Origin of the sequence: Enterococcus sp. DIV0970a (assembly GCF_051711265.1) — a bacterium.
Classification (GTDB): Bacteria; Bacillota; Bacilli; order Lactobacillales; family Enterococcaceae; genus Enterococcus_D; species Enterococcus_D casseliflavus.
The window spans coordinates 173,015-230,685 of record NZ_JBIOMF010000001.1 but is presented as its reverse complement, the minus strand read 5'-3'; the positions used below and the strand labels follow the sequence as shown (position 1 = coordinate 230,685).

The following is a 57,671-nucleotide window of genomic DNA, read 5'->3' as shown; positions in this document are numbered from 1 at the left end:
GTCATACAGTTTTTGAATCCCCATTCGGGCAGCTAATTCTGGCACTGCTTCTTGGACACCAAAGACTTCTCTAGCAAACCGCGCAAATTTCGGCGCCGTTTCTTCATTCAATACATGAAGCATCCAGCGTGGGGTCAGGATCGCTAAGCCGATGCCATGGGTAATGTCATAAAACGCACTCAACTCATGCTCCATCGCATGACAAGACCAAGCACCACCCTTGCCGCTTCCAGTCAAACCATTTAAGGCTAAGGTGCTCGCCCACATCAAATTCGCCCGTGCATCATAGTCTGTGGGGTCATTTAATGCGATGGGCAGATTTTTAATGACTGCTTTTAGCAATCCTTCTGCTACACCGTCTTGGACATCTGTTCCTTCTGTTTTACTGAAATAATTTTCAATCAGATGGCTCATGATATCCGCTGAACCGGCAGCCGTTTGATAGCGACTGACACTAAAGGTCGTTGTTGGATCTAAAAAAGATACTTTCGGTAAAAATTCGGGTCCGTGAACACCAAGTTTTTGTTTCGTTTCTAGATTAGAGATCACCGCGCCGCGATTCATTTCACTGCCAGTAGCCGCAAGGGTCAAGATCGTTACTAATGGAATCGCTGGTCCTTGATAGCTTCTGGAAAGAACTAAGTCCCAAGGCTCTTGCTCACTGCAAGCCGCCCCAGCGATCACTTTGCTGCAATCAATTACAGAACCGCCGCCAACAGCTAAAATGACGTCGATCTTTTCTGAACGACAAAGAGCGGCTCCTTGACGAACGGTTTCGATTCGTGGATTTGGATCGACACCAGTCAATTCAGTGACTTGATTGCCGTTGGCAGTCAATTGCGCCATGACTGCATCGTACAAGCCGTTTTTCTTGATACTGCCGCCACCATAGACTAGCAAGACGTTTTTTCCAAATGTATTCAGTACTTCTGGCAGCTCGTTCAGACGGTCTTTCCCAAAACGAATGTCCGTCGTTACATGAAACGTAAAATTATTCATTGTCTCGTCTCCTTTTTACACCTTTTCTTTTCATTAAACCATTTTCTGGCAAAAGTGCAACGCTTCTTCGTGGCTTTTTGCCAACAAAAAAAGATAACACATTCTCGGTTGCATGCAAACCAATACGATTTGGCTGCTTGCTCTATCAAAAGCAAGCAGCCTTCGCATCGTTCATGCACCGATCCTGCGGTATCTTTTTTACGCGATCGCTGTTTCTAAGCCAACTTTGATCATGTCGTTAAATGTCGTTTGTCTTTCTTCTGGCGTTGTTTCTTCTCCAGTGATGATGTGGTCGCTGACAGTACAGATCGCTAAAGTTTGAACGTGGAATTTCGCCCCTAAATAGTATAAGGCTGCGGCTTCCATCTCAACACCCATCACCCCAAGGTCTGCCAACTGTAACGTTTCCGTCATGTCATCTTTGTAGAAGGTATCTTCAGATAAGATGTTGCCGACGTGAGTCGTAAATCCTGATTCAATCGCTGTATCATAGGCTTTACGCAACAGTGCAAAGTCAGCGATTGGTGGGAAATGGAAACTTTGGAAGTTTTTTGCTACCATCGATGAACTTGTTGCTGCCGCTTGGGCAATCACAAGATCACGCACGTGGACATCTTTTGAGATGGCACCACACGTACCGACCCGAATCAATTTCTTTACGCCGTAAGAGTTGATCAATTCATGGGCATAGATGCTCGCTGAAGGCATGCCCATGCCAGTTCCTTGGACAGAGACCCGCTCGCCCTTATAAACGCCTGTATAGCCCAACATCCCCCGAACGTTGTTGTAACAGATCGGGTCTTCTAAAAATGTTTCAGCAATATATTTTGCCCGCAGTGGATCACCTGGTAACAAGATTTTGTCTGCGATCTCGCCTGCTTTTGCTTCGATATGAACGCTCATTCGTTTTTCTCCTTTGATCTGCTTTTTATAGGACTGCTAACGTTTCTTTGATCAACGCTTTAAATTCTGCCTTGACCCGTTCCGTCGTTTCCACGACTTCTTCATGATTCAAGCTCGCTTGCATACCAGCAGCCAAGTTTGTGATACAAGAAACACCTAAGACTTTCAAGCCACTGTGAACAGCAACGATCACTTCTGGGACAGTCGACATACCGACAGCATCGGCACCGATCGTCCGAGCAAAGCGGATCTCTGCTGGCGTTTCATACGTAGGACCTGAGAAGCCCATATAAACGCCTTCTTTTAAGTGCAATCCTTTTGATGCACCAACTTTTTGTGCCGCTTCCCGATAAGGCAAATGGTAGGCTTGGCTCATATCTGGGAAACGTGGCCCCATTTCTTCTTCGTTTTCACCAATCAGTGGGTTGTCCCCCATAAAGTTGATTTGATCGGTGATCAACATCAAGTCTCCCGGCTGGAAGCTTTCGTTTACGCCGCCACAGGCATTGGTCACGACTAAAGAGTGAGCTTTCAATGCCGCCATCACACGGACGGGGTAAGTGACCGTCTGCATCGAATGGCCTTCATAATAATGGAATCGTCCTTGCATCGCTAAGACTTTTTTCCCAGCTAATGTTCCATAGACCAATTGTCCTGCATGACCGACCACTGTCGAAACAGGAAAATGCGGGATATCGTTGTAAGGCAACACGATTGGGTTTTCGATCTCATCGGCTAATTCACCTAAGCCAGATCCTAAGATCAACCCAAATTCCACTTCACCGACGCCGCTTTCTTGGATAAATGCCGTTGTTTCTTGTAATTTCTCATGTAACGTTGTCATCTCATCACCTCTAGTTTAAATGTTGTAAAAAGCTTGTTCCGTTTTCTGTAGCTGAAACACCAAAGTTTTCAGCGATCGTTGCGGAAATATCCGCATAGTAGCCTTGTGGCAATTTGCCTTGGCCTTGGAATTTCTTGCTGTACGCTAATAATGGCACATATTCTCTCGTGTGATCCGTTCCCCTAAAGGTTGGGTCATTGCCGTGGTCAGCTGTGATCAACAACAGATCCTCGTCTCCCATTGCTTCTAAAAGTTCTGGAATACGCAAATCAAAATCTTCAATGGCATGGGCATACCCTACGACATCGCGACGGTGACCATAAAGCGCATCGAAGTCGACCAAGTTCGTAAAGCTTAGACCCGTAAAGTCTTGTTTCATCACCTTCAGTAACTGATCCACACCGTCCATATTGCTCTTCGTCCGTACAGAATCGGTGATTCCTTGTCCGTTGAAGATATCATTGATCTTCCCAACGGCGATCACGTCTTTTCCAGCTTCTTTCAAGGAATCTAATACTGTATGGCCAAATGGATCGAGTGCGTAGTCATGACGATTGCTCGTACGAGTAAAGTTTCCAGGCTCACCGACATACGGACGCGCGATGATGCGGCCGATCATATATGGCTCATCTTTCGTGATGTCCCGAACGTACTGACAAATACGATACAATTCTTCTAATGGAATGATTTCCTCATGCGCGGCGATCTGCAACACTGGGTCAGCCGAGGTGTAAACGATCAGATCGCCTGTCTTCATTTGATGTTCGCCAAAGTCATCAATGACTGCTGTCCCAGAATACGGTGCATTGCAGACGATTTTGCGTCCAGAGAACGCTTCGATCTGTTGCAATAATTCATCGGGAAACCCATCGGGAAATACGCGGAAAGGCTTTTGGATATTCAAGCCCATGATCTCCCAGTGCCCCGTCATCGTATCTTTCCCAACGGAAACTTCTTCCAATTTGGTTGCATACCCATCATGGTCAGCTACCGCCTTCACGCCTTCTAAAGGACGGATCGTCCCTAGGCCTAATTGTTCCAAGTGAGGGATCGTCAAGCCTGCTTCTTTTGCAATATGGCCTAACGTATCTGAACCGACATCACCAAAAGCTGCCGCATCAGGTGCTTCACCAATTCCGACTGAATCCATCACGATCAAGTGTACACGTTTAAACATTCTATTCCCTACTTTCTTTATTTTATGCTTTTACAAGCGGATCTACTACCTCTATCATACTAAACTTAAGCAAAAATTGCGCTGGGTTGCTTTGGAAATTTCCTGATGCGTTCCTTTCACCCAGAGGATAGAAAAAGGGCAGGACACAGCAACACATTCATGTCCCATAGCCCCACCCTTTCATACTGAAAAAATTATTTAGATTTAATGTAGTTCTTCCCGTTAGCTTTCGGACCAGCGGCTTTTCCAAGGAAAAGAACGAGCACGATGATCGTCAAGGCATAAGGCGCAGCTTGTAAGTAAACCGCTGGAATGGAAGAGATGATTGGCAGTTGGCCACCTACGATACTGATGTTTTGCGCAAAACCGAAGAAAATCGCAGCTCCCATTGCACCAAGTGGATTCCATTTACCAAAGATCATCGCAGCCATCGAGATAAATCCTTGACCGGCGATCGTTGTCACGGCAAAGCGACCCGCGATCGATTGAGCAAACAAGGCACCGCCCATCCCGCCAAGGAAACCAGAGATCAAGACACCTGAGTAGCGCATCACGTAAACATTGATCCCTAAGGTATCCGCTGCTTGTGGATGCTCACCGACAGAACGAAGACGCAACCCAAAGCGTGTTTTGAAAATCACGAACCACGCGATCACTGAGATCAAAATAGCGAAGTACGCCGGTAAGAATGTTTGATTAAAGAAAATCGGGCCAATGATAGGAATATCTTTAAGAATCGGGAAATTGAAATACCCCAATGTCCGTTGGATGTTATCCGTTTGCCCTTTGTTGTAGATCGCTTTGACTAAGAACACAGCCAAAGCTGGTGCCATCAAGTTCATCACCGTACCACTGATGATGTGGTCGGCACGGAAGTTGATGGTTGCCACCGCATGCAGCAAGGAGAAAACCACACCGACAAGTCCGCCGACGAGCATCCCTAACCATGGTGTCCACGCACCAAATTGTGACGCAAATTCAATATTGAAAACAATCGAGCTAAAAGCACCCATAACCATGATTCCTTCAAGACCCACGTTAACGATCCCGCTGCGCTCTGAGAACACGCCACCTAGCGCCGTCAAAATCAGAGGAGACGCATAAATCAATGTTTGAGTGACGATCGAAGAAATTAAACTAATATCCATTAGATGGTTCCTCCTTCCTGATCTTGATCGTTTGGTTGGGCTTCAATCTCCTGTACGACCAGCGCTTCTTTTTTGCCGTCAAAGATTTTTGCCAACAAGAAACGAATCACAAAGCTGATCGCTACGAAGAAAATAATAATTGCGATATTGACATCGACTAATTCAGATGGAATACCTGCAAACTGCATGCCTTGTCCACCTAATTTCAAAATACTGAACAAGAGGGCTGAAAGCAAGATTCCGATCGATGAGCCGCTTCCTAACAAGGATACAGCCATACCGTCAAACCCGATGCTCAATGATGACCCTTGAACGAAGAAGTTTTCAAACGTTCCTAGTCCTTGAACGACTCCACCTAATCCAGCAAGCGTTCCAGAGATGATCATGGAGATAATGATCGTCCGTTTGCTGCTCATCCCCGCATATTCAGAAGCGCTTGGGTTCAAGCCCACCGCGCGGATTTCATAACCAAGAGTGGTTTTTTTCATCAAGAACCAAACCAAAACTAAGAAGATCAAGGCTAAGAAGATCCCTAAGTTCAAGCGAGAGTTGCTCGTGATGCTTGCTAGAAACGGCGTCTGCATGGAGGCATTTTCCCCCACCATTTTTGTGACCCCTTTTGTCGTGATCATGGATTCGCTCATCACATTATTGACTAAATGGTTCCCCGTATAAAGCAAGATATAGTTCATCATGATCGTCACGATGACTTCACTTGTTCCAAAGAATGCCCGTAGGAAACCAGGAATCGCAGCTGCGATCGCCCCGCATAAAGCCCCTACGATCACGGCTAATGGCAAGACCACCAACCGAGGCGCATCTGGCATCGCTAGTGCGACCCAGATACTAGCAACCCAACCTGCTAGCGCTTGACCAGAAAGACCGATATTGAAGAATCCGGCTGAATTTGCAACGGCAAACCCCAGAGCGGTAAAGATCAATGGTCCTGCTGTAACAAAAATCTCACCAATGTTGCGGGCATTTAACCCACCTGTTTGTCCGTTGATAAAAACGGTCCGAAACATTTGTGTATACCCTGTGATCGGGCTGTAGCCGAAGGCCGCCATGATGATCCCGCCAAGGACGAATCCTAACAAGACAGCGATGATCGGCACTAATATATTGCGGATCTTTTCTTTGCGGTTATTCAACCGAACCACCTACTTCCTCCATTTGCAGCTCTCGTCTTGCTTCCTCCAAGGAGTACCCTGCCATCAACAAGCCAAGCTCTTTCTCTGATGTTTCTTTCGGATCAACGACCCCAACGATCTCACCAGCATGAATAACAGCAATGCGGTCTGATACATTCAAAATTTCATCTAATTCAAAGCTGACTAACAACACCGCTTTGAACTTATCCCGCTGTTCAATCAAGCGTTTGTGGATAAATTCGATCGCTCCAACATCCAACCCACGGGTCGGATTGGCAACGATCAATAGATCAGGATCGCGGCTGATTTCTCGTGCGATGATCGCTTTTTGTTGATTCCCGCCGGACAATGCCCGTGCTGGTACGATCTCGTTGACTGTTCGTACGTCAAATTCTTGAATCAAATCACGAGCAAACTCGTTGATCTCTCCGTAATCCAAGACACCTGCATTACTCAAAGGTTTTTTGTAGTAGGTTTGCAAGGCGATGTTTTCTGATAACATCATATCCAAGACAAGTCCGTATTTGTGGCGGTCTTCTGGCACATGACCAACGCCGGCTTCGGTGACTTTCCGAGGCTTGAAGTTGGTGATGTCATCACCATTCAGCAAGACCTTGCCGCTTTCGACTTTCCGTAAACCAGTGATGGCTTGTAACAGCTCTGATTGCCCATTGCCATCGATCCCAGCAATCCCCAATACTTCACCTGCACGTACTTCTAAGCTTAAGTTTTTGACTGCTTCTAAGCCACGGTTTTCTTTTACAACTAAGTTTTCAACAGAAAGCACGACTTCTTTTGGTGACGCTTCTTTCTTCGGTGTCTTGAAGGACACAGAACGACCAACCATCATATCGGCCAACTGTTGTGAGCTGACGTCTTTGACATTGACAGTGCCGATCCCTTGTCCTCGACGGATAACTGTACAACGGTCTGCCACCGCTTTGATCTCATCCAGTTTGTGGGTGATCAAGATGATCGATTTGCCTTCACGCACCAATCCGCGCATGATCTCGATCAGCTCTTCGATTTCTTGCGGTGTCAAAACTGCCGTTGGTTCATCAAAAATCAGTACATCTGCGCCGCGGTAAAGAGTCTTCAAGATCTCTACCCGTTGCTCCATCCCAACAGAGATGTCACGCACATAAGCATCTGGATCAACCGATAAACCATATTGTTCAGAAACTTTTTTGATTTCTTTGCGGGCTTTCTTGCGATCTAACACACCGAGATGATGGGGTTCGCTCCCCAAAATGATATTTTCTGTTACAGTAAAGGCGTCTACCAGCATGAAATGCTGATGCACCATCCCGATCCCCAATTTGTTTGCTGCGGTCGGACTCGTGATATTCACTTTTTCACCATTCATCCAGATTTCACCAGATGTTGGTTCCAATAATCCTGACAGCATATTCATCAAGGTCGACTTGCCCGCTCCATTTTCACCAAGCAATGCGTGGATTTCTCCTGGCCTTACTTGCAAGTTGACATCGTCATTGGCTTTGAACGTTCCAAACTCTTTGGTGATATGACGCATTTCTACAACATATTTTTCCTCAGCCAAATTACTCACATCCTTACTTTCTAATTCGCTTATACAAACCATTCGTCATGTCAAAAAAATAATTGCTATTGCTTAGGATGATTACTATCCTCATGAAAACCCGTAGCTTTCATCAACATAGTAATCCAATGACGATCATCTTGCCCTAAACTAGGGCAAGATAACCGAAAAGAACAACTTTATTTTTCAGGTGTTTCTGGTACTTCTACTTTGCCGTCGATCACGTCTTGTTTCGCAGTTTCGATCGCTGCTTTGGCATCATCTGAAAGGAACCCTTCAGTAATGTCTACACCGCCATCTTTCAAGCCGTAAACAATGTGTTCGCCGCCAGGGAAGTTGTCTTCTAACGCACGAGTTGAGATATCTTGAACCGCTGCGCCAACACCTTTCAATGTTGAAGCCAATGTGAAGTTATCTTCTTTGCCATCAGCAGTTGTGTATTTTCCTTCGTCTTGTTGATCGCTATCTACACCGATGACCCAAACTTTTTTGTCTTCTAGGTCTGCTTCGTTCAATTGTTCATTGATTGCTTTTGCTTCTTGGAAGACACCTGCACCAGTACCACCAGATGCGTGGAAGATTACGTCAGCGCCGCCTTGATACATTGAAGCTGCCAATGCTTTCCCTTTGGCAGGATCTCCAAATGATGCTGCATATTGAGAATCAATTGTAATTTCTTTGCCTAATTTTTCAGCTGCGTCTTGAACACCCTTCGTGAAACCAGCTTCGAAACGGTCGATAACGACGCCTTCTTCACCACCGATGAAGCCGACTTTGTTTGTTTTGGTTGTATACGCTGCAGCATAACCAGCTAAGTAAGCTGCTTCGTTATCTTTAAATGTTGCTGAAACAACGTTGTCTTTGCCTTCGATCACATCATCAATGATCCCGAATTGTGTATCAGGGTTTTGGTCAGCTGCTGCTGCGATTGAATCTTTCAATAAGTAACCCACACCGAAAATCGTTTTGAAACCATTTTGAACGGCACCATTTACGTTGGTTGTGTATTCTGAAGCTTCATTTGATTGCACGTAGTCATAACCACCAGCACCGCGAGCGATCCCGTGTTCCTCACCCCATGCTTCTAAGCCTTCCCACGCTGATTGGTTGAATGAACGGTCATCCACCCCACCGATATCGGTAACGATTGCGACACTATGCGCTGCATCAGTCGTACCGTCTGCAGAACCGCCGCCAGTTGAATCAGTTGAACCTGAATTTCCTCCGCCACAAGCACCAAGTAAAGTCAACCCAGCTACTGCAACAATACCTAAACTAAATAATTTTGCTTTTTTCATTGCTGTAAAGCCCCCTAAAAATATAGTTTTTTTCAACAGCCGCATCGACTGAATGAACATGGTTTATAAATCTTTGTTCGTGAAGTAATAAGGCAATAGGCCTTCTACCGTGGTTTCTTTGATGACACCATCATCGCCGACTAAGGTCACCGGCATATCTGGCGCACAAAATTCCACCATGACCTGGCGGCAAGCACCGCAAGGAGAGATCGGTTCTGGCGTATGACCCGCCACAACCAAATGTTGAAACTCTTTTTCGCCTTCAGAAACGGCTTTGAAAAAAGCGGTTCGTTCTGCGCAATTTGTTAAGCCATATGAGGCATTTTCAATGTTGATCCCTTGATATATCGTACCATTTTTGGCAACGAGACAAGCACCGACCGGAAACTTAGAGTACGGCACATACGCTTTATCTAAGGCGGAAACGGCGGTGTCGATCCACTCTTTTTTCGCTATTGTCATTGTCTTCCCCGCTCTTATTTTTATTTTTTGCTACTTTACTTAATAATGCTAAGCTTAGTAGCCAGCACCTGTTGAGCCAGTCACGATAGCAACACTTGCGCTTGTTCCTAAGCGGTTTGCGCCCGCTTCGACCATAGCTGCAGCTTCTGCTTCATTGTGGATACCACCAGAAGCTTTGACACCCATTTCTGGTCCTACTGTTTCACGCATCAAGCGAACATCTTCAACGACTGCCCCACCAGTTGAAAAGCCAGTTGAGGTTTTCACGAAATCTGCACCAGCTGCTTTGGCTAATTCACAGGCTTTGACGATTTCTTCGTTGTCTAATAACGCTGTTTCAATGATTACTTTGACAAGCGCTTTGTCTTTGGCTGCTTCAACGACTGCTTCGATGTCTGCTTGAACTTTTTTGTATTGTTTTGATTTCAAGGCACCTACGTTGATCACCATATCGACTTCATCTGCGCCGTTTTTGATCGCATCTGTTGTTTCATAAGCTTTGACCTCAGATGTGTTTGCCCCTAAAGGAAAACCGATCACGGTACAAACAGCCGTTGGTTCGCCTTGTAATTTTTCTGCTGCTAATGAAACCCACGTTGGATTGATGCAGACAGAATAGAAGTGATAGGTTTTTGCCTCTTCGATGATTCGTAAAACATCTTCCTCCGTTGCGTCTGCTTTCAAAATCGTGTGGTCGATCATGCGATTCAATTCCATTTTTATTCGCTCCTTATTCTGTAATAATGTCATGGATCAATGGCGGTTCTGCGCCATCTTCCCCAATTTCAATATTTTGGTCGATCAATGCTTTGACATCCTCGATTGCTTCGGTATTGCTATAGATCGTCAATAGCGATTCCCCTTTGCTTACGGATTCGCCCACTTTCTTATGCAATTTGATGCCCACGGCATGGTCGATGTCTTCGTCTTTGGTCTTACGACCTGCCCCTAACATCATCGCCGCGATCCCTAGCTCATTGGCAACTAATTTCGTCACCACGCCGCTCGTTTTCGCTGGGACTTCCACTTCATATTTCGCTGTCAAAATCTTGCTCGGGTCATCGATCACTGTAGCGTCTCCGCCTTGGTCTGTAATCATCTGTCTGAATTTTTCTAACGCTTTGCCTGAATGCAGGGCTTCTTCCAACAGTTGGCGTGCTTCTTCCAATGAATCAGCTTTTTTCGCTAAAACGACCATTTGGCTGCCCAGTGCATAGCACATTTCTTCCAAGTCTTTCGGTCCTTTTCCTTGCAGTGTCTCAATGGCTTCCACCACTTCCAAACTGTTGCCGATCGCTTCCCCTAAAGGCTGTGACATATCAGAAATGACTGCCATCGTTTGGCGATTTGCCAATTTTCCGATGCGGACCATCGTTTGGGCTAAGCGTTTAGCATCCTCCAAGTTTTTCATAAAGGCGCCATCGCCTGTGGTTACATCTAACACGATCGCATCGGCACCTGCCGCGATTTTTTTACTCATGATCGAGCTGGCGATCAATGGGATCGAACTAACCGTTGCCGTCACATCTCGTAAGGCATACAGTTTTTTGTCTGCAGGAGCTAAATCTCCTGATTGACCGATCACGGCCACTTTGCTTTCGTTGACTAATCGGATAAAGTCGGCTTCAGAAAGCTCGATTTTAAATCCAGGGATCGCTTCAAGCTTGTCTAAGGTCCCACCAGTATAGCCTAAGCCGCGGCCAGACATTTTCGCAACCGGTACGCCAACACTAGCCACTAATGGCGCTAAGATCAATGTGGTCGTATCACCAACACCGCCAGTCGAATGCTTATCGACTTTGATTCCTTCAATTGAGGATAGGTCGATCACTTCACCAGAATTTGCCATTGCTAGCGTTAAGTTCGTGATCTCTTCATCTGTCATATCTACATAAAAAATAGCCATCAACAAGGCACTCATTTGATAATCTGGAATACTTCCTTCAGTATACGCAGTTACAATGTAGTCAATTTCTTCCTTCGTCAATGACTTGCCGTCACGTTTCTTTTCAATTAAATCCACCATTCGCATCGAAATGACCCTCGCTTCCTTTAACATTATACAATAATTTTTCGTAGGGTAAACCACTTTAGTAAAACAGTTTACTAAATATCGCAAAACTATGAAAACACTTACAAGAAGAAATATACCGCATTATTTCTCGCTTGTCAATGTCTTCACGCTCTCACGAATAATTAATTTTGTATCAAAAATCTTATTTGGAATTCGCCGTGTCGGAAACTCAATGGCGTCCACTAAAAACTTCGCTGCGGTAAACCCGATCTCAAAAGTCGGCTGCATGACCGTGGTAAGCGGTGGTGTGATGTATTCCGATAATTTCAAGGCATCAAAGCCGATCACCGAGTAGTCTTCTGGTACTTTTTTGCCCGCCTCATAAATCGCTTGATAACAGCCGATCGCCATGGCATCGTTGCCACAGAAGAACGCTGTGATCTCTTTATACTTCAATAATTCCTTCGTTGCTTCGTACCCGCCGGTAACCGTTAATTCAGCATTTTCTACATATCGGCCTTTAAAAGGGATCTGATGATCCTTTAAGGCATGGCGATAGCCATTGAACCGTTCCTCTAATTGATAGTAGCCGGTGATTTCTTTGAGCATCGCAATGTTGCGGTGACCATTTTTGATCAAATAGCTAACAGCTTGGTAGGCGCCTTCGTATTCTTTCACGATCAAACGACCATTGTCCCGCTGATTGATCCCACGATCAACTAAAATAATTGGTCGGTCATCAAAGAACCCGCTCTTCAAGGAATAATCCTCTGGCAGCAAATGCGGCGTCGCTAATAAGATGCCATCTACCGAACGATGAGACAGTTCATTCAAATATTGAACCTCTTTTTCTTGGCTGTGGCGCGAATTGCATAACACTAGCATGTAACCTAGTGGATTGAAATAACTTTCCGCCCCTTCAATGACTTTAGAGAAAAAGAAATCCGTCACATCAGGCACGATCATTCCGATCGTTTTTGAATGGCGGTTGATAAGATTCGAAGCAAAAAAATCCGGCTTATAGTGATATTTATTTACGATATCTAAGACCCGCTTTCGGGTTTCTTCACTAAAACGGCTGCCTTTATTGTTTAGGATCTGCGACACGGTCGTGACAGAGACGCCAGCCATTTCAGCAATCTGTTTAATCGTCAATTTCATCTGCTTCTCTCCTCTCTTGCCTAAAGTGTAGCAAATTTTTCTCAAAAAAAATAGCACACTTTCAACAAGTGTGCGACTTTCTTTTTCGTTGATCAAAAATGGCCCGATGATACAGACAGCTCTTTTAGCGGAGCTGCGATTGCTCCAAAGACTGATGACAACAGGCTTTTTGAGAAACCAACTGGTCCAGTTGCCGCTAACCAGCGCTTGTCTTGGCGATGCCTTTGATCTGTTGAGAATCAAAGAGCAGCTACGCTTCTTTTACGCTTTGAATGATGTAATAGCCTTTGTCTTTTTTGATGATTTCGGCATTGCCAAAGGTCTCTTGCATTTTCTTTTGAGCACTCGGCGCCCCTTGTTTCTTTTGGATCACGATCGTTAAAGTCCCGCCTACTTTAAGCAAAGGAAACGCCCCCGTCAAAATCTCATGAACGACTTCTTTTCCTGCCCGAATCGGCGGATTGCTGAGGATCGCCGCATAAGCAGGTTGATTTAATTGGGCATAGATATTGGATTGATGGATATCTACCTGTTCAATGCCGTTACGCTGGGCATTGCCTTTTGCCAAATCCACTGCCCGCTGATTGATATCGATCATCTCGACAGGTCGTTGACTCGCATAAGCCAACGCTAAGCCAACAGGTCCATAGCCGCACCCAACGTCCAGCAGACTTCCTTCTGGCAGCTCCCCCCACTCAAACGCATCGATCAGCACCCGCGAGCCATAGTCCACCGTGTCACGGGAAAACACCCCGCTATCTGTCACAAAATGAAAGTTCTTTCCTCTTAATTCAAACGACCACTGCTCAAAATCATGGGCCGTATCAGGATTTTCTGTATAGTAATGATTACTCATGGTTATGCTCCTTTCTTCTATTTCCTCTTCGCTTGTTTTTTCTACTGGTTTCTACTAGTTTTTCCTTGTTTCTTCTATTCGAACAAGTGAACATAGTGAAATCACCAGTAAAAAAGCCCTGCAAGATTTGTCTGCTGCTTCTTTCTAATCATACCGAAAAACAGCCAGAAGTAAACGCCCAGCAAAAAAAACAACGAAAAAACAGTTTTTTGTTGTTTCTGCAAAGGAAATCATGTCTTTTTTCCAAGTTCCGCAAGTTTCTATGGTAAAATACTTTCGAACAGTGGCCTATCGCTTCTAATAGAAACCGATGATGCCGCAAAAAAGGAGCCTACTATGCAAGAAACCATGAATTTTTATCAAATTCCTCGTGAGCAATGGCAAGGGTTTTATACGAACGGCATGATGCCTTTCACTCAAGAAGAATTGGATAATATCAAAAGTTTGAACGACCGGATCTCGGTTCAAGATGTGGAAGATGTTTACGTGCCTTTGTGCCATCTGATCCATCTTTATATGAAAGAATTTGAATCATTGACCCTCAGCAAGGGACTCTTTTTACACCGCTACGTCAAAATGCCGCCTTTTATCATCGGCATCGCTGGAAGTGTCGCCGTCGGCAAAAGCACCACCGCACGGCTCGTCCAAAATTTGTTGGCCCGTTTGTTTCCCCGTAGAACCGTCCAACTGATCACCACTGACGGCTTTTTGTACCCGAACGAAGTCTTGGAAGAACGCGGCAGCTTGAATCGCAAAGGATTTCCAGAAAGTTATGACATGGAAGCCTTGATCAACTTTTTGAATGCGGTCAAATCAGGAGAACCAGACATTCAGATCCCCGTCTACTCCCATGAAGTCTACAATATTATTCCTGATACGTATGAAACGATCAGTCAACCAGATATCTTGATCGTGGAAGGCATCAATACCCTACAACTGCCTGCCAACCAACAAATCTATATCAGCGACTTTTTTGATTTTTCAATTTTCGTGGATGCCCAACCAGCACTGATCGAAAAATGGTATTTGGAACGATTTGAATCATTACTAGACACTGCCTTTCAAGATCCCAGCAATTATTATTACCAATATGCGATCGGGGATCGCAAGGAAGCGATTAAAATGGCAAAAGAAGTATGGAAAAATGTGAATTTAAAGAATTTACACGAGTATATCTTGCCTACACGCAGCAGAGCCGATATAATTCTTCATAAAACAAAGCACCATTTGATCGATGAAGTGTTCTTGCGCAAGTATTGACCGCTTCATTTTTATGATTATGCTGTTGAAAAGGCCCAGCCTTTTTTCAATAAAAACTAAAAGAATTGAGGTAATTTATTGTGACAAACGTTGACACTTTGCCAAACGTCGAAAAAATTATCGTACTTGATTACGGTAGTCAGTACAACCAGCTGATTACACGCCGTATTCGTGAGTTCGGTGTTTTCTCAGAATTATTGAGCCACCGCATTACCGCTGAAGAAGTAAAAGCGATGAACCCAAAAGGGATCATCTTATCTGGCGGACCAAACAGCGTCTACGACGAGAACTCTTTCGGCATCGACGAGAAAATTTTTGAGTTAGGCATCCCAGTTTTAGGGATCTGTTACGGCATGCAGTTGATTACTTATAAATTAGGCGGAAAAGTTGAACCTGCCAAAAACCGTGAATACGGCAAAGCAGAATTGGAAGTCACTTCTGATGCAGCGGCCCTTTTCCAAAACACGCCCGCAACCCAAACCGTGTGGATGAGCCACGGAGACTTGGTCACTCAAGCACCTGCAGGATTTGATGTCGTGGCAACGAGCAAAGATTGCCCGATCGCTTCTATCCAAGATGCCGAGCGCAAAATGTACGGTATCCAATTCCACGCAGAAGTTCGCCATTCAGAATACGGCAACGACTTATTGCGTCACTTTGCCATTGACGTTTGTCAATGTACGGGTGATTGGACAATGGACAACTTCATCGATATGGAAATCGCAAAAATCCGCGAACAAGTGGGCGACAAAAAAGTCTTGCTTGGTCTTTCAGGCGGGGTCGATTCTTCTGTCGTTGGTGTTCTTTTACAAAAAGCGATCGGCGATCAACTGACTTGTATTTTTGTTGACCACGGCCTCTTGCGTAAAGGCGAAGCCGAGCAAGTAATGGAAAGCTTAGGCGGCAAATTCGGCTTGAACATCATCAAAGTTAATGCCAAAGAACGTTTCCTATCAAAACTTGCTGGGGTTTCTGATCCTGAAGAAAAACGCAAGATCATCGGAAATGAATTCGTGTACGTCTTCGATGATGAAGCAACCAAACTAGCTGGCGAAGAAGGCGTTTCTTTCCTTGCCCAAGGAACCCTTTATACCGACGTCATCGAATCAGGAACCGAAACTGCGCAAACCATCAAATCTCACCACAATGTGGGTGGTTTACCTGAAGACATGCAATTCAAATTGATCGAACCATTGAACACCTTGTTCAAAGACGAAGTCCGTGAATTAGGGACTCAACTTGGCATGCCAGACAGCATCGTATGGCGCCAACCATTCCCTGGACCAGGTCTAGGCATTCGTGTCCTTGGCGAATTGACAGAAGAAAAACTAACGATCGTCCGCGACTCGGACGCAATCTTGCGGGAAGAAATCGCAAATGCCGGCTTAGACCGCGACATTTGGCAGTACTTCACCGTCTTACCAGGCATCCGCTCCGTCGGTGTCATGGGTGATGGCCGGACCTACGATTATACCGTCGGCATCCGTGCAGTCACTTCAATCGATGGCATGACCGCTGACTTTGCCCGCATCCCATGGGAAGTCCTACAAAAAATCAGCGTCCGCATCGTCAACGAAGTCGCACACGTCAATCGGATCGTGTACGATATTACGAGCAAACCACCTGCTACTGTGGAGTGGGAATAATCTTCAAAAAGACAGAAACCCTCTGTATCAAGGGTTTCTGTCTTTTTTTATTTTGATTCTTTCCAACAGATATTCAATACACATCAAAATATTAGTAGACGAGCAAAAAGGGAATGACCAATTTTATTTTTTTCTATGTTTCCAATTGAACTAAATTCTTTACGAGTAAAAACGGGCAAATTATTTTATAAAAAAGAGTGCGGAAAAATATTCCACACTCTTTTTCTATTTACATATTCTTATCTATCAGTTGTTACTGATAATCTTAACCCAAAATACCAAACGCACTCAAAACGATCGACAAGATCAAGATGATCCAAATTACTCGAGTGGAATTTAGTTTCTTTTGGCCTAGCATCCAGTAGGTCAGCAAGACGAGCAAGATAGGTACAAGGGATGGCAAGATGGCATCCAACGTGTCTTGGATCACTAATTCGACGCCGTCTTTTTTATAGACAAAAGGAACAGTTGCTTTGACCACAGAGGGAATCAAGGCACCAATCACTGTGACCCCTAAAACGGTTGCGGCATTGGTGAAGGCAGATAATTTGTCTTTCAAGGTCGTCACTAATTTGACCCCTTGTTTGTAACCTAGAGGTAGCAACGCTGCCCGACCGAAAAGTAACGCGATGTTGGCGATGATCCAGATGACACAGCCAACGACGGAACCATTTTGCGCCAATGTGCCAGCAACAGAGCCAAAGATCGTTCCCCAAATCACGTGGAACAAGGAGTCACCGACACCGGCCAAGGAACCCATCAAGGCCGTTTTCAAGGCGATGATCGTTTCTTTGGCTTTGTGTCCATCTTGTTCTTCAATCGCGACATCAATCCCCATGATCAAGTTCCCAAAGATCGCATTGGTATTGAAAAATTGATTGTGGGTCCGCAGCATATCTTGCAGCTGAGCTTCATCGTGGCCATAGAATTTTTTCAAGACGGGCAGGATGCCGTAAAGGTAGCCTGAACTCATCATTCGCTCATAGTTCCAGTTTAATTGGCTTGCCAAAATATAGCGCCAGCTAATGGTATTCAACTCTTTTTTTGTCAGTTTTTGATCACTCATCGCCATCATATCCTCCTTCAAAATCTCCAGCAGCTGCCGTTGCAACGGTGCCTTTTTCGCTATCTCGTTTAAAGACTAACATTGCTGCTACGAGCCCAATGATGGAAACGCCGAGCATTGGGACTTGCAGATACGCAGCTAAAAAGAAGCCTAATAACAAATAAGGAATATAGTGCTTTGTTGGCAAGTAGCGCAATAAGATCGCTACCCCGACGACTGGCAAGACGCCACCAGCGGTTTTTAGTCCAGTCATCAGCCATTCTGGCGTGTTATCGGTAATCGTCGTAACGACTGCATCTCCAGCTAAAAGCATCAATAAAATCGGAATCGCCCGTGACAATCCCCATAAGAAAGAACCCGATAAAACTAACCGTGGGATTCGTTTGACTTGCATGTTGTCGATGGCTCTATCGATTCGGTGTAGTAGAAATACGTTACAAAAACGAGCCACGACGTCCAGTTGCAGCATCAGTAAGGACACTGGAACTGCTAAGCCGATGCCGTATTCCGCGCCGTTTCCTGAGATCACGGCAAACGCCGTTCCCAGTACTGCGCCGGTAAAATAATCTGGGACGGATGCACCACCAAATGCGGCGATCCCTAAACGCATCAACTGCAAGGTACCGCCGACCATCAAACCGGTCTTCAAGTCCCCCATGATCATTCCAGAAATCATTCCGGCGATCGCTGGTTGGGTCAACGTATTGGAAATAAGTGAATCATTAATAGCAATAAAAGCATAAACAGTAATAAGAATGATTTGATACGCTGCTAAATGCATGAATTTTCCTCCTAATTGTATGAACGAGTCTTAACTGACTGGTTATCGATCGTTGTGTCGCCTCAGATAAATCGTGAAAAACACTCGTTTTTTGACAAATCTTCCGCTACATATTCTCCTCGATCGAAGCGCTGCCTGATTTATCCTCGTAATTTCTTCATAAAGTCGATCGATGGTTCATTGGGTACAAGCTGTGCCGTGACGGTGATTCCTTTTGCGGCGATCGCTTCAAAGATCGGCTCTTCTTCTGGCAGCACTTGAATGCTTTTGGTCACTTCCCGTGCGCCTTCTTTGTAGCTCATGTTGCCGACGTTGATCGCTTTGATCGGTCCATCTGCTTCAATATAACGCAAAACATCTTGGGGATTTTTGAAAAGTAAAAACAACCGTTGCTTGCCGTAACGACCAGCGCGAATATTCTTGGCTGCAGTTGCCACTGGAAGGACGGAAAGTCGCATCGAAGTTGGCGCTGCCATTCGTAAAGAAGATTTTTGTAATGGGTCTGCGGCGGCTTCATCATTGGCCACGATGATCCGTTGCGTGTTTAAACTGGTGGACCAGATACCGGCGACTTGTCCGTGGATCAAGCGCTCATCGATCCGACTATTGACGATATTTTCTTGCCCAGCATACGCACTGTAATCCCCTAATTCCTCTTGCTTTTCTTCTAAAATTTCTTGTTCTGCCTGGTTCATCCCTGCTTTGACATCAACGATGTTTTCTTTGGCTAAGCAAAGCAGCTCGTTGATCGTCGCTCGTTGATTGACGACTGCCTCGATCACTACGGACAATGTCATTCCAGCGAAAATCGCCACTTCGTCATCCTCTAAATAATTCTTGACTGCAACGTTGCACGGGGTCCCTCCTAATAGATCCGCAATAATCAATGTTGAACCGTTAAGGGCTTTCATTTTCTCGTTCAATTCTTTTTCAAACTGCAGATTGTCACTATCTGGTCGTAATGAAACGGTGTGAACGTTTGCTTGCTGGCCTACGATCATCTCCAGACTGCTTTTGACCCCTTCTGCCATGCCTCCATGACTGATCAATACAATGTTTTCCACTAATTTCCCTCCTACTCCGTAGGTCGCCCTACTTAACATGTTATGTTCCTTGTAAGCATACTATACCACATGGCAAGCCATCCGTAAACCTAATATCTTAACATATTGAATTTTATTTTTTAGGCCTGTACAGACTGGAAAACAACATATTTTCTACAATAATTAAGTGGCAGGAAAGGATTTAACATGTTATGCTTGATGTATTCATATGGAATGGAGGGAAACCACTGTGTTGCCAAAGTATGAGCAGATCAAGCAAGATCTTTTACAAGAAATCAAAGACCATAAATTCATTCCCGGCGATAAGTTTTATTCAGAGGCGGATATCAAGCGAAGGTATTCTGTTAGTTCGATCACGGCAGTCAAAGCATTGAATGAATTGACGAGTGCTGGCTATCTGTATCGCATCCAAGGCAAAGGGACCTTTGTTTCAAAAGCAAAAGTATCTCAAAGTGTGAAGTTTTCCGACATCGAGCTGCATTCACTGGACCAAGAAAAGGTCAAGGTCCTTGCGGTGGAAGAAGGAAATGACCCCGAGATTTTGAAAGAATTAGGGTTGGCTGCCAGTGCTTCCTACTACCGAATCAAACGAGTCCGCTATTTTGGCGATGTTCCTTTCTTGGTTCACATCACTCATCTGCCGAAGAAACTGATGAAAGAACCGATCGCCAAAAACCTCAACCGGTATGCCAGTGTTTATGAGCGGGTCCGGAAAGACTTTGCGATCGACCTTTTCTCATTGGCTTCTGTTGAAACCAATGAAATCGTCTTTCCTGATGATGCTGAATTGTTGAACTTATTGCAACTGAGCTTCCGAGAGCCTGCGGTTAAACAAGTCAAGCACTCCTATTTAGCAGATGGAAGTGTCGCTGAATACATCGTCAGCTACAAGCATTGGAAATATTTCAAAACAAAAATAGAAGTAGAGCCCGCGTAAATTTGGGTCTCTACTTCTATTTTTTTATTCCACGACAGGTTGATCACAGAAAACGAGTTCCTTGATCTCCACGCCATCGGTTTCAAATACCACGACTTCGTTGCTGCCTTTTTTCAAAAATTCTTTCGGACAGTATAAGGAATGCACGGGGCCACGTTGCCAATAGCGACCAAGATTGATGCCGTTGACGATAACGACGCCTTTGCCATACCCACGGCAATCGATGAACGTATCTCCTACCTCTATCAGCGTGAAGGTCGTTTGATAAAAGGAGGGGTGTGTCGGATTTTTTCCTGCTTGATAATCGATGGCTTGTAGCTGCTCTGCGGAAAGCGTCAATGGGTAATGACGATAGCCTTGGTGGAAATGAATATCTTGCATGATGCCCCCACGGATGCCTTTGGCTTGCGTAGGCCCATTCAATTTAAACCCGTAATTCACGCGCCCTAAGTTTTCCACTAAGACATCTAGCTCAATGGTTTCTTTATCTGGTGCCCCTTGGATCAACAGCTCCTCGCCTAGCGTCTCTTGGTATTGGATCGCCTGTAATTGGCCGTCGGTAAAAATATGCAACCGATCGCTAGCTTCTACCACTTTTAGTTTGTTTTCTCGATGATAGTTTTTTAACTGAACCGAATAGAGCAAATAGCCGTAGCCTGTGCTGGCAGCTTCCATTGTTAGTGGATACATGTTTTCTTGCGGTGCCATCAGCTGATCTTTGATGGCCAGTAACGAGACACTGTTTTCGATGGGAAAGGTTCCTAATGCCGCTAATTGCTTGGTCCGTGGTTTGGCTTGCCACACTTCGGGACAGGCTTCTTTTATGGCTTTTTGTACCTGATAGTATTTGTCGGTAGGTTCTCCTGCTTCTGTCAGTAAAGCATCGTAATCATAGCTGGACACTTGTGGTAGATCCAGCGCCCCCCGAGCGGAACAGCCATTGGAAAAGCCAAAGTTCGTGCCTCCATGGAACATGTAAAGATTCAAGGAACCGACTGCTAACATCTCTTTGACTTCATTGGCTAAGTCTTGACCGTCTCGCTTGATGATCGGCTCGCCCCAGCGGTTGAACCAGCCATCCCAATATTCCATGCACATGATGGGCCAATTTTTGCCATGTTTTGCCATAAACTCTTTCATCACAGCCGCATTTTCTTTGGAACGACTGCCGAAATTGCCTGTGACAAAGACGTCGTCTTCAATCAATGTCCCAGCGTCCAAGACTTCTTCCCATGCCCCATCTGAAGTAAACAAGGGTACATCGATGCCGCATTCTTCCATCAACTCCTTGGTCTGACGCAAATACGCTTTTTCCATTCCATAAGAGCCGTACTCATTTTCCACCTGCATCATGATCACTGGTCCCCCATGGGTGATCTGCAACGGCACAAGCTTTGGCAGCAAGACCTGGAAATAGTTACGTACCTTTGCCATGAAGCGTGGGTCGGTTGAGCGCAACCGCATCGGTTCGTTTAACAGCCAAGCTGGCAGCCCGCCAAATTCCCATTCAGCACAAATGTAGACGGAAGGCCGCAAAATGACCATCAAGCCTAGCGCTTGGGCTTGCTTTACAAAAGCACAGATGTCTTTCATTCCTTCAAAGTCGTAGACTCCTTCACGAGGTTCGTGGAGATTCCAAGGAATGTAGGTCTCAACTGTGTTGGCTCCCAGTGCTTTTAGATTGTAGAGGCTATCTGTCCATTGCGCCGGTGTCATGCGGAAATAATGGATCGCTCCGCTGATCAATTTGATTGGTTTTCCATCTAACAAAAAATCTTCTTTTATCTCAAACGTTCGCATGTCGTCTTCCCCTTTACCAGTATCTTCGCCAATTAGGCAATGCCAATCGGATCAATGCTTCTAAATAGAAATAATCACCCCAAAGATTGGGTTCATCGATGCCTTTGCCTTCCGCATGAGCATACACACCATGCAGCAATAAGCCCTCATTTTCTGGCACTTGGCTCGCTGCATACTGCTCGCCTAATTGGTAAAGCATCCCTTTAGCGATTTTTTGGGCATCAGGATATGCCTCCATTTTCTCTGCTTCCAACAAGCCACAAGCCGCGATCGCTAAAGCTGAGCTGTCTTTTTCAGCAGGATGTTGGTCGTTAAAATCAAAGTCCCAATACGGCACGAGATCTGCGGGGAAATGAGCCAAAAACACCTCCACGATCTGCGGATAATTTTCTGGAAAAGGCTGGCTATGCAAGTAGCTTTCATTCAAAGGAAGCCCTAAAATCGCCCAGCTTTGCCCTCGTGCCCAAATCGATTGGTCGCTGTTTCCTTGATGCGTCGCACCGTGACTTGGCTGCCCCGTTTCAGGATCGAAATAATACGTATGAAAGGTGGTGGCGTCATTTTTGATGACAGTCTTTCGCACTGTCTGATAATGCTTACTCGCGGCCTCTGCGTAACGAGTCTCTCCCGATAATTGGGTTGCTGCAAATAAAAGCGGCAAGTTCAGTAGCGAATCAATAATCAAGCGGTATTCTTGTGGGTCGCCATAAGTGCCCCAAGCTTGAATAAATTCCCCCTTTTCTTGAAAACGTGCCAACAAAACATCTGCTGCTTGAATGACTTCTTGCTTGCAGTGTTCATCGCCAGTGATCTTGTAGCCCGCACCGGCAGATAAGCTATATAAAAATCCAATATCATGATGATCTAATACAAAATGGTCGTCTAAGCGCGTTTGAAAACTGTCGATATTCTCCATTGCTCGAGTCAAAAAGTTCTTCTCTTTGGTCCACTCATAGGCGAGCCACAACATCCCCGTCCAAAAGCCATTGGTCCAATCATCGTTGCCTTTCAGCCGATATTTGCCATTGGTGGCACAGGCTGAAGGAAACTGTGTGCCAAAGCGCTGACTATTTTTTTCGATCTGTTGGATGCACGCGGTGATTTTATCCGCTAACCACACATCGGTCACTTTTTCTCCTAACAGGATCAAGCGTTGTTTGTTCTCTTGCAGACGCATGTTTACCCTCCTCTTAACTTGTTAACATATTAACTGAAATCATTATAACGTAAACGAACAAAAAAAGCGACCTTCCTTCATTGATTCCTAAAAAAAGAGCATGACAACTGCCCACAAATGCAGACCTGTCATGCTCTTGTCCTCTTTTTTTTAACAGTTCCAACCAAATACTTCGATTTGTGTAAGAGCTGGAAATGGGGAATCATCCTCTGCTTTTTGCAGCTCTTTATAGGTTAGCTTAGTCGTTTCTTTTTTCGGAAAACGAACTTCTTGAAATGACGCCGTATTTGTAGTTTCCACTACCAGCTCTTCTCCATCAGCAAAGACCAAGGTCCCTTTGGTCCAATAGCTATCATGAGGATAATCTGCCCGTAATAGGAAGCGAACCCGATCGATCAAGACAGGACGACCAAAATCAATGGTCAATGCAGCATCGGCTTGCTGATTGATGCCCCAAGAAGCAAACGGATACGAACCGTGGGATCGGTTGCCATATTTTCCATCGATCGCATTCTTGGCAAAAAAGACGGAATCATCTCGCGTCTCCACATTCGCTGAAGCATGAGGATACGCCCCTGTCGCTGACTTTTGATCATGGGCATTGAAAGATAAATTTTGATAATTCGTGATCTCAAACGCCTGGGCTTTGCGCACCATCAGGTGATGGCGCTGCGAGGCAAAGGCCGTTTCCACCGAGGACTTTCGATGAGATTCCGTCCAAGGGATCTGATATTCCCAAGTGGATTGGGAAAGATAGATCAGTGATGGTGCTAAGGTTTCATCAAGCTGAAGGACATAATACGGATTTTCCCCCGTCACCTCAACGACGATCTTATCCCCTTCCTCATAGGGATAGTTTTTAATGGCTAATACGGCCAAATCATCACCAGAAACTTGAAACGGCGCGGGTTCTTTTTCATGGTCGATGCGACCGACGATCACCTGATCCTGCTTATTTTTTATTGCTAGCGTAATCATTTGGATCGCTCCTTTCTTTTTCTACGATACCACCGACTAAACAAATCAAACGGTGCTTCCCTGGTGGAATATGTTGTGCTAAGTATGGAAAACTAGTTCTTGGAAAAAAGACGGAGGTATTGGCTTCTGGCTGAACAATACTGGCTTGTTGATAGCCTTCGATGTTGATGATTTGAGAACAAAAGCCTCCTTCACTGACTCGACTCCAGGTCGGTCCTATTTGGGCCTGAGGCAACCGTCCAGTCAGCGGTACACTAAACCCGCCCTCACGAAGGTCCAACGAAATCGTCGTCGTCAACTCGTGCACGCGCACATGCCACTGACCAAATGGATAAATCTCAGTTTCAATCACTACCTCCTCAAAGAGCGCCCATTGGTAAAAGACGCCTTTTTCCGTCACTCGATAATCCCTGACTGCGCCCTTCGTGCGAAAATAGCTGCCATCTCGAGCAATAGCTAATGTGCTATCGAAGGCGCCTTCGGCATACGTGACGCCGGCTTTCGGCACACTGAAACCAAGTTTGCTCGAATAGACAAATTTGCTGTATTTTGCTTGAGCATGGGCTTGCTGTTCAAGCATCAAGCCTGCAGGATACCCCAACAGATGATGGCTTTTTTCATTGTGCACCAGCAACATATTGCCTTTTTCAATCCGTTTTTGCGGCTCTCTTTTGATTGGCTCAGGTTCAGCCCGCCAAAAAGGATGCGTTTCTGCGACCGCTAAAAGCAAAAAGGTCTTCAGCCCCCAATAAGGCGAGCCTGGTGCATTATACCCTTCTGCCATCACATGATTTTCATAGTGGTACCCGATGGACAAGCGACCATCGAAAGTGAAAATCTCCTGTGCCATCCAATTGCGCAAGTGCTTCGCTAGTAGTCCTCGCACCTGTCCCCATGGGATCGCTTCGACATCTGCAAAAACCAGTGCCGAGAAAAACGCCCCTTGTGCAAACCGATAAGTCAAGCTGCGGCCATAGGGCAAGGCTTCGCCGTCTTCATCAAAATAATAGACGAAGTCTTGCGCAAATAGCGTGGCTCGCTCTTTAAAACGCTGCGCCCATTCTGGATCTTCGTCTTGCATAAATGTAGCGTAAATCAAGCCGTAATAATGAAACGCAAAAGGAATGTAGTAATCTCGCTGCGTCGTTTTCCCGTCTACGTACCAACCATCGCCAACGTACATGGAATCGATCAATGCCAACTCTTGGGACAATTCTTCTTTTGCCAACGGTTCCCCACAGTGAAACAAGGCAACGCGTATCAACACTTTGAAGAATGTCCAGTTGTTCTTAGGAATCTTGCACTCAAGTGCTTGGGAAAGCCAAGCCACTAGCTTTCGCTGGTTCTTCTGCGGCAACGCTGTCCAAAAAGCGTCCTTTTGCAACAATAGGGTCAATGACAATGCGGCTGTTTCCACGATGTATTGATCATAATCCGTGATCCTTCCCCAGTAAAATGCGTGTTCAGGATCTGTCCCCGCTATCACTTTTTCCACATAAGCTGCTCGTAACGGATCATCTGGGCAACCCCCCCAATAAGGCGCCAGCCCCCACAAAGGACGCACAAGCGCTTCCATCTCAGCCCGTGTTCGGTCATACACGGCCCCACTGCTACCTAGATTCAATCCTGAATAGTCATCTGCCAAGATCGCTGCTTGCAAAGGAGCGATCATGTCTTCCAATGCCCGCTGATAATCCAGACGCGTCAAAAACGGATTCTCTTTGATTGCCATTTGCTTCATACGCCATCTCCTTCTGTCAATTTACAGAACAGAATAGCAAGCCACGGCTTTTTTATCAAGCGATCTTCTACTGGCAATACTGCTGAAAAATGAGAAAAGATTTCGAGGGATTTTTGACTTAACCTGTTAACAAATCTTTTAGGATTGATTTTCTTCCCTTCTTTTTCTTTTAACTAGCAAAGTTAACTTAGTCTATATGAAAAAATTATGATAAATCATCCATAGTGCTCTGACTTTTTTTCATAATTTTTTGCTAACCCTTTTTTGTCTAGATGAGGGCAGCGTCCGTTATACTATCAACCTTTTTTCACTAGAAAAAGACACCCTAAAGCCTTAAGTCAGAAGCCTACCACTTCTTCTCAAAAGCCCTTAAGATGTCTGATTACTGGCCATTTCTCTTGTCAAACAGCGAAAAAACTATTCTTCGACCGTGACTTTGTCCCACCAAGAAGTGGCGGTCTTTTGGATCACTTCATTCAAGTCTTCGATGTGCTGTTTTCCAGTACTTGCTAGCCATTCTTTGGCTGCTTCTGTTCCTTGTTTTACAAAGGGTTCAACACCATCTTTCCACGTTGCCCGGCCGCACAAGACGCCATTGAAGGTGGAGCCAGCTTCTTTGGCAAAAACCCTCTGGATCAGTTGCCGTATATCTAGTCAACGAACCTTCCACTAGCATCAGTAGATTGCTGCCGCCGATGACCTCGACTTGCGGGTCCTCATTGGCAGCGGTCATCGCAACATTAAAAGGGGTTCCGCCCACAAGGTCTGCACAAATCACGACCCCATCACAGGTTTCCTTTAATTGATCGATAGCTCCTTGCAACTCTTTTTCAAAGCCAACTAACGGATTTTCCTCTAAAAACGGCACTGCTAGAAACTGTTCTTGCGGCCCTGCAATCATCGCAAGCGCATTTTCCATCCCTTGCGCAAATCCTCCATGACCTGTTAAAACCAAACCAAGCATCTTATGTCCTCCCTTTACTCTCAACTGGTAGTAACCACATATCCAATATAAACGCTTTCATTTTGTCTGTCAACAAAATTTTTGTTTTTATATAAAAATGTCTTTGTTATCTTTAAATACGCAAAATGGCGCCAAAACACTGATTATCAAACAAAAAACTAACTGAAAAAAGTATTGAAATCCATCAACAGAATGTTCATAACGTTATTTTAAACAAATAAACAAATTCGTTTTCGATTTCTGGTATCTAAAGAACCACAAGTCACTCACCATTCATCGATACAACAATCAACGTTGTTAAATAAAGGAACTATCAGAAAATTTTCTGTCTTAATAAAAAAACCAGTTAGGTATAATCCCTAACTGGTTTTGATCATCGCCAAACTCATTTTCCATTATGCGTTTTATTAAATTTTATTGCCATTTTTTTTAAGAATAATTCATGTTATTAACTTAAACAGGTTAGAGATAACATGCTGCCTTATAATCCTGAAACTTTAAGAATATAAAAACCACCCATACTAACAGATCTCATGTAAAGCGTATCTTGGTGGAGCCGATTTACTCTAGATACACTGTTTTCACGTGAAACAAAAAAACCTAACCAACCAGCAGGATCGCTGTTTGATTAGGAAAGAGGCACTGCTTTATTGTTCGGTCAACCACGTGCGCGAGTGTTCGACTTCTTCATACGTTAACTGATGACTTGGGGTCCAAACGGTTGAAAGGGCTGCGCCCCGGGAGGTGAAGATCTCTTGGACGTAAGCACTGTCAGCTAGGGAAACGATCGGGTCGTTTCTGCCAAAACTCAGAAACACATGAGTGTCAGGCAAGGAATTCGTTGGTAAATTCTCGACTGGATACATGGCGTGGTAGAGGATCGCTTTTTTGAAGTGGTCACTATCATTTAGTAATAAGCGAATGGCAATGTTGGCGCCATTGGAATAACCCACCAGTACCACTTGGGCTAATGAAAAGTTGTATTCTTTGGCGGCTTGCCGAATGAAATCGGCTAATTCGTCGCCGCGAAGTGCTAAGTCGGTTTCATCATACACCCCTTCAGCTAGACGTTTGAAGTAACGAGGCATGCCGTTTTCTAAAACGTTCCCGCGAATACCTAATAGTGATGCTTGGGGATCAAGGGCTTTGCCTACTTCCAGCAACGACTGTTCGTCGCCACCGGTGCCGTGGAGCAGCACCAAAACTGGTGCGTCAGCTGCTCCTTGTTGATAGATTGCTTTCATCGAAGTTCCTCCTTTAACTTGGTCGTTTGATATCGAAAATCTCCCCAATCGTTGCGTAAGAATTTCCCGCTAGCCGGCTGACTGCTTGTAAGGCACGGGGATCGATCTTGCCATCTTGATAGACATCCTCTGCAATCTGGTAGCCGACGACTTCCAACAATAAGAGATCGGCAGTGGTCTGCTGGTCTTTTTTGATGGGTACGTGCTGATGCAGAATCGTTTCTAGGCGTACACTGGCTTCGTTCAAGCCAGGAACGGCAATCGTTTTCGATGTCGTTGTGGTAAACCCAGAAACCGTCAACTCGCTTTGGTCTGCGGGCAATAATGCCGCGGTTTTATTGGCCTCTTGGACATTTGTTTGATCCAAAATATGCACGACGGCTTCTTTCGTCGCCAACAGATTGCGGGCGGTGTCTTTCAGTTCCCCCTCTTTGCGCTGGATAGCCAACGAGAGGATCACGGGTTCTGAGCTGACGATGTTAAAAAAACTGAATGGGGCGATGTTGACGATACCATCGGCTGATTGCGTACTGACCACTGCCACTGGCCGTGGAATGATGGAGCCAATCAGTAGCTTATAATTTTCTCGTTGGGTCAAATCCTTGGGATCTAAATAGTGCATACAGCGTCTCCTTTTTTCTAAACCGATAAGTCTGGCAAGCGATCCTCGATCTCTACACGGCGGCTTTCAAATTGGGCTGGCAGCATCAACTGCTGTCCTAACGTTTCTAATGGTTCATCAACTAAAAAGCCTGGGGTTTCTGTTGCGATCTCAAAGACGATGTTGCCCCGCTCTTGGAAATAGACGGCTTTGAAATAATTGCGGTCTTTGATTTCAGTGACTCCGTATCTTTGATCGTACAAGTACTCTTGCCACTCTTTTTGCACTGCTTCCGTTGGCACAGACCACGCGATGTGATGGACGGTGCCGACACCCCAGCGCCCTGCTGGCAGTGCTTCATGGGGCACGACGATCTCATGAGCGAGGGTGCCTGCGGTATGAAGATGGGTGCTTTTCTCTGTTTTGTTAAAAATGTTCAGTCCTAGATCATCTGCCAGCGTTTGAATGGTCGCTTCTGGTTGTGCCGAAAGCAAGACGGCCCCATGAAAGCCTACAATCGCTGGTGTTTCCGCCGATTCTTCGGCTTCGACTAGCGCCAAAGACAGGTCATGCTGATCATGAAGTTCTAAAGTTGGTCGATCAAACAATGTACTTTCTTGAACAGTTACTTGATGTTTCGCCAAATGTTCTTGCCAATAGGCACTGCTGCCTTTAGGAATACGAAAGGCGATCGTGCCGACTTGTCCGCTTCCTACTCGTCCAGGATGGGCATTTGCCCAAGGGAAGAAAGTGATGATGGTCCCATTTTCTAACGCTTGATTGCTGTAATAAAGATGATACGTGTAGGGATCATCAAAATTGACGGTTTGTTTGACGAGGCGCAACCCCAACACGTCACGGTAAAAGGCAACGTTCGTTTGAGGATCGCCTACGATGGCTGAAATATGGTGGATCTGTTGAATGGGTTGCATACTATGTGCCTCCTTAGGCGCGTTTTGTATTGAAGGGTTTGATGACTCCTTCGATGTATTCACGGCGATTTTCTAAAAATGGTGCCAATGATAAGGATTCACCCAATGTTTCATATGGCTCATCCCCCATAAACCCTGGTTCATCTGTCGCTAGTTCAAAAAGAATATGGCCGATGCGCACATACAACGATTCAAAATAGTAACGATCGACATAGCCAGAGTTGGCCAATCCCAAGTTATCAAAGACTTCTTGCCAGACTGCTAACGAATCGTGATGGGCTAAGCGAAAAGCCACATGATGCACTTCGCCGTCCCCTTGTTGTGCTTGTGGGCTCGTGGTGTCTTCCACTAAAACGATTTGGGCGCCATTGCCGCCTTCACCGACTTCTAGCAAATAGCGATTGTCTACTTGATCAATGGTTTTGAAATCAAAAACGGATTCCAGCAGCCCTTTGAAATCTGCCAAGTAAGATACAGACATTTCGACAGGACCTAAGCCATAAATCGCAAACTCAGTAGGAACGGGTCCTTTTTTCCAAGGGATACCAGCTTTCACGCCAGTATTGTGTTCATCAGAGATCAGTTGATAGGCTTGCGTATCAAAATCCCAAAAGTGCAACACTTTTTTCCCAAATTCGGTGGTGATTGCCTCGTGTTTTACCTCAAATTCATCAAAGCGTGCGGCATAATAATCAAGGGCTGCATCACTGGGTACTCGAAAACTGGTGCGGGTGATCGAATTGGTTCCTTTGCTACCACGAGCGGTATTGGGAAAATCAAAGAACGTCATGGTTGTTCCCGGTGTCCCTAAATCATCCGCAAAGTAAGTATGGTACGTATAGATGTCATCTTGATTGACTGTTTTTTTCACTAAACGCATCCCTAACACATCTGTAAAGAAATGGTAATTCCGTTCCACATCACTTGTCATAGCCGTCACATGGTGTACCCCTAATAATTGGTCTTGTTTTCTCATTTTCTTTTCCTCATTTCTGATCGTAAGTTATTTTTCGTAAAATTGTTTTTAATTGTTGCAATTCTTCACTGCTAAGTTCGGAAAAACTCGCCGCAATCTTTTGTGCATGACTGGGAAAAATTTTCTCCATCAACGCCCTGCCTGCTTCCGTAATACTGACGTATGTTACCCGTTGATCTTCTTGGCTAGGTTCCCGTTGCACGCAGCCTTTTTTGACTAATTGATCGACCACGTAGGTTGTGGAGCTGCTGGCGATCAAGATTTTTTCCTTGATGGCTTGCGTCGTATGGGTGCCTTTATGGTAAAGCAATTCCAGTACGGAAAACTCTGTAATATTTAAGCCATAACAACGAACATCTTTTTTTGCCACTTGTTCCAAACGACTCGCCGTACGCAGCAAACCGATGTACGCTTTGAGCGCTTCTTCTTGATGCGCCATTTTCCTCACCTCTTTATTTCGAATTCGAGATAATCATAACTTACTTTTTGTAAGTTGTAAAAAGATATGCTTTGGTTGTTTAAGAAAATCATTCAATGCTTATTTTTGTAGAGATAAAGAACGCTTAGACACTAACGACGGTCCTCGCCTTTTCTCTATGAACCCGCCAAATCTAAGAAAAAAAGCGGAACTTATGAAAGGTTCCATAAGTTCCGCTAAATATATATTTCAATGAAAAGGATTCGATCCATTCCATGTACCGATCAATGAAGCGCTGATTCCGACGCATACTTGTCTTTTTTAGATCATTGTGGTCGGCTGCACCTGTTTTTCCAAAGCCAGCAGCCACTTTTTGCGTTCGACACCGCCGCCATAGCCGCCGATGCTGCCATCGCTATTGATGACGCGGTGGCATGGAACGATCAACGCCAATTGGTTTTTTCCGTTGGCATTGGCAACAGCTCGGGTAGCTTTTTCATTGCCGATTCGCTGTGCCAATTGTTTGTAGGAGTATGTTTCTCCGATCTTCATCGCCAACAGCTGCTGCCAGACGGCTTTCTGAAAATCGGAGCCGATCAATGCAATTGGAATCGTGAAAACAGTTCGATTTCCTGCAAAATATTCCGTCAGTTCTTGCTTGAGTTGCTGAATGATTGCTGTTTGCTGCGGAATGATCACTGCATTCAAGCGGCTTCTCAAAACAGCAATCTCCGTTTCTAGCCCTCTGCGATCCACGAATTCTAACAAGTAAAGCTGCTGCTGGTCGCTGATCGCCAACATCGATCCCAGCTTGGTCTCAAGCCAAGCAGAAGAAAGAATCGTTTTTTCGCGGCTGTTGGAAGGCAACTCCCCCATAATCCGAGAAAACGCATCTCGAAAGCCGTTGCCAGAATCGAAACCGGCTTCTAATTGCGCTTGGATCAGCGGTTCTCCTTCACGAATCTGCTTAAACGCTAATCCTAAGCGGCGTGCACGGGAGTATTCGATAAAGGTCATGCCAAAATATTTTTTGAATTGTCGGCGTGCGGTATTGGGATGGATCGCTAGTGCTTCAAAATCTTTGTCGGTCCACTTTTTCTCTGGGTTACTCTCCACGGCTTCCACCAGGCTTTTCACGTCAGGGGATAAGTGGCTAGGCGAGCTGAGCGGGCGACATCGTTTGCAGGGACGATACGCCGCCAGCAGCGCTTCTTGTGCCGTCTGAAAAAACTCGCAATTTTTTTTGAGCGGTTTTTTCGCTGGGCAGGTGGGACGGCAAAAGACGCCGGTGGTTTTTACCCCAACGTAAAAAATCCCTTCATATTGGGAATTTTTTTCAATCAACATGTCGTAATAGTGGTCCCGTTGTCGGCTATCTTCAATCATCTTGCGCATCCCTCCCTCTTTTCTACACTTACAAAAATACTTCGTGCCTGTCCAAACACACGATCAACCAATGTAGCAGTCTGCAATGGCAGTTCGAAAATTTGCCCACATCCTTCTGATGACATACGATCACCCTTTCCTCTGAATGACCTTAGTGTACAAAAAACGGTCTTGGCACATCCCATAAAAATTAACACCAATTTTTTAAAAAAGATCGAAGGCAGTTGCCCTCCGATCCTTTTGATTTCCAGTTTGCCTATTTTTCAGCGAATCTTAAAGCGGCACCTACAGGAACCTAGACCGGCGCCTTCTGCTTGACTTGCAGGGCACTTTTTTTCCGCAAGACTCGCTCTAAACGGGGGCGATTGTAGCGTTGGATCATGATAAATGGGCAGTTAGCCAATAACGCATAGACGATCATCACCCAGCCCGCCCACGCAGGATTCCAGAGGAAAAAGAACGGTGCTGGAACCATCAGCAGCCAATGGGTCAGCTCTGCTCGGCGTGTCTCGATGACGAATTTTTCCAGATAGTCCTTTTGCTGTTGAGCCAAGCGGGATTTGTCAAAGCCTTTTTTGGCAATCACAGTGCCGTCGGGCAATTTGTCTTTCCACTGACGAATACGAAACACGTCCGCCCAGATCCTACCGCCTTTTTCAAAGGCAAAAGAACGGAACCAGTTGGCATGACGTTCAAAAAAGGCATCACTGACTTTGCGCAAGCCAAAGGAGATGCCTAGATGAAACAGCAGCCAAGCCAAGCTGTCTGTAATGAGCAAGAGCAGTGGGGATAAGATGATCAGCGGCATGTGCATCGCCTCCTATAAATTGATTTTGCGTCCTTTCCAGGTCACGGATTTCAACAAATGGGTTTGGATCCACGACCAACCAAATAAGCCTAGGAAAAAAAGAAAGTAACATGGGAAAAAAAGCAGCAGGATTCGGTTGAAGTTGCCGACACGGCGGGCAAAGCACAGAGTTTGTCCAAAATAAGCAGCATAAAAAAGCAGTCCTAGCCAAAGCGGTTCCATCAGAAATGGTGCCGCCAGTACCCCAATGCCGCCGCTGATCCACAAGATGACGCCCGCCATAATCAAAGGGTGAGTGGATTGCGAAGCAGTGGCAAAGTCCTTCGTCCAGCCTTGAACAAGTTGACGAACACCAGCTGGATACATCCGAAAGGCCACCAAGTCTTTTCCACCATACAAGGCGATCGGCAAGCGTTTTTTCTTAAAGCGTCTCGCTAATGCTAGATCATCTAAGATTCCTTGTGGCATGTCCTGATGTCCATTGGCTTGAAGGTACGCAGTTTTGCTGCACAAAATACACGGACCAAAGGCGCCGCCAGCTGAGAGTTTTTCGCCTACGATAGAAAAGCGGTTCAACCCGACAGGTAAGACGACATTAAAGACGGCAGACAGTTGTTCATACAGGCGCTTCGTTTGATGATAGGGCTGCACCGAGAGCAGTCCTTGTCCCGATCGCTCCTCATACGCAGCGAAAAGACGCTCTAAGCCATCTTCTGCTAGAAAGAAGGTATCGGCATCCAAAAATAATAGATACTTGCCCACCGCTTGTGAGGCGCCTAACCAACAAGCCGCCGCTTTCCCAGCAGAATCAGCAGTGGTTTGCAAGACCGTCGCACCGAAGCCCTTAGCACAGGCGATCGTCTCGTCTTCCGATCCGTCATCAACCACCAAAATCTCCACAGGATGAAGGGTTTGCTGCTGCAAGGACGCCAACAATTGCGGCAAATTTTCTGCTTCATTGCGGGCGGGGATGATGATCGACAGTTCTCCCCTCTCCGTCAAGTCTTTGGATGCGGCTGTCTCCTTGCGGGTGGGTATCGTCGGCAGGCGGAAAAAAATCAGCCAGCCTGCTAGCCAAGCAGCGCAAATACCAGCGAGCAGCAGGTACACAGTCATCATCCTTTCTTGTCTTAGTGTTCTCTTTTGGTGATCATCTCACTGACTTGCTGGCCACTGAGGGTCACCATCGGCATGCCGGCACCTGGATTGACCGTACCGCCAACGAAGTATAGATTGTCGTAGCGTTCGCTGTGTTTCGGGTGTTTAAAGCCATGATTTTTCTTGCGGTTAGAGACCGTGCCGTAGATGGCGCCACGATGTGACAAATAATTCTTTTGGATGTCTTCGGGTGTCCAGCGGTCTTCATACACGATGTGCTTACGTAGATCTGTTAAACCCATGTTTTCCAGCTTGATCAAGATCCGTTCACGAAAGGCATCGTATTCCGCTTCCGTAAAGGGTTTATCCTGCAAATAAGGGATATGAGGCAAGATTTTGATGTTCTCATGCCCTGCCACTGTTTGCGAAGGATCGGTTTTGTTGGCATTGACCAAATAGATCGTTGGGTCTTCTGGCAGCTGATGCTGATGGAAATTTTGATCAAAGTTTTCTTTTGAGGCATTTGAAAAGAAAAAGTTGTGATGGGCCAATTGCGGATAGGAGGTTTTGACCCCTAAGTGCAAGACAAAACCAGAACTTGCTGGTTCAAATTTTTCTTCCAGTTTTTGAGTAAAGGTCGGCGCTTCTTCTAACAGCTCTTCATAGGCCGGGATCACTTCCATGTTGGAAACAAAATAGTCGGCTTCGATCAACGTGCCATCATCCAAACGAGCGGCACGGATCTGTTCCTGTTCAACGATCAATTTTTCCACTTTGTGTCCCGTGTGGAAGGTCACACCGATCTCTTTTGCTAAGCGAACGATGCCTTCGGCTAAACGATGCATCCCGCCTGGCACGTACCAGACACCTTGGGCATGCTGCATATAGATCATCATGTTCAAGACGGCTGGGGCGTCATAAGGAGATGAGCCGACATACTTGATAAAATAGCTCAGCATGTCTTGCAGCTGCGGATTGCTGACACGTTTTTGAATAGCATCATGCATCGAAGAGAAATAATCAAAGCCTTTCAGCGCTTTGATCACGCCATGATACTTCAAGATTTCTTTCGTGGTATCTAAGCCTTTCTCAAAATAGCCTTTTTCTGTGATTGCATAAATCTTTTGCGCATAGTCCAAAAAGTCTTGGTACTCGGCCATGTCTTTTTCCGACAAGTGCGGGTTTTCCTTTGCCATACGTGCAAGATCGCCATAGAGATCGATCTTGGTTCCATCAGGAAAAAAGGAGCGCCATTCCAATGGCAATCGGCGAATCGCAACATAATCTGCCATATTGCGATTGCTGCCAGTAAATAATTTTTCGAAAATCTGCGGCATCGTCAAAATCGAAGGACCTAAGTCAAAGCCGAAACCGTTTGTTTCCAGTCGGTTCAACTTGCCGCCTAAGTGTTGATTTTTTTCATATAATGATACATCAAAGCCATTTTGGGCTAATGAGACCGCCGCTGATAGACCACCAAGTCCGCCGCCGATCACTACAACTGTTTTTTTCTCTTTCATTGAATTGCTCCTCGTTTGCTTTAATGAACGTCCCTATTTAGCCAAACCTTCTCGTCAAAACAGACGGTTGCTTCTCACTGCAACTGCGTTTCTTGGCACTGTTTTGGCATTGGCAACTTGAATCAAAGGATCGTTTTTCTAGATAATTCTATAGTATCACACCTTTGAAAAAATGACGGGGATGAGCCTACCGGTCATGGGATGACAGGAAAGTCTCCCTTACATGTATCCCGACATACTGGAGGCTGACAGTGATGTACTGAATGAAGATCTGATTGCGAAAAGAGAAAAATCCAACTATATCAATGATTTTTTTCCAGCATTTCGAATCAGTTATTCGCCTAATATGTCGATCGTACCCCTAAACATACAAGCAAGGTGCCAAGCAGTTGTATCGAGTCCTCCAGTGAGATTAGAATCAATGATATTAGTGGTTATGATTTATAAGGTATAGAAAAAAATAATTTTGCTGAGCAACAAAAACTATTTATTTTAGCTGAACTAGAAAAAGCAGTATTATTCTTTTTTTATATTTATATATAAAAAAGTTCTTCTTATGGATACGAAAAAAAAAATTTGAGACAGTTGATTGAATCATGTAAATTGGAGATACAAACAAATGATGATCTCCGATTACTATTTGACAGGAGGCAAACCATTCTAATTTTACAATTCAACGGTCAATCATTTATATATATTGCTCGAAAATTTCCAAAAAAGTTTACATATCACTAAGGAGAATCCATATGAAATTAAAAACAATCCGATCAGCTGAACAATACTTGAATTTCTTTGATGATGAATTTATTCATTCATTTTGTTCTTATGAATATCCTAAGATTCATGAATTTTATCTATCTTTACGAGAAAGATTCTTAGATATATATGAACAATCTGATGACAATTTTTTTGAAAAAATGTCATCATTACTAGATATTGATGCGCAATTACAAATTTTAAGAGAACTTTATGTTTTAAAAAACTCTTCTTTAAATGAATACACGGAAGAAGAGATTATCAAATTGACAATAAATGATAAAAAATGTTTTTATCGAGAGTTAACTGGTCTGAATCTAAGTCAAAAAGCTCCTTGGAGTCTAATCTATTTAAGTGAGCTACAATGACAACGACCTGCTCTCATTTCGAAATGATTGCTCTCTCCCAAAGGCTACTATCCATCTATAACTTCCCTACTTCCCCTATCCCCAAAGCAATGATGGATAAAATTATGCCTTGAAAAAAATAGAACATACCTTCTAGTACAAAAATCGTAAGCTAGGAGATATGTTCTATTTTATTTATCCAAAAATTTTTATCAACTAAATCTATAAAAGATCCTTTAAAGCAAATTGTCTAGTTACATTTGGATTAATTCGATCTATCAAGCGATTCCAATCAGCCGAAGTTGGAATCGTCTTGAAAAAAATACATTCTACGATATCACGAAAATCTGCCGCATGTTCAGCGTAATTTGTCACGAGCAAATCAATATTTTTTTGCATTATGTACTCTGCATTTACTTCGCCAGAATCTGGATAATACAGCTGATGTGCATGCCCAAAATACCTCTTAGACCATCCTTCAATATACTGGACAATATTATTATTTCCTTCAAAAATAAAAGCAATATTTTTTTGGGGAAACCAATAACGTTCACGCACAGCTTCAATATAGATGACTAGGTTTGCACAAAAATCCACTAAATATTCTTCCGAAAACATCAATTGATAAAATTTATTGTTTTCTAAAAAGCATTTATAGGTATAAAATTCCTTCGAAAACGTATCTTGAATAAATTCATTAACGTCATTTATATTTCTGTTAGCAGATGTCGAAAGACACTCTTTGAGTTTAGCCATCGTAAAAAAAGATTCTATTAAAATCAAATCATTTTTTTTCTTTTTCCAGTAGATTTCATTTCCAGCAATTGATAAAAACTATTTGTCAATTCACCTATCTCCGGCCAATGATTATAGGAAAGACAAAATTTTTGTTCAACGATCACTTCTTGTAATTTCTTTTTTGTGATGATACTAACAAATAAAAATATAATTTCATCACTCGTAAAATAAAAGTGAAAATATCTACGTATAACTTCATTGATTCTTTGATAATGCATAAGTTGGATACTGTGTCTTAACGCATGGTGTAGTTCATCTTTAATTAAAACCGTCTCACCTCGTAGAAATCGCTCGATAGAGATATAAAGTATATAAGAATATTGCGAAAAAGAAGCGGTGTGGTAGCTGCTTTTATCAAATAGGCCACTAATCTCCTTCACCGCTTGTTGCACAGCAATAGAAGGAAAAACAGTATGAGGAGTGATGTCTGTTTCATAAAAAAACGTACAAAAAAAATTACGTATATCCGCTTCGTTTCCAATAATATTCACTGGATCATTAGCGAGTTCTAAATCAAAATGAATAAGTTGTTTGCGGACACGCTGTAAATATTTTAAAAGCGTTGCTTTAGATAAATAAAAGTGATCAGCCCACTCGTCAATGGACTTTAATTCTCCTATAAAAATATTCTCCAACAGAATAAATAAAGGTTCGTTTGCTAAAAATGAGGCTTTTTGTTGCTCGTAACATGCATAGTCAAATAATTCAAAACAGTATCCTAGATTTGTTGAAGATATACGAACTAACTCTCCAAAATATTCATTTAGATAGCCAATATCTTTTCCAATAGTTCTAGTCGTACTATTTGTTAGTTCAGAAAGGTGACTTGCACTACAAATTTCATTTTTTTCAAATTCATTTAGAATCTGTAACCATCTTGCTACTGATTTATTTGTCACAAAACTTAATTGGAAATTTTTCAAATAAAAGCTCCTTGCTTGAAAAAAGTTAATTTTGGACGAGTGATTATATGAAATACCCAAATGATGTAATTATATAGATTTAGACAGAAAGAAGAAAATTGACATTTTCATAAAGTGGTGAAATAAGGATTTTCTATAAAGTAACTTTCCTATAATATTCATTTTATCTTTTAACGGAAAATGCGCAAGAATTTAGCATTTTATATGGTTTATTGAAAAATTTAGTGATTTTCCAACGATATATTTTCTTAATTTAAACATCTATAATCTATTTCCTTTTTATAGTAAGATAATATTGAATGATTAAAGAAAATACTCTTCGTGCTTTTTTTAATGCTGTCTTCTCTATCTAAACTACATTCATTTCTTTTTTCATTGTTTAAAAAATATTATCTGTTATTATATCAATATTGGATATTTTTAATGGTATTATCTTGACAATTTCCTTTAACTGAGCCTTTATTAGCGGGTCATCATCTATGCCCTACAACCAGCGTCTTTGTAGAATCCTTGGCAGAACTTAATTTAGATTTTTGCTATACTGATGTAGCCGATTTTTAGTATAGTATGCATTTGTATTTTGTAACTACTAATTTTAATAGAAATCTCGATTTTCTTTCTTATTGGGCTTTTTACATTGCACACTTTCACTATTCTATTTCATTTTGATGATCAAATTATATTTCCTAAAAGGGTTGTATTTTTTATAATAGAATAAATTCACACAAGTATTTCCTAAGAGGCTGAAATGAAAACATTTCAATTAAAATTTATGAAAAACAACTCACTTGTTCGTTGGTTAAAGCTTTTGGACAAGTTTGAAAAAAAAACTACCTGCACGTTAGGTGAGTTGTCAAAAGTTACTAACAGTAGCTCTCGAACATTGATTTCTGATATAGCAAACATCCGAAATTATTTTCATGGTACGATAGAGATAAGCTCTTCTAAGGTCGGCTATTTTTTTGAAGAGATTGATGGGGAAGCTTATAGAAGAAAAAAACAAAATTTAGTGAAAGATGAACCTATTTTTTTAATATTGGAAAGTATCTTTTTCAACGAATTACAGTCTTTGATGGATTGGAGCTTAGCCCTTAACATTTCCGAGCAGGCATTAATTAGTTACTTTAAAAAGATCGAAGTATTTTTACAGCCTTTTAATCTTCATATCGAAACAAATCCAGTGAATTTTGTCGGTTCAGAAATTGATATTCGAAAATTTTTCTGCCTATTTTATTATGAATCTGACATTAATGTTAACACTATTTTTCCTTCAATTAATGTCCAAGAAGCGGTTATTGAGATCACTGATCTATTAAAAGCGAAGCAATTGCAGTCTTCATCGTTCTCTTATTTTGCCTATGTCCTTTACTTGTGCGTGGAACGAAGTAAACGTGGTTTTTTAGTAGAGCCTAACCCAGAGTTAGTGTCAATGATTCAACAAAATGATTTACTTCCTCATTATGAATCTTTAAATCAGATTATGCAGCGCCATTTCGAGTGTGAATTACCAAAATCTGAAGCAATTTATCTATTTACTTGTGTGATTTGTCGCCGCAAGTTAAATGATACTTCCAGTGAAAACTTTTGCCGCAACTACAACCACTGGCCAGAGCTGAAACAATTAGCCCATGATTTTTATGCAAAAAATAAAGGCAACAGCTTCGATGAACAAAAAGACTTACTTTGGTTAGAAGCTTTTTTTACAGTAATAAAACTGCAGGAATTATTATCTCCCTCAATGACCATTAATATCGATGACCTCAATTACTTCGTCCAAGAAAAATTTGCTCAAGAGTACCAAAAAAATTACTATTTTCTCCACAATCACCCACTAGTAGAGAAGGTTTATTCGTTACAAAATTTAGCTGATATCTGTGCTAGCTTGACGTTGCATATGGAAGCTATAAAGGAAGAAAATTGGGGATCTCATCGAACGATTGCAGTGATATTTGAAGGTAATGACTACGTATGCGAATATGCTGAAAGTATCGTTCGTCGTTACCTAGATGCCTATCATACAATGTACTATCCTGATTCAAATGAACTATCACATGAATACTTGAAAGAAAAAAAAATCGATCTTTTGATTACCAATTATTCAGAATATACAACGGAATATTTACTTGATGTCGAAAGTGTATTGCTAAAATCGATTCCAGATGCCTCTGATTGGAATCGGCTACTCAATCATATCAATCCACGGATTTTACATTTAGTAGTGCTTGACAATCAATAGACTATTCCATTTTATTCCTGTATTGTTACGTGAATAGAGCAACTAAAACTATTAAATAAAGCCAACGCTTCCTATCTTCCTAAGAGGACCAGCGTTGGCTTTTTATTGGGAAAGTAATTTATTCTTACGTCATAAATTGCCATTCAATTTTAAATCTCTTTTATTCGGCAGCTTCAATATCTTTGGCGATTTTTGCGACATCGATCTCCCGCTGCAAGTAGTCTTGGTTGTCGATAGGAAAATGCTGACGAAATTCGGCTAGTTCCATCAATTCGACTTCACCAGCTGCCACTTCAAAGTCTAAGACATGGCCAGCAAATGTCCGATCATCACTAATAAAATGCAGGTGGAAACCAGCAGCCGCAGCGCCGTGGAACAACAGCGGGGTAAAGAATCCGACGATCGTTCCGCTGATATTTTCTGTCTGAAATTCGGGCTGATGCTGGATGATCTCAATGAATTTTGGATATGGTTTTTCTTGCTTTGGGGCAACGCGGACGTGCATCTTGGTAAATACCCCATGGATTTTGACAGCGGAAAACAAATTCGGGCTGACTTCGGTCAGGACGTGGTTTTTCACTTCTTCATCGGTCATTTCTTGGCTAACCTGCAGGTGCTTCGCCGCAGAAAAATCAACGACTGCCGCATAGGGGGTTCCTTCATTGCCTTGGAGCACTCGCACCTTGCCCGACTCGTCTACATGGTAGATTTCACCATCTAAAATAATCACTTCACCATTGGAACCAGCCAATGTACCGATCCCAAAATCGCCATATTCAAGCATTTTGCCGATTTGCTCCGTGCCATCCATTAAATCCTGCATCAACCCACCTAGGGTGCCATGCTGATATAAATAACTTTTGTTTTTCACTTTCATCTTGCTGCTCCTTTGGTCTTAATAAAATTGATCAGGTAGGATCGTTTTGCCAAGATCGGCATTATCTGAATAATCCACAGGGATATCAATGATCACTGGACCATCCGTTGCAAAGCCTTCTTCGATGGCTGCCATCAATTCTTGTTTAGTGGTTGCCCGTAAGCCTTTGGCACCAAACGCTTCGGCATATTTTACGAAATCAACGGGTCCAAAATCAACCCCAGAAGCACGATCATATTTCATTTCTTCTTGGAATTTCACCATATTGTAGGTACCGTCATTCCAAATCAAGTGAATGATGTTTTGTTTCAAACGGACAGCTGTTTCTAACTCTTGGGCAGAAAACAAGAAGCCGCCATCGCCAGATACAGAGATCACTTGAGTATTTGGTCGCACGAGCGCTGCAGCGATCGCCCATGGCAAAGCGACTCCTAAGGTCTGCATGCCATTACTAAAGAGCAGATGCCGTGGCTCATAACTACGGAAATGACGGGCCATCCAAATGTAATGGCTGCCGACATCCACTGTTACCGTCATGTCGTCGGTCACTTCTTGTTGCAAAGCATCGATGATTTCCAAAGGATGCAAGGTATTGTTGCTGCCTTCGACATCCGCTGGTTTTTCATTGAGTTTGGTTTGCAGCGTCGTTAAATAGTTTTGGGCGTCTTCGCTCAAGTGATACTGATCGATGGCTTTTGATAGTTGTTCAATAATTTTCGCGATACTGCCCATCAGTTCAACTTCTGGCTGCATAAATGGATCGATCTCCATCGGTACTTCATCGATAACGATCACGCGGGCATCTTTTTCCGCATTCCAGTTGCGGGCTTCGTATTCGATCGGGTCGTACCCCACAGCGATCACTAAGTCGCTGCGTTTCAACAGCATATCACCAGGCTGATTGCGGAATAAGCCGACGCGGCCAAAGAAATGCTCTTCTAATTCACGAGAAATGATCCCAGCACCTTGGAAGGTCTCTACGACAGGCAACCCAGTTTTTGCAACTAACTGACGAATCGCTTGTGTTTCTTTCACGCCTGAAGCCCGCATCCCTAAGAGTAAGACAGGCAGTTTGGCTTCTTTGATCCGATCGACGAGTGCCTGGATATCTTCTGCATCGGCACTGCCTAATTTAGGCGAAGATAGAGGTTTGATCGCCGCCCCTTGAACGGTTCCGTCTGTCACATCTTGAGGAATGGATAAAAAGCTCGCCCCTTTTTTCGCTGTTTTTGCGATGCGAAAGGCGTTGGCAATACTTTCAGAAAGGGTTTCAGGATCTTGGACTTCACTGCTGAATTTCGTGATCGGCGCAAACAACGCCGCATTATTCATGCTTTGGTGGGTCAATTTTGAAAGGTCAGAACGCTTCACTTGGCCTGCTAGTGCCAAGACGGGATCACCTTCGGCAGTTGCCGTGACCAACCCAGTCGCTAAATTACTGGCTCCTGGTCCACTTGTTGCAATGACGACTCCTGGCTCTCCTGTCAGGCGACCGATTGCTTGTGCCATAAAGGCCGCGTTTTGTTCATGTCGTGCCAAGATCAACTCTGGTCCTCGATCACTCAACACGTCAAACACGCCATCGATTTTTGCACCGGGAATCCCAAAGATATAAGGCACCCGATGATTTTCTAAACTTTCAACAATGATTTCTGATCCTTTTGCACTCACTGTATTACCTCTTTTCAAAAACTGTATTAATCACAATACATATAATAGCACTTTTTATTTATTTATCAACGAAAAACACTCATTAAAATCTGTATTACAAAAGCGAGTTTTTTTAGAGAGCGTTTGCATCTGCTTCAGACTGCAGGTGTACGTCTTTCAATTTTTCCGACAAAAAAAGGAGTGGATCGCTCCACTCCATACATCCTTTTCTGTATCAGAACACCGCATAAAAAGAAGCTTCTTTCGTCGGTTTCTTATTCTGCAGGGACATTTTTTTCCGTCAGCCAACCGACAGCCAGTGTCATGGCCGCTCGTGCGGCTTGGGTCTGATCCATCGCATTGACCATCACAAAATCATGGATGATCCCTTGCATCCGTGCTTGGGTGACTTCCACGCCAGCTGCTCGTAAATGCTGCGCATAGGCTTCCCCTTCATCCCGCAAGACATCTGCTTCGCCTGTAATGATCAACGCTGGCGGAAGATCGGCTAACTCCTCTTTGGTCGCGCGTAGTGGAGAAGCGGTCATTTGATCCCGCTGTGTTTCATCCGTCGTGTATTGATCCCAGAACCATTGCATCCCTTCTTTGGTTAGAAAATAATTTTCGCCGAATGCTTCATACGAAGGCGTATCAAAGCGGGCATCTGTCACAGGATAAAACAATAATTGCTGTGCGATCGGAATGCCGCCACGGGCTTTCGTCAACAAGGTCATAACCGTCGCCATGTTCCCACCTACGGAATCGCCAGCCACGGTCAAACGGCTAAGGTCTAAGCCTTTGACATCGACAAATCCCGGTAATTGCTGCAAGACCGCATAATTTTGTTCGATCGCCGTTGGGTATTTTGCTTCTGGTGAACGACTATATTCAGGAAAAATGACGATCGAGTTGGTTCGTACCGCCAATTCACGGATCAATTTATCATGAGTCGCGGCACTGCCGAAGACCCAGCCCGCACCATGGAGATAATGAATGACAGGGAGAATCGCATGATTTCCTTCAGGACGAACAAAACGAACATTGATGGTCCCCCATTCGCCTGTATCTACGGTCTGATCTTCTATCTCAACCGCCAATTTATTGACGGGTGACTCTTGGACTTGTTCCAATAGTGCGCGCCCTTCTTCTGGCGGTAATTCATAGATCCGTGGGTGCGGTGCATTTGCCTCACTAAATTCAACGGCTGCTTTTTCCAACGAAATTCTATCTGTCATACGATTCTCTCCTTTTGTTTGAAATCGTTCGTGTTGACCTTAAGGGTACCACCAAGTCATTCTGATGCAAAGAATCTTGCTTCCTTCTGCTTCCAGGCATTTCGCTCGACAAAAAAGGTGGTTTTTGCACTCTTAACTGCCTTGCCTTCATCACCGATAACTGTAAGACACTCGCTGTGTAAACTTCCCAAAAAACTGAAAGGCGTAGGTAAGTACGTATGAAATTCACATTAGATGAAACACAAAATAACCGTCTGCTCGCTGCTATTTTTCAAGAACTCGCTGTCATAGTCTTTGATCCGCAAAAAGAAGTTGTTTTCGCCAATGCCAACATGACGGATATCCTAGGTTATAGCCAAGAAGAAATCATTGGCTTGCCGCATCGGACCTTTTGTTTTGACCATTATGCTGCCAGTACGGATTACCAAACTTTCTGGAATCAACTGCTTTACTCAAAGCAACGGTTTCAAGACAAAATCATTCGGAAAAACAAACAAGGAGAAAAACTGATTTTAGAAGGGATCTACTTCCCCGTCCTCGATGAGCAGCAAGAAGTCGTTAACGTCGTCAAAATCGCTTTTGACATTACCCAAAGAGAACAAGCCTTAGCGGTCACTATCAAAAAAGTGCAAGAAAGTGCTGCTTCCCTGACACGACTTTCTGCCAACGGACACCAGCAAGTCGATCATTTGTCAGAGAACTTGGCGCAAGTCAAACAGCTGTCTGATCAAAATCAAGCAACGACCCATGCCTTAGAAATGGATAGCCAACAGGTGACAGCGGTGCTGCATGACATCGACCGCATTGCGCAACAAACCAAACTGCTGTCCTTCAATGCTTCCATCGAAACGGCACGGATCGGCGAACAGGCAGCTGGCTTTCGGGTGGTTGCGGATGAAATGCAAAAATTAGCTGAACAGACCAAGCAGTTGACCCAAACCATTGCCGCAACCATGCAAGCCATCAACCAACAAGCCTTAGTCGTGTTAGGTAGTGCCGATTCGACGACCATGAAAATCAGTGATTCGCAAAAAAGCCTCGCTGCCGTTTTGCATTCTTACGACACGCTGCGAACGACGGCCAGTCTATTAAACGATGAAGCCGAGTATTTATCAGAAACCAACGACGCTGAGTTGGAAACCTAGAAATCAAATGAATAAAAAAAGAGCGCCGCTGTTTGCGACGCTCTCTTTGGTTTTCTAACTAATAAATTGATTCCCTATTTGATTTTATTGATACTCAGCACTAGCCAGCCTCCCACCCTTGCAACAACTGCTGTAATTCTTGCAAAAATGATTGGGTCGTAAAGCCCAATGCTTGAAGAGGAACACGATATTCCTGTTGAACCACCAAAAAACTGCCAAAGATTTTATGTTGGACCTCAAAGGCGAGGTTTTTCCAAATACTCCACGAAAAACTGGCTATTCGTTTTTCTTTCTTTTCGTAGGTGCACAAATACACTCGCTCGATACCAAAAAGCAGCCCCGCATTCGCTTTCTTGCCAGTCATCTGTGCCGTTAGCAGTGCCAGAGGCGTCTCCGTTTCAGGCACTTGAAAACTGGTAAGGACTTGTCTTTGCCATTGCCGTGGCAGCACTTGTCTTTCTCCAGAAAAATAGAACAAAAAATCTTGCTCTTGCAAAAAAGCATTCAAACGAGTTTGTCGCTCCTTGACTGGATCGCGTGGCGCCCGCTGAATCAAAGACGTCTGATTCATTGCCGATTGCTTTGACTGCTTGTGATCACTTGAACCCCCTGCCGCTGAGGAGTTTCCCATGGGAAGAGGATCCATCGTTTGGTTGGCAGCAGCTGACTGACTGATTTTCTTCAGCAACACAGCAAGGTGCGTCAACGAAAGCTGTTTTGCTGCCATAGAATTGGCATGTGGGCTTTTGGTAGGATCGAAAGATTGTTTGATCACCATTTTCCCACGACAATACAGACAAATCGCCGTGCCAGCGTCCCAATTGACTTCTAGTTCTCCTAAGCAGTGTGGGCATTGAATCGGAATAATATCCATTGAATCATCCTTTCGTTTCGATACAGGTATCGGAGCTATCCGTGGTAAAGATACGGATCGTATTCCAGCTGACAAACGCCAGCAGCACTAGAAGCGATAAGCCATAAAAACCGAAATACCAAGTCAGGATTGCTAAAAAAAGGATCAAGGCAAATTCATACGCCATGTTTTCCAGACCGCTGTAAAATACTGTCTTTCGGACGAGTTTCTTCCTACGGGCTTCAAAAGCTTTCTTCACAGCAGCCGTTGATCCATCCGACTGACTCAACGCCTGAGAAAGTTCTGCTTTGAATCTGCCGTACTCTGAGAAAAACTTAACCTCTGGTACGAGCAAGAAATACCACGTCGCAAGACAAGCAATCAGCAAGATGACCGCTGAAGCGAGCAGACTAAAGGCAACAGCAGGCATTAAAAAGCCACCAAAAAGAACATTTAAAAGGGTCCCTGAAATTATTCCGAATGAAAAAAAGGTATAGCAGAACTGCCATAGGACACTGCTGGTTTTGGAAAAACTTTTTTTCACTTGCACGAGCTGTTCACATTCAGGAAGCTGGGTTGGAAAAAGACGTTCAGCATCGGTGCCATCAGCCACGAAAGAATAGGTTTGGTTTCCGTACTTGAATTCGCCAATGTAATAAGGAAAATACAGTTTTTCCGTATCACATTGTTTCGGAAAAAGAGTCAGTTGAACCTCATTGGCAACCTCTGCTCCCACCAAATGGTCTTTGGCTTTTGCTTCAAAGACTTCCAATAGATGGGTATCAGCAAGTGCTGCTTCTCTGGAAATATCAAAGGGCAACACCTGAACGTCTTGGCTAAGTGCCGAAAACTGCTGCATATCCGTGCAATAGGCGGCACCTTTTTGAAGATGCAGCGGCAGCTTGCCATTGATACTGTAATCCGCTTCTTTTTGGGTATCCGTAGGGAAATATTCATTGAAAACCGTTGTGTTTCCGCTGTTATGTAAAGAAATGTCGGCAGTAATGCGCCCACTCTCCCTCTGCTGTTCCTCGTGGACATAGCTTCCTCTCACTTGCGCATCATAAGCAATTTGAAAATAATACATCGGGATGAATACACGTTTTAGATGAACCATCTCTAGCTCAAAAAAGATACTTTCCGAGATGGTCTCTTGCCAGGCTAGTTTATTTTTCAACGCCTCTTCACATGCCTTTTCATCATAGGCAAACGGATAAAATCCTTCTTTGACGGTCCCTTGAATGCGTGGCAACTCTTTCAGCGAGACGGCTTGGTTTGTTTGTTCCTGTTTTTTTTGTTCCGGTTTGATCAACAGCTCATTCAAGCAATACTGACAGACTGCTTTTCCTGAGTCCCAATCAACTTCTAGACGCCCTAAGCAACTGGGGCATTGGATTTGTGTGATTTTCATTTTTTCTCCTTTTTTATGAATCATTTTTTTCAACAAGATGGCTTATCAAAAAAACCGACGAATGTTCCAAATAATATTCCAAATAAGGGTAGCAACCACGACCACATAAGCGAGTGTATCAAGCCATTCAGAAAATTTCCTGATTCTTGCAAGGTGCTTCCCACGCTTCTCATAGTTTGCTAACAAAGCTGCCCCAGCCGTTTTCTTACCTAATAATTCTATTTTAAGCTCATCTCTAAATTTTTGGACTGTTTTGAGATACTGTTCTTTTAGAAAGTGCAACACTATCCCCGATACTACCCAATAGACGGCAGTTGGCAGGGAACTCATGACAATCCCCCCTATGACAACTCTGAACACTCTTCCTAGAGGGAGCCATTCAGAAATGAATAGTGCAAAGAACAGCAGGAGCACACCTAACGTAAAAAAGAGTACGGAGGACCAGCCAAAAACCTTGCGAGCTTTTGAAAAATTCGCAACCGTTTGTAAGGTTTCTTGGCATTGTGGGATAATCGGCAGCTTCATTCGGTCAGGATCTTTGCCGTCGATCGCAAATTCAAAGGATCGCTCTTGGTACTTGAAGGTGCCCATATACAGCGGAAAGTAGAGCTTTTCTGTTGCACAGCTGATCAGGGAAAGATCTAGGTGCAGCTCTTTTAGATGATCGGCAGATTCTTTCTTCTGGATCACCGCATTCGCCTGGGCTCTCAGTTCCGCTTGTTTTTCAGAACCAAAGAGCGCCTGCTCTTGCTCAATATCAAAGGGAAAAACATGAATAGCATGTGCTGAGACTAGCTGTTGAAATTCCTTTTGATCGGTACTAAAGTACGGTTTTCTTTTCATTTCATCATTGACCTCGAAGCTCTGAGGAATTTCTTGCTCGATCACCTCCGAACTGCCGCATTGATAGAGTATGACCGTCTCATCTGGATGGTCGCCGCGCTTCTTTTCCCACGTGGTCGTATGCGAGCCGTCCCAAGCAATGGAATGGGTATCGTAGCCAAAGGCCCCCTCCCATTGCATCGTATAGGTCACCTGAAATTCATAAATCGGAATAAAATATCGTTTTACCTCGCTGACTTCAAGATGAACGACAATGTCCTCAGGAACTGATTCCTGTTGGATCAGCCATTTTTTCAAGGCATTTGCTACCTCGTCTTCATTAAAGGTAAACGAATAAAACCCTTCTTTGACTTCTTGAAAAACTACGGGAGCTTGTTCATTCGAAGCTTCTTGCGTTTGTTTTGGCGGCGAATGTAGGACTGACTTCGTTAAGCAATACTGGCAGACTGCTTTTCCTGTCTCCCAGTCAACGGTTAACTGACCCAAGCAGCTGGGACATTGGATTTGTGTGATTTTCATTGCTTCTCCTTTTGCACATACTGATTTTCTTATCAATGAAGTGGCTTGGTTGCAAGTGAGGGGGAATATCTTTTTTATGGTGTTAGTTGGGGGAAGCAGCGAAGGAAAGCTGCTTGTTTGCAGGTAGTTGCTCGCTCTCATCCGTTTGTTCGAAACATTTTTTCCAGTGATGAAGCAAACAAGTGTATTTGTACCAAGAGCTGTTTATCCAAAAAAACAACCGCAAACGAAAAACAACTCTTTACATATGATTTTATAATAAAAAATACCTTAAATCTATTTAATATTGATAAAAAATAATTGCTGATTTGCTAGTTGAGCTTCTTCCGTACGCTCAGCAACCCTTACTAGTCGGTTATTGATGGCGGATACGTTAGTAAAAATGTTATAATTAAAATATTCACAAGAAAGGAATTGGAAAGAGTTATGGGGATGTTTATTTTTGTTATAGGTTTTTTGACAATGGTTGTAAGCGGAATCTTTTTTATTCTTGGATTGATCAAGAAAAAGCCGCTTCGCAACAAAATCGTTATTTTTATGGGTGGTTTTCTCTTATTGATTGGCGGGGCACTATTGACTCCTGCAGCAACACCGGAGCTTCACGTAGATGAAGCAGAACTGGTTACGAATGAGCAAGGCGAAGCGGCGATCACTGGGCGAACCAACCCAGAAGCGCAACTGACGATCAACGGGGTGGAGGTTTCGCTGGCGGACGAAACATTTTCTTATGCTGTCCAACTGGAAGATGAAGAGGAACAGGAATTTACTGTCCAAACCTCCATGGGTGGAATCACTAAAGAAGAGGTCGTCACCGTCAAACCTTCTCACGCATTTCTAGCGAGTTTGCAAGCTGAAAAACAAGAACAAGAAGCACTGGTAAAAGCCGAGACGGCACTGGCTCTTGCCGAAACCCAGCCAAACCAAAAGAATTACAACGAAGCCGTGACGCTGATTCATGCTTTAAGTAAAACCTACGAAGATCTCGCTACTCGGCTCGCGGTAGTTGAAGACCATCTTGCCATCGGCAAAGCCCTTGATACTGCTGAAGCTTCTCTTGAACGCAGTGATTTCGATCAGGCAAAAGAATTGGTCGCACAAGCGGTTTTGAATAAGGAAACGTTTGAAAGTCGGTTATCCACTGTAGAAACCAAGATTTCTGAGAAAGAAGCAGAAGCCCTCGTTACAGAAGCTGTCCAAGCGGTGGAAGCAGCAGAGGCGGAACCGACAAAAGACCGACTCGCTCAGGCAGAGGATGCCGTCGCTCGTCTCAAGACCCCCGATGAGGAATTAGCTGCTCGAACGAAAACAGTGGCGCAAACGATCATTGCCAACGAACAAGCAGCCGCCCAAGCCAAGGCGGAGGAAGAACGACAAGCAGCGGCAACTGTGCCAGAACAAAGCCAGCCAGCCGCTGCTAGCAACCAAGCCCAAACGTCGGTCCTCGTGACACCAACAGGTTCGAAATACCATACGAGAAAATGCGGCAACGGTACCTACACGCCTGCAACTTTAGCAGAAGCGCAAAGTCGCGGACTTACTCCTTGCGCAAAATGTTTTCCGTAATAGCCACTAAGTTTTGCAACGAAAAAAAGACAAACCTCATTTTTGTCTAAGGTTTGTCTACTGTCTGAAGCGGTTGTCTCGTCGGAGGCAGCCGTTTTTTTGTCACTTGCTAGTTTTCCTCATACGAAAACTCGTACTCGTTTTGTTCATCATCGATCAGACGCTTGTCATTGTTGTCCGCCATTTTGAATACTTTCTCAAAATCATCGCCAGTCATGCGCACTTCCTTTTTCTCTTGATCAATGATCACTTGGGCATTGGTCACTTCAAAGGTGTGCATAGGACCGATGTCTGCCGCAGTCAGTGCTTTGCTTTTGGGAAACTCTGCTTGTAGTGTTTCGTTGATTTGCGCTAATTGCGTCTCTTGTTCTTCTACCAAGTCCGCAGGTTCCTGATTCGGATTGGTAAAAAAAGTCAGCGTTTTATTGACAGTGATTCTTCCATCTTCAAATAGATACAAAGCATATTGTTGATGACTGTTGCTATTGGTCAATACTTGATTCGCAGCTGCAGAGTCAACCCCTGAGCTGCTGCAGCTTGTCAAGAAAAATAGTGTCCCTAAACAAACGACAGCAAATATTCCTCTACCTAACATGCTTTTCGTTTTCATTTTTTCCTCCTCTTTGCCCCTAATTTTGTTTCTTTGATGATTTTTCCGCAATCCGCGGATTTAGGTTTCCTACAGATTAAAGTGCTTTTAGTATAGCATAAATTATTTGCTTTTATAGCTATTTTTTATAGTAAGATTAATTTTACGCACAAAAAAACCAACCTTGTTGAAACAAGATCGGCTTTCTTTAGGATTGATTCGTTGAGACCTTTGAACGCTCTCGCTGGGGTATGATCGTTGCCTACTGTCCAATCAAGCCGACAACAAGTCCTAAAACGATCACTCCTAGAAACCCATTCACAAGGTGCAACCCGACTAATTTGCGGGACTGTCCCGAGTAAACAGCCATCACGAAGGTGGCGACCCCATAAACCCCTAACCACAATAAGCAAGCGACTTGCAAGGAGGTCATCAGCCAACCATCATGATCGAATTTTGCAAACCAATAGACGACTTGATAGGTCGCTTCTGATAAGAGGATCCCACCAACGATCGTGCCGCCAAAGGTAAAGAGCATGTCACCGGTCGTCATCTGCTGATCAGCCATCTTCTCTGTCATTCCTGATTCTTTCGCCCAAAACTTGCCCCACTTATGCATCGGGTTGTAAAGCAGACTTTCCACCACGACCCAGCTGAGGGTGCCGAAAATCAATGTCCAAAAATTAACCATTTTCGTTTTCTCCTACACTTTATTTTATCGTCACATTCCTGAGAAACGAAGAAACAACCGAACGCGGGGTTCCTTCCCCATCAGTTTATGTCTTAAGGGACGTTTCTTCAACTTTTTTCACTGGTTTCCTCAATTTTTCGATGGTTCCAATAAAAACTAAGAAAAATGATCGTATACAATAGTGCGGTGAAGCCAGTGACCGCCAATGGGTTAGTGATCAAAATACCGACAAACAGCAAAATCAGTGCAAGGATCGCCCCACTCAAGAAAATCGTATAGCCCATTTTCTTCTGCTTGCGTACCAAAACAAACGCAGCCGCACTGATCAACAACCAAATCAGCAATACAGTATAAGACAGGGAGCCTGCTAGATAATTGAAGAGTTTGTCGCCTAAAAAGTAAGAAAGAACGACCCCAAGATATAAAGTACCGCTGCAAAACATGATCGCTCGTTGGGGCACGCTGTTTTTATTCAGCATCGTAAAGCGGCTTTTTTTCTGGCCATTGTTGCTTAATCGGAAAAACAACGTTCTTGAAGAAGCATAGACTCCAGAATTGATTGACGAAAACAAAGCCAAAATAATCACTAAATTGACGATGTCGGAGGCAAACGGGACATGGATTTTTTGAAACACCATCACAAAAGGACTGACATTTGGATCGGCTAATTGATTCCACGGATAAATGATCAGTAAAAGAAACAAGGGAATGATGTAAAAAGCGGCAATCCGAGTCATCACTCCTTTGATTGCTTGCGGGATCGCTTTTTTGGGATTTTCCGCTTCACTGATCGTAATGGCTACTAACTCAGAACCGCCGTACGAATAGATTACGACCAGTAAAGAATTGATAAACCCTTTGATGCCATGGGGGGCAAAACCACCATAGTCTGTCATTTGTCTCATCGTCGGGAAAAAGCCCAAATCAAAGACTTGCGTGGCAACCAGATAGAGACCCACCAAGATCAACGCGATCACCACACTGATTTTGGCCCAGGAAAGCCAATATTCTGTTTCCGCAAACAAGCGAACCGAAAACAAATTGATGATGGTCGTGAGTAGTGCCAAAATCAACACAAAGATCCAAGCTGGAATATTGGGAAACCACAACTGCAAAAAGCTTGCGGCAGCGACTGCTTCGGCGATGATGTTGATCATCCACATTGACCAGTAGATCCAGTCGATGAAATCGGCTGTATGCACTCCGAGATATGGCTGGACTAAGCCCGAAAGGCCATGTTGTTTTTGGTCAGATAAGACCAACTGTCCCAGTCCTGTCATGACGACAAATAAGATCAGCCCGCAAAAAATAAACGCCAGCAAGACCGCAGGCCCCGCTAACTGGATCGCTTCACCGCTGCCTTTGAATAGGCCAGCACCGATGGCGCCACCTAGTGCCAACATAGTGATATGTCTGGTTTTCATCTGCTTTTTTAATTGATTTTTTTCTGTCATAGGTTCCTCCTTGAAAACCGTTGATCCTCCATACAAGGTGATTCTCTCACTGTTGCTATTTTTAATTATATGAATGATTTTTTTTAACTACCTCATAGAGAATACCAGACGCTTCTGCTATTGCAACGAAGAATTGAAAAAATTATCTATTTTTTCTGAAAATTCTATCATCCTCTAATCTTTTTCACCTAAATCAAATCTTGGCGAGCTTTAATCTAAGTGAACGCACGAAAAAAGCCATCTCCTAACTTGCGGGAAATGACTTCCTGTCCTTTTTTTCAAGCAGGCTTGATGATCAATGAGTCGTAACCAACTCGGCTTTGACGGCGTCAGGGAGATCTTGCTCGGTCACCTCTTGATACGACTCCACATGTTTGCCCTTTGCATCAAGCTCTAGGTAGGCATTTTCTTTTAGCTTTTGTGGTGCCCAAAACGTGATTTTTATCTTTTGCCCATCTTCATTGACTCCTTCTTGTGTATATTCGTAGGAATCGTGTTCTTGCAACACGCCATACTCGTCGGATGTTTTGACATAGACTTTTTTCTCCGGTACGAACGGATTGAAACGATCCACCAGCTGAACCAGTTCGCTGGAATCATCTTTCGTAAAATAAGACCATGTAACCAATGTGACGGTCCCGATCGTTAACACGAGCAGGATCATACTAATTGCTTTCTTCAAGTGATTGTCCTCCGTTTTTTCTATCTACCTTCAGTATAAAAAAACAAGCGATAAATATAATCAAACTTAAGGCGTATTTTTCCGTCGGTCATTGTGACTAAGGTATCAATGAAATATTTCTGCTTTTTCCAACCTCAATGTATAGACAAACAACTAAGTTCTCCTACAAAAACGTCCCTTCTCACAGGAAGACCAGACTGTTTAATAAGTATCGTGATTTTTCATTCTTTGTAGTAAACTAAACTGCAACAACTTACTTTTAAATACTCATGATTGAAATCTATAGAAAATCGAGGTGCCCCATGCTAGAAATCAAACTGATCGATCAAAAACATCAAGCTGACATCCGCTTAAAAAACGAACCCTTCTCCTTATGGGGGAAAATGCTGCCGTCTTATAATGAGGGCAGCTGGCAGTACACGATCTGTAAATTTGCATCCGAAGACATTCAGACGATGCGTTTCCCCGATGAAAATTATTGCTATGACGAAATGAGCCGAAACAGTCTGTTTATCGGTGCTTATGATGATGGAAAATGCATCGGCTTAGCGATTGTTCAAGACGCTTTTTTCAAGTATCTGCACCTCTATGACTTAAAGGTCAACACAGACTACCGTAAGCAAGGAATCGGTCAACTACTGATCCACCAGGCACTGAAAGCGGCCCTTGCCAAAGGCTATCGCGGCATCTACACACAAGCGCAGGACAACAATCCTTCTGCCTGTCTGTTCTACTTGCGAGCAGGCTTTCGTATCGGAGGTCTGGATACGGAAGTGTACAAAGGAACCAATCAGGAAGGCAAAAGTGACATTTTGTTTTATTTGGATGCAGCGGAAACGGCAGGCAAAAAATAGCTGAAAAAAGAAAAAAATTCCTCCTGCCAGATGGTACACTTAAGGCAACAATGTTTTAGAAGGTGAGGAAGAAGAATGTACGTAGGATTTGATGTTGGCGGAACAAGTATTAAATATGGTGTTTTAGATGAAAGCGGAGTGATCCTTGAAAAATCAGCGATCCCTACTAGCTATGAGCCAGCCCAGTTTTATCAGGATCTACTCACGATCATCGAAGATGCCCAGAGCCGCCACACGATTGATGGCATTGGGATCAGCGCCCCGGGGATCGTTCAAAAAGACGGCTTTATGTTAACTGCGGGCGCCATCAAATCGTTATATGGCGAAAATTTCAAAGCAGTCTTGGAAGCGCGTACAGGTTTGCCTGTGGCGGTGGAAAATGATGCCAATGCAGCAGCGATCGCTGAAAAATGGATCGGCAATGCGCAAGAGGCTGCCAACTATTTGTGTCTTGTCCTAGGCACAGGTGTAGGCGGTGGGATCGTGATCAATAATCAAGTCTACCGAGGTGCTCATGGCATGGCTGGTGAATTTGGCTGGATGGTGATCGATCAGCTGCCAGAAGAAGGCAATATCGAGGAAAGTTCCATCAATAAAAAAACTGCCGTCGTGGGCGGCTTGATTCGCCTCTACAATTTAGCGGGGGCAGCAGATCCTGGCTTTGAACCCACCCAAGACGCCAAAGAGATTTTTGACCGCGCGCAGCAAGGCGAAGCGTTGGCGCTGAAGCTGACGGACCAATTTCTGACGGATCTGTCTGTAGGGCTGATCAATTTGATCAGCTGCTTTGACCCAGAATTGGTATTGATCGGCGGCGGCATCAGTGCCAATCCTTATTTCTGGGAACGCCTGCAGGCTCGCTTGACGATCACGGAAACACGGCATGAAGCGATCAATTATTTGCGCGGACAAACCATCGCACCTGTTCGTCCAGCGAAGCTGAAAAACGACGCCGGCTTGATCGGCGCAGTCTATCAGATCCACCAACAGCTGCACCGTTAAAAGTTCGGATATGCTATACTGGTGTAAATTGATTATCTAGGACAGCGAGGAACCAGCATGGCGCTTTTTGAACAATTAAACTTGAACAAGCTCTCTGCGGTAGAACAAGAAATCTACCGTTTTATCGTCAATCACTTAGAAAAGATCCCGTATATGCGTGTGCGCGACATTGCCGATGATGCTCATGTCTCTTCGACTTCGGTCTTTCGTTTTATTCAAAAAGTCGGCTTTCAGTCGTTTCCAGAATTTCGCTTCTATATCAAAAATCATTTAGAAAAAGCCCATTTTGATGCGCACCCTGAACACTTAGGTTTAGAAGCGCGCATCAAAGGCTTGAATATGCAGATCTTCCACCCTGATGCGGAATACCAAATACGAAAACTCGCCGAAGCGATGCGGGATGCCGATTTGATCTTATTTATGGGGATGGGGGCATCTGGTGCGATCGCGCAATACGTTGCCCGCAAACTAGCCAGCCTCGGTTACTTTAGCATCAGCATTGATGAGTTGACCTACCCGATCAAAAGCTTTTTGCGAAAAGATCAAAAGAATGTTTTGGTTTTTTTGAGTGTCTCTGGTGAAACCAAAGAACTGATCGAAGTCATTACCGGTTTAGACAATCAGGCGATCGTGCAGAAGTACTGCATTACCCCCAATCGGGAAAGTACGTTGGCACGCTTGTGCGATTATTCGATCGAGTATGCGATCAAAGAGGAACGCAAAGACATCTTTCTTGATTTGACTAGTCAACTGCCTTCAGTAGCGATTTTAGAAACACTGATCGGCTATTTGCAAGATTATCGTACCCATTCTTGATGGTTCAGTTTACTGAACCATCTTTTTTTGTAACACTGTGTTCCAGCTGCGGAATTTTTTTCATTTCTTGAGAGATATGTACGGAATCCGTATCCGCTTACTTTTAGTCGTTTACATTCGCTATAATGATGGCATCAATTAATGAAAGGTGTTATTATTATGCAAAAATTCAATGACCTGTTAGACCGCTCGTTGGTACCAATCGCAACAAAGTTGAACAATCAACGCCACGTAGCAGCGATTCGAGATGCGTTCATGCTGATTTTCCCACTGACCATCGCTTCTTCTCTCGTTATTTTGGTCAACAATATTTTATTTTCCAATGAGAGTTTCATCGTGCAATTATTTCAACTGAATCGACTTTTCCCAAATCTGGAAAGTGCCCAGCAAGTCCTAGCTTCCGTGGCGAACGGGACCATCAACATTATGAGTTTATTTATTGCGTTTCTTGTTGCC

The 57,671-nt window shown here is 43.9% G+C and carries 53 protein-coding genes and 1 pseudogene (2 of these 54 running past the window's edge); 11 read left to right on the top strand and 43 right to left on the bottom strand.

Features of this window, described 5'->3' with window-relative positions:
• The 13 genes from IGK14_RS01075 to IGK14_RS01015 form a co-directional block, all read right to left on the bottom strand.
• Positions 1–999, bottom strand: the 5' portion of a protein-coding gene (locus IGK14_RS01075) for an iron-containing alcohol dehydrogenase (protein WP_010748609.1). Its footprint begins 189 nt before the window's first position; the window shows 999 of its 1,188 coding nt (coding positions 1–999); it begins with the start codon at positions 997–999; its stop codon lies beyond the left edge, outside the window.
• Between the two features lie 198 nt (positions 1,000–1,197).
• Entirely contained in the window at positions 1,198–1,902 is a 705-nt protein-coding gene (deoD, locus tag IGK14_RS01070) for a purine-nucleoside phosphorylase (RefSeq protein WP_005226852.1), read from the bottom strand.
• 25 nt (positions 1,903–1,927) lie between these two features.
• Complete coding sequence (locus tag IGK14_RS01065) at positions 1,928–2,746, bottom strand: purine-nucleoside phosphorylase (RefSeq protein WP_005226849.1); 819 nt, start codon at positions 2,744–2,746, stop codon at positions 1,928–1,930.
• A gap of 10 nt (positions 2,747–2,756) precedes the next feature.
• Positions 2,757–3,923 carry a phosphopentomutase gene (gene deoB, locus IGK14_RS01060; RefSeq protein ID WP_010748608.1) on the bottom strand — a complete coding sequence of 389 codons (1,167 nt, stop codon included), beginning with the start codon at positions 3,921–3,923 and terminating at the stop codon, positions 2,757–2,759.
• 194 nt (positions 3,924–4,117) lie between these two features.
• Complete coding sequence (locus IGK14_RS01055; RefSeq protein WP_005232556.1) at positions 4,118–5,071, bottom strand: ABC transporter permease; 954 nt, start codon at positions 5,069–5,071, stop codon at positions 4,118–4,120.
• Complete coding sequence (locus tag IGK14_RS01050; protein ID WP_005226844.1) at positions 5,071–6,222, bottom strand: ABC transporter permease; 1,152 nt, start codon at positions 6,220–6,222, stop codon at positions 5,071–5,073. The genes IGK14_RS01055 and IGK14_RS01050 overlap by 1 nt, the downstream gene beginning before the upstream one ends.
• The gene (locus tag IGK14_RS01045; protein WP_005232559.1) at positions 6,215–7,825 is read right to left on the bottom strand and encodes an ABC transporter ATP-binding protein; all 1,611 of its coding nucleotides are present in this window, start codon (positions 7,823–7,825) and stop codon (positions 6,215–6,217) included. Before IGK14_RS01045 ends, IGK14_RS01050 begins: the two co-directional genes overlap by 8 nt.
• Before the next feature lie 137 nt (positions 7,826–7,962).
• Positions 7,963–9,081: a BMP family lipoprotein gene (locus tag IGK14_RS01040; protein ID WP_010748607.1), complete on the bottom strand. Its 1,119-nt coding sequence runs from the start codon at positions 9,079–9,081 to the stop codon at positions 7,963–7,965.
• Between the two features lie 63 nt (positions 9,082–9,144).
• Complete coding sequence (locus IGK14_RS01035) at positions 9,145–9,543, bottom strand: cytidine deaminase (RefSeq protein ID WP_005226837.1); 399 nt, start codon at positions 9,541–9,543, stop codon at positions 9,145–9,147.
• Positions 9,544–9,597: 54 nt separating this feature from the next.
• On the bottom strand, positions 9,598–10,260 hold the full coding sequence (gene deoC, locus IGK14_RS01030) for a deoxyribose-phosphate aldolase (protein WP_005226835.1): 663 nt from the start codon (positions 10,258–10,260) through the stop codon (positions 9,598–9,600).
• Between the two features lie 13 nt (positions 10,261–10,273).
• On the bottom strand, positions 10,274–11,575 hold the full coding sequence (locus IGK14_RS01025; protein WP_005226834.1) for a pyrimidine-nucleoside phosphorylase: 1,302 nt from the start codon (positions 11,573–11,575) through the stop codon (positions 10,274–10,276).
• 123 nt (positions 11,576–11,698) lie between these two features.
• Positions 11,699–12,718, bottom strand: a complete 1,020-nt coding sequence (locus IGK14_RS01020) for a LacI family DNA-binding transcriptional regulator (protein WP_005226832.1) — start codon at positions 12,716–12,718, stop codon at positions 11,699–11,701.
• 250 nt (positions 12,719–12,968) lie between these two features.
• On the bottom strand, positions 12,969–13,574 hold the full coding sequence (locus IGK14_RS01015; RefSeq protein ID WP_010748606.1) for a class I SAM-dependent methyltransferase: 606 nt from the start codon (positions 13,572–13,574) through the stop codon (positions 12,969–12,971).
• Between the two features lie 336 nt (positions 13,575–13,910).
• Here IGK14_RS01015 and coaA point away from each other — a divergent pair, with 336 nt between their 5' ends.
• Positions 13,911–14,834, top strand: coding sequence for a type I pantothenate kinase (gene coaA, locus IGK14_RS01010; RefSeq protein ID WP_005226828.1), 924 nt, complete (start codon positions 13,911–13,913; stop codon positions 14,832–14,834).
• 80 nt (positions 14,835–14,914) lie between these two features.
• A complete protein-coding gene (gene guaA, locus IGK14_RS01005; protein WP_010748605.1) occupies positions 14,915–16,480 on the top strand; it encodes a glutamine-hydrolyzing GMP synthase in 1,566 nt (521 codons plus the stop codon).
• A 265-nt stretch (positions 16,481–16,745) separates the two neighbouring features.
• Here the strand turns inward: guaA and IGK14_RS01000 are convergent, their stop codons facing one another.
• From IGK14_RS01000 to IGK14_RS00990, 3 genes are all read right to left on the bottom strand, one after another.
• Positions 16,746–17,555 carry a PTS system mannose/fructose/sorbose family transporter subunit IID gene (locus IGK14_RS01000; protein WP_034695281.1) on the bottom strand — a complete coding sequence of 270 codons (810 nt, stop codon included), beginning with the start codon at positions 17,553–17,555 and terminating at the stop codon, positions 16,746–16,748.
• On the bottom strand, positions 17,539–18,327 hold the full coding sequence (locus IGK14_RS00995; RefSeq protein ID WP_005226797.1) for a PTS mannose/fructose/sorbose/N-acetylgalactosamine transporter subunit IIC: 789 nt from the start codon (positions 18,325–18,327) through the stop codon (positions 17,539–17,541). Before IGK14_RS00995 ends, IGK14_RS01000 begins: the two co-directional genes overlap by 17 nt.
• Positions 18,328–18,467: 140 nt before the next feature.
• Positions 18,468–19,430, bottom strand: a complete 963-nt coding sequence (locus IGK14_RS00990) for a PTS mannose/fructose/sorbose transporter subunit IIAB (RefSeq protein WP_010748603.1) — start codon at positions 19,428–19,430, stop codon at positions 18,468–18,470.
• Between the two features lie 190 nt (positions 19,431–19,620).
• Here IGK14_RS00990 and IGK14_RS00985 point away from each other — a divergent pair, with 190 nt between their 5' ends.
• Positions 19,621–20,328: a GntR family transcriptional regulator gene (locus IGK14_RS00985; RefSeq protein ID WP_010748602.1), complete on the top strand. Its 708-nt coding sequence runs from the start codon at positions 19,621–19,623 to the stop codon at positions 20,326–20,328.
• A 24-nt stretch (positions 20,329–20,352) separates the two neighbouring features.
• On the opposite strand, the gene IGK14_RS00980 is transcribed toward IGK14_RS00985, so the two are convergent.
• The 15 genes and pseudogenes from IGK14_RS00980 to IGK14_RS00910 form a co-directional block, all read right to left on the bottom strand.
• Positions 20,353–22,128: a glycoside hydrolase family 35 protein gene (locus IGK14_RS00980; protein ID WP_010748601.1), complete on the bottom strand. Its 1,776-nt coding sequence runs from the start codon at positions 22,126–22,128 to the stop codon at positions 20,353–20,355.
• 13 nt (positions 22,129–22,141) lie between these two features.
• On the bottom strand, positions 22,142–23,305 hold the full coding sequence (locus IGK14_RS00975) for a glycoside hydrolase family 88 protein (protein ID WP_010748600.1): 1,164 nt from the start codon (positions 23,303–23,305) through the stop codon (positions 22,142–22,144).
• Between the two features lie 150 nt (positions 23,306–23,455).
• Positions 23,456–24,283, bottom strand: a complete 828-nt coding sequence (locus tag IGK14_RS00970; RefSeq protein WP_010748599.1) for a DUF7402 domain-containing protein — start codon at positions 24,281–24,283, stop codon at positions 23,456–23,458.
• Positions 24,258–26,024, bottom strand: a complete 1,767-nt coding sequence (locus IGK14_RS00965) for a DUF2264 domain-containing protein (RefSeq protein WP_010748598.1) — start codon at positions 26,022–26,024, stop codon at positions 24,258–24,260. Before IGK14_RS00965 ends, IGK14_RS00970 begins: the two co-directional genes overlap by 26 nt.
• A gap of 417 nt (positions 26,025–26,441) precedes the next feature.
• Positions 26,442–26,651 (bottom strand): annotated as a pseudogene (locus tag IGK14_RS00960) (tagatose-bisphosphate aldolase); the annotation flags it as partial.
• The gene (locus tag IGK14_RS00955; RefSeq protein WP_010748597.1) at positions 26,578–26,988 is read right to left on the bottom strand and encodes a PTS sugar transporter subunit IIA; all 411 of its coding nucleotides are present in this window, start codon (positions 26,986–26,988) and stop codon (positions 26,578–26,580) included. The pseudogene IGK14_RS00960 and the gene IGK14_RS00955, both read right to left, overlap by 74 nt.
• Before the next feature lie 647 nt (positions 26,989–27,635).
• Positions 27,636–28,232, bottom strand: a complete 597-nt coding sequence (locus tag IGK14_RS00950) for an alpha/beta hydrolase (RefSeq protein WP_010748596.1) — start codon at positions 28,230–28,232, stop codon at positions 27,636–27,638.
• A 13-nt stretch (positions 28,233–28,245) separates the two neighbouring features.
• Positions 28,246–28,854 carry a flavin reductase family protein gene (locus IGK14_RS00945; RefSeq protein WP_008376465.1) on the bottom strand — a complete coding sequence of 203 codons (609 nt, stop codon included), beginning with the start codon at positions 28,852–28,854 and terminating at the stop codon, positions 28,246–28,248.
• 17 nt (positions 28,855–28,871) lie between these two features.
• Entirely contained in the window at positions 28,872–29,765 is an 894-nt protein-coding gene (locus IGK14_RS00940; protein WP_010748595.1) for a VOC family protein, read from the bottom strand.
• A gap of 13 nt (positions 29,766–29,778) precedes the next feature.
• Positions 29,779–30,741 (bottom strand): ring-cleaving dioxygenase, encoded by a 963-nt coding sequence (locus IGK14_RS00935; protein WP_010748594.1) that lies wholly within the window; start codon positions 30,739–30,741, stop codon positions 29,779–29,781.
• Between the two features lie 10 nt (positions 30,742–30,751).
• Positions 30,752–31,180 (bottom strand): MarR family winged helix-turn-helix transcriptional regulator, encoded by a 429-nt coding sequence (locus IGK14_RS00930; RefSeq protein ID WP_010748593.1) that lies wholly within the window; start codon positions 31,178–31,180, stop codon positions 30,752–30,754.
• A gap of 300 nt (positions 31,181–31,480) precedes the next feature.
• A complete protein-coding gene (locus IGK14_RS00925) occupies positions 31,481–32,545 on the bottom strand; it encodes a bifunctional transcriptional activator/DNA repair enzyme AdaA (RefSeq protein WP_010748592.1) in 1,065 nt (354 codons plus the stop codon).
• Positions 32,546–32,840: 295 nt separating this feature from the next.
• Positions 32,841–33,353 carry a hypothetical protein gene (locus tag IGK14_RS00920; protein WP_010748591.1) on the bottom strand — a complete coding sequence of 171 codons (513 nt, stop codon included), beginning with the start codon at positions 33,351–33,353 and terminating at the stop codon, positions 32,841–32,843.
• Positions 33,354–33,365: 12 nt separating this feature from the next.
• A complete protein-coding gene (locus tag IGK14_RS00915) occupies positions 33,366–34,472 on the bottom strand; it encodes a glycosyltransferase (protein ID WP_034695274.1) in 1,107 nt (368 codons plus the stop codon).
• 11 nt (positions 34,473–34,483) lie between these two features.
• A complete protein-coding gene (locus IGK14_RS00910; protein ID WP_010748589.1) occupies positions 34,484–35,971 on the bottom strand; it encodes a phytoene desaturase family protein in 1,488 nt (495 codons plus the stop codon).
• A 746-nt stretch (positions 35,972–36,717) separates the two neighbouring features.
• Between IGK14_RS00910 and IGK14_RS00905 the strand changes: the two genes are divergently transcribed.
• Positions 36,718–37,095: a DUF7006 family protein gene (locus IGK14_RS00905; protein ID WP_010748588.1), complete on the top strand. Its 378-nt coding sequence runs from the start codon at positions 36,718–36,720 to the stop codon at positions 37,093–37,095.
• A gap of 201 nt (positions 37,096–37,296) precedes the next feature.
• Here the strand turns inward: IGK14_RS00905 and IGK14_RS00900 are convergent, their stop codons facing one another.
• Both IGK14_RS00900 and IGK14_RS00895 read right to left on the bottom strand, forming a co-directional pair.
• Positions 37,297–37,830 carry a hypothetical protein gene (locus IGK14_RS00900; protein WP_228074092.1) on the bottom strand — a complete coding sequence of 178 codons (534 nt, stop codon included), beginning with the start codon at positions 37,828–37,830 and terminating at the stop codon, positions 37,297–37,299.
• Positions 37,831–37,853: 23 nt separating this feature from the next.
• The gene (locus IGK14_RS00895; RefSeq protein ID WP_438711455.1) at positions 37,854–38,795 is read right to left on the bottom strand and encodes a helix-turn-helix domain-containing protein; all 942 of its coding nucleotides are present in this window, start codon (positions 38,793–38,795) and stop codon (positions 37,854–37,856) included.
• 748 nt (positions 38,796–39,543) lie between these two features.
• Between IGK14_RS00895 and IGK14_RS00890 the strand changes: the two genes are divergently transcribed.
• On the top strand, positions 39,544–41,031 hold the full coding sequence (locus IGK14_RS00890; RefSeq protein ID WP_010748585.1) for a helix-turn-helix domain-containing protein: 1,488 nt from the start codon (positions 39,544–39,546) through the stop codon (positions 41,029–41,031).
• 160 nt (positions 41,032–41,191) lie between these two features.
• Here IGK14_RS00890 and budA read toward each other — a convergent pair whose 3' ends face one another.
• From budA to IGK14_RS00875, 3 genes are all read right to left on the bottom strand, one after another.
• On the bottom strand, positions 41,192–41,908 hold the full coding sequence (gene budA / locus IGK14_RS00885) for an acetolactate decarboxylase (protein ID WP_010748584.1): 717 nt from the start codon (positions 41,906–41,908) through the stop codon (positions 41,192–41,194).
• An 18-nt stretch (positions 41,909–41,926) separates the two neighbouring features.
• Positions 41,927–43,579, bottom strand: a complete 1,653-nt coding sequence (gene alsS / locus IGK14_RS00880; protein ID WP_010748583.1) for an acetolactate synthase AlsS — start codon at positions 43,577–43,579, stop codon at positions 41,927–41,929.
• 254 nt (positions 43,580–43,833) lie between these two features.
• Positions 43,834–44,793 (bottom strand): alpha/beta hydrolase, encoded by a 960-nt coding sequence (locus tag IGK14_RS00875; protein WP_010748582.1) that lies wholly within the window; start codon positions 44,791–44,793, stop codon positions 43,834–43,836.
• Between the two features lie 218 nt (positions 44,794–45,011).
• Between IGK14_RS00875 and IGK14_RS00870 the strand changes: the two genes are divergently transcribed.
• Positions 45,012–45,938 (top strand): methyl-accepting chemotaxis protein, encoded by a 927-nt coding sequence (locus tag IGK14_RS00870; RefSeq protein WP_010748581.1) that lies wholly within the window; start codon positions 45,012–45,014, stop codon positions 45,936–45,938.
• A gap of 100 nt (positions 45,939–46,038) precedes the next feature.
• On the opposite strand, the gene IGK14_RS00865 is transcribed toward IGK14_RS00870, so the two are convergent.
• Genes IGK14_RS00865 through IGK14_RS00855 form a run of 3 tightly spaced genes read right to left on the bottom strand, consistent with a single transcriptional unit; the run spans position 46,039 to position 49,564 of the window.
• Entirely contained in the window at positions 46,039–46,812 is a 774-nt protein-coding gene (locus tag IGK14_RS00865; RefSeq protein ID WP_010748580.1) for a hypothetical protein, read from the bottom strand.
• A 4-nt stretch (positions 46,813–46,816) separates the two neighbouring features.
• Positions 46,817–48,202, bottom strand: a complete 1,386-nt coding sequence (locus tag IGK14_RS00860; RefSeq protein ID WP_010748579.1) for a hypothetical protein — start codon at positions 48,200–48,202, stop codon at positions 46,817–46,819.
• A 45-nt stretch (positions 48,203–48,247) separates the two neighbouring features.
• Complete coding sequence (locus IGK14_RS00855) at positions 48,248–49,564, bottom strand: hypothetical protein (protein ID WP_010748578.1); 1,317 nt, start codon at positions 49,562–49,564, stop codon at positions 48,248–48,250.
• Between the two features lie 426 nt (positions 49,565–49,990).
• Here IGK14_RS00855 and IGK14_RS00850 point away from each other — a divergent pair, with 426 nt between their 5' ends.
• Entirely contained in the window at positions 49,991–51,127 is a 1,137-nt protein-coding gene (locus tag IGK14_RS00850) for a serine protease (protein ID WP_081116135.1), read from the top strand.
• Between the two features lie 109 nt (positions 51,128–51,236).
• Here the strand turns inward: IGK14_RS00850 and IGK14_RS00845 are convergent, their stop codons facing one another.
• The 4 genes from IGK14_RS00845 to IGK14_RS00830 all read right to left on the bottom strand — a co-directional run bounded on the left by IGK14_RS00845 (position 51,237) and on the right by IGK14_RS00830 (position 54,525).
• A complete protein-coding gene (locus tag IGK14_RS00845; protein ID WP_010748576.1) occupies positions 51,237–51,737 on the bottom strand; it encodes a hypothetical protein in 501 nt (166 codons plus the stop codon).
• 241 nt (positions 51,738–51,978) lie between these two features.
• Positions 51,979–52,407 (bottom strand): DUF1761 domain-containing protein, encoded by a 429-nt coding sequence (locus IGK14_RS00840; RefSeq protein WP_010748575.1) that lies wholly within the window; start codon positions 52,405–52,407, stop codon positions 51,979–51,981.
• Between the two features lie 107 nt (positions 52,408–52,514).
• Complete coding sequence (locus IGK14_RS00835) at positions 52,515–53,861, bottom strand: amino acid permease (protein WP_081116136.1); 1,347 nt, start codon at positions 53,859–53,861, stop codon at positions 52,515–52,517.
• A gap of 295 nt (positions 53,862–54,156) precedes the next feature.
• A complete protein-coding gene (locus IGK14_RS00830) occupies positions 54,157–54,525 on the bottom strand; it encodes a YxeA family protein (RefSeq protein WP_034695268.1) in 369 nt (122 codons plus the stop codon).
• Between the two features lie 320 nt (positions 54,526–54,845).
• Here IGK14_RS00830 and IGK14_RS00825 point away from each other — a divergent pair, with 320 nt between their 5' ends.
• From IGK14_RS00825 to IGK14_RS00810, 4 genes are all read left to right on the top strand, one after another.
• On the top strand, positions 54,846–55,397 hold the full coding sequence (locus IGK14_RS00825) for a GNAT family N-acetyltransferase (protein ID WP_010748572.1): 552 nt from the start codon (positions 54,846–54,848) through the stop codon (positions 55,395–55,397).
• A 75-nt stretch (positions 55,398–55,472) separates the two neighbouring features.
• A complete protein-coding gene (locus tag IGK14_RS00820) occupies positions 55,473–56,399 on the top strand; it encodes an ROK family protein (RefSeq protein WP_010748571.1) in 927 nt (308 codons plus the stop codon).
• Positions 56,400–56,456: 57 nt separating this feature from the next.
• Positions 56,457–57,215, top strand: coding sequence for a MurR/RpiR family transcriptional regulator (locus IGK14_RS00815; RefSeq protein WP_010748570.1), 759 nt, complete (start codon positions 56,457–56,459; stop codon positions 57,213–57,215).
• A gap of 159 nt (positions 57,216–57,374) precedes the next feature.
• Positions 57,375–57,671, top strand: partial view of a PTS sugar transporter subunit IIC gene (locus IGK14_RS00810; protein ID WP_010748569.1) — the beginning only. 1,014 nt of this gene lie beyond the right edge of the window; the window shows 297 of its 1,311 coding nt (coding positions 1–297); it begins with the start codon at positions 57,375–57,377; its stop codon lies off the right edge, out of view.

What these genes read in the sequence shown, in the direction of transcription:
- deoD (WP_005226852.1), bottom strand. Translation starts at nt 1,902, where the DNA reads ATGAGCGTTCATATCGAAGCAAAAGCAGGCGAGATCGCAGACAAAATC.
- IGK14_RS01065 (WP_005226849.1), bottom strand. Translation starts at nt 2,746, where the DNA reads ATGACAACGTTACATGAGAAATTACAAGAAACAACGGCATTTATCCAA.
- deoB (WP_010748608.1), bottom strand. Translation starts at nt 3,923, where the DNA reads ATGTTTAAACGTGTACACTTGATCGTGATGGATTCAGTCGGAATTGGT.
- IGK14_RS01055 (WP_005232556.1), bottom strand. Translation starts at nt 5,071, where the DNA reads ATGGATATTAGTTTAATTTCTTCGATCGTCACTCAAACATTGATTTAT.
- IGK14_RS01045 (WP_005232559.1), bottom strand. Translation starts at nt 7,825, where the DNA reads ATGGTTTGTATAAGCGAATTAGAAAGTAAGGATGTGAGTAATTTGGCT.
- IGK14_RS01040 (WP_010748607.1), bottom strand. Translation starts at nt 9,081, where the DNA reads ATGAAAAAAGCAAAATTATTTAGTTTAGGTATTGTTGCAGTAGCTGGG.
- IGK14_RS01035 (WP_005226837.1), bottom strand. Translation starts at nt 9,543, where the DNA reads ATGACAATAGCGAAAAAAGAGTGGATCGACACCGCCGTTTCCGCCTTA.
- deoC (WP_005226835.1), bottom strand. Translation starts at nt 10,260, where the DNA reads ATGGAATTGAATCGCATGATCGACCACACGATTTTGAAAGCAGACGCA.
- IGK14_RS01025 (WP_005226834.1), bottom strand. Translation starts at nt 11,575, where the DNA reads ATGCGAATGGTGGATTTAATTGAAAAGAAACGTGACGGCAAGTCATTG.
- IGK14_RS01020 (WP_005226832.1), bottom strand. Translation starts at nt 12,718, where the DNA reads ATGAAATTGACGATTAAACAGATTGCTGAAATGGCTGGCGTCTCTGTC.
- IGK14_RS01015 (WP_010748606.1), bottom strand. Translation starts at nt 13,574, where the DNA reads ATGAGTAATCATTACTATACAGAAAATCCTGATACGGCCCATGATTTT.
- coaA (WP_005226828.1), top strand. Translation starts at nt 13,911, where the DNA reads ATGCAAGAAACCATGAATTTTTATCAAATTCCTCGTGAGCAATGGCAA.
- IGK14_RS01000 (WP_034695281.1), bottom strand. Translation starts at nt 17,555, where the DNA reads ATGATGGCGATGAGTGATCAAAAACTGACAAAAAAAGAGTTGAATACC.
- IGK14_RS00995 (WP_005226797.1), bottom strand. Translation starts at nt 18,327, where the DNA reads ATGCATTTAGCAGCGTATCAAATCATTCTTATTACTGTTTATGCTTTT.
- IGK14_RS00990 (WP_010748603.1), bottom strand. Translation starts at nt 19,430, where the DNA reads ATGTTAAGTAGGGCGACCTACGGAGTAGGAGGGAAATTAGTGGAAAAC.
- IGK14_RS00980 (WP_010748601.1), bottom strand. Translation starts at nt 22,128, where the DNA reads ATGCGAACGTTTGAGATAAAAGAAGATTTTTTGTTAGATGGAAAACCA.
- IGK14_RS00975 (WP_010748600.1), bottom strand. Translation starts at nt 23,305, where the DNA reads ATGCGTCTGCAAGAGAACAAACAACGCTTGATCCTGTTAGGAGAAAAA.
- IGK14_RS00970 (WP_010748599.1), bottom strand. Translation starts at nt 24,283, where the DNA reads ATGATTACGCTAGCAATAAAAAATAAGCAGGATCAGGTGATCGTCGGT.
- IGK14_RS00965 (WP_010748598.1), bottom strand. Translation starts at nt 26,024, where the DNA reads ATGAAGCAAATGGCAATCAAAGAGAATCCGTTTTTGACGCGTCTGGAT.
- IGK14_RS00955 (WP_010748597.1), bottom strand. Translation starts at nt 26,988, where the DNA reads ATGCTTGGTTTGGTTTTAACAGGTCATGGAGGATTTGCGCAAGGGATG.
- IGK14_RS00950 (WP_010748596.1), bottom strand. Translation starts at nt 28,232, where the DNA reads ATGAAAGCAATCTATCAACAAGGAGCAGCTGACGCACCAGTTTTGGTG.
- IGK14_RS00945 (WP_008376465.1), bottom strand. Translation starts at nt 28,854, where the DNA reads ATGCACTATTTAGATCCCAAGGATTTGACCCAACGAGAAAATTATAAG.
- IGK14_RS00940 (WP_010748595.1), bottom strand. Translation starts at nt 29,765, where the DNA reads ATGCAACCCATTCAACAGATCCACCATATTTCAGCCATCGTAGGCGAT.
- IGK14_RS00935 (WP_010748594.1), bottom strand. Translation starts at nt 30,741, where the DNA reads ATGAGAAAACAAGACCAATTATTAGGGGTACACCATGTGACGGCTATG.
- IGK14_RS00930 (WP_010748593.1), bottom strand. Translation starts at nt 31,180, where the DNA reads ATGGCGCATCAAGAAGAAGCGCTCAAAGCGTACATCGGTTTGCTGCGT.
- IGK14_RS00925 (WP_010748592.1), bottom strand. Translation starts at nt 32,545, where the DNA reads ATGATTGAAGATAGCCGACAACGGGACCACTATTACGACATGTTGATT.
- IGK14_RS00920 (WP_010748591.1), bottom strand. Translation starts at nt 33,353, where the DNA reads ATGCCGCTGATCATCTTATCCCCACTGCTCTTGCTCATTACAGACAGC.
- IGK14_RS00915 (WP_034695274.1), bottom strand. Translation starts at nt 34,472, where the DNA reads ATGATGACTGTGTACCTGCTGCTCGCTGGTATTTGCGCTGCTTGGCTA.
- IGK14_RS00910 (WP_010748589.1), bottom strand. Translation starts at nt 35,971, where the DNA reads ATGAAAGAGAAAAAAACAGTTGTAGTGATCGGCGGCGGACTTGGTGGT.
- IGK14_RS00905 (WP_010748588.1), top strand. Translation starts at nt 36,718, where the DNA reads ATGAAATTAAAAACAATCCGATCAGCTGAACAATACTTGAATTTCTTT.
- IGK14_RS00900 (WP_228074092.1), bottom strand. Translation starts at nt 37,830, where the DNA reads ATGGCTAAACTCAAAGAGTGTCTTTCGACATCTGCTAACAGAAATATA.
- IGK14_RS00890 (WP_010748585.1), top strand. Translation starts at nt 39,544, where the DNA reads ATGAAAACATTTCAATTAAAATTTATGAAAAACAACTCACTTGTTCGT.
- budA (WP_010748584.1), bottom strand. Translation starts at nt 41,908, where the DNA reads ATGAAAGTGAAAAACAAAAGTTATTTATATCAGCATGGCACCCTAGGT.
- IGK14_RS00875 (WP_010748582.1), bottom strand. Translation starts at nt 44,793, where the DNA reads ATGACAGATAGAATTTCGTTGGAAAAAGCAGCCGTTGAATTTAGTGAG.
- IGK14_RS00870 (WP_010748581.1), top strand. Translation starts at nt 45,012, where the DNA reads ATGAAATTCACATTAGATGAAACACAAAATAACCGTCTGCTCGCTGCT.
- IGK14_RS00865 (WP_010748580.1), bottom strand. Translation starts at nt 46,812, where the DNA reads ATGGATATTATTCCGATTCAATGCCCACACTGCTTAGGAGAACTAGAA.
- IGK14_RS00860 (WP_010748579.1), bottom strand. Translation starts at nt 48,202, where the DNA reads ATGAAAATCACACAAATCCAATGCCCCAGTTGCTTAGGGCGTCTAGAA.
- IGK14_RS00855 (WP_010748578.1), bottom strand. Translation starts at nt 49,564, where the DNA reads ATGAAAATCACACAAATCCAATGTCCCAGCTGCTTGGGTCAGTTAACC.
- IGK14_RS00850 (WP_081116135.1), top strand. Translation starts at nt 49,991, where the DNA reads ATGGGGATGTTTATTTTTGTTATAGGTTTTTTGACAATGGTTGTAAGC.
- IGK14_RS00845 (WP_010748576.1), bottom strand. Translation starts at nt 51,737, where the DNA reads ATGAAAACGAAAAGCATGTTAGGTAGAGGAATATTTGCTGTCGTTTGT.
- IGK14_RS00840 (WP_010748575.1), bottom strand. Translation starts at nt 52,407, where the DNA reads ATGGTTAATTTTTGGACATTGATTTTCGGCACCCTCAGCTGGGTCGTG.
- IGK14_RS00835 (WP_081116136.1), bottom strand. Translation starts at nt 53,861, where the DNA reads ATGACAGAAAAAAATCAATTAAAAAAGCAGATGAAAACCAGACATATC.
- IGK14_RS00830 (WP_034695268.1), bottom strand. Translation starts at nt 54,525, where the DNA reads ATGATCCTGCTCGTGTTAACGATCGGGACCGTCACATTGGTTACATGG.
- IGK14_RS00825 (WP_010748572.1), top strand. Translation starts at nt 54,846, where the DNA reads ATGCTAGAAATCAAACTGATCGATCAAAAACATCAAGCTGACATCCGC.
- IGK14_RS00820 (WP_010748571.1), top strand. Translation starts at nt 55,473, where the DNA reads ATGTACGTAGGATTTGATGTTGGCGGAACAAGTATTAAATATGGTGTT.
- IGK14_RS00815 (WP_010748570.1), top strand. Translation starts at nt 56,457, where the DNA reads ATGGCGCTTTTTGAACAATTAAACTTGAACAAGCTCTCTGCGGTAGAA.